This is a genomic window from Streptomyces sp. NPDC029122 (assembly GCF_055569445.1).
Map to the genome: position 1 here is coordinate 53,286 of NZ_JBVHWK010000031.1, position 43,785 is coordinate 97,070.

Annotated in this window: 46 protein-coding genes and 1 pseudogene (1 of these 47 cut by a window edge); 27 read left to right on the plus strand and 20 right to left on the minus strand. The window is 72.8% G+C overall.

Going from position 1 to position 43,785, the window contains the following annotated elements:
- The 3 genes in view from resB to ACZ4WZ_RS28560 are tightly spaced (at most 25 nt apart) and all read left to right on the plus strand, a layout consistent with a single transcriptional unit that may run on beyond the window.
- Window positions 1-1,606, plus strand: the 3' portion of a protein-coding gene (resB, locus tag ACZ4WZ_RS28550; RefSeq protein ID WP_467894700.1) for a cytochrome c biogenesis protein ResB. The gene continues 137 nt to the left of window position 1, outside the view; 1,606 of the gene's 1,743 nt are visible here — the last part of the coding sequence; its start codon lies off the left edge, out of view; the stop codon is at window positions 1,604-1,606.
- Window positions 1,603-2,694: a c-type cytochrome biogenesis protein CcsB gene (gene ccsB / locus ACZ4WZ_RS28555; RefSeq protein WP_467894702.1), complete on the plus strand. Its 1,092-nt coding sequence runs from the start codon at window positions 1,603-1,605 to the stop codon at window positions 2,692-2,694. Before resB ends, ccsB begins: the two co-directional genes overlap by 4 nt.
- Before the next feature lie 25 nt (window positions 2,695-2,719).
- Complete coding sequence (locus ACZ4WZ_RS28560; RefSeq protein WP_467894704.1) at window positions 2,720-3,223, plus strand: SRPBCC domain-containing protein; 504 nt, start codon at window positions 2,720-2,722, stop codon at window positions 3,221-3,223.
- A gap of 82 nt (window positions 3,224-3,305) precedes the next feature.
- On the opposite strand, the gene ACZ4WZ_RS28565 is transcribed toward ACZ4WZ_RS28560, so the two are convergent.
- Window positions 3,306-3,707 (minus strand): MarR family winged helix-turn-helix transcriptional regulator, encoded by a 402-nt coding sequence (locus ACZ4WZ_RS28565; protein ID WP_467894793.1) that lies wholly within the window; start codon window positions 3,705-3,707, stop codon window positions 3,306-3,308.
- Between the two features lie 175 nt (window positions 3,708-3,882).
- Here ACZ4WZ_RS28565 and ACZ4WZ_RS28570 point away from each other — a divergent pair, with 175 nt between their 5' ends.
- Entirely contained in the window at window positions 3,883-4,248 is a 366-nt protein-coding gene (locus ACZ4WZ_RS28570; protein WP_467894706.1) for a cupin domain-containing protein, read from the plus strand.
- Window positions 4,249-4,258: 10 nt separating this feature from the next.
- Here the strand turns inward: ACZ4WZ_RS28570 and ACZ4WZ_RS28575 are convergent, their stop codons facing one another.
- A complete protein-coding gene (locus ACZ4WZ_RS28575; protein WP_467894708.1) occupies window positions 4,259-4,612 on the minus strand; it encodes a PLD nuclease N-terminal domain-containing protein in 354 nt (117 codons plus the stop codon).
- Between the two features lie 90 nt (window positions 4,613-4,702).
- Here ACZ4WZ_RS28575 and ACZ4WZ_RS28580 point away from each other — a divergent pair, with 90 nt between their 5' ends.
- From ACZ4WZ_RS28580 to ACZ4WZ_RS28595, 4 genes are all read left to right on the plus strand, one after another.
- Window positions 4,703-6,160 (plus strand): menaquinone biosynthesis decarboxylase, encoded by a 1,458-nt coding sequence (locus ACZ4WZ_RS28580; protein ID WP_467894710.1) that lies wholly within the window; start codon window positions 4,703-4,705, stop codon window positions 6,158-6,160.
- Window positions 6,161-6,236: 76 nt separating this feature from the next.
- A complete protein-coding gene (locus tag ACZ4WZ_RS28585; protein ID WP_467894712.1) occupies window positions 6,237-6,710 on the plus strand; it encodes a hypothetical protein in 474 nt (157 codons plus the stop codon).
- Entirely contained in the window at window positions 6,707-7,630 is a 924-nt protein-coding gene (mqnP, locus tag ACZ4WZ_RS28590) for a menaquinone biosynthesis prenyltransferase MqnP (RefSeq protein ID WP_467894714.1), read from the plus strand. Before ACZ4WZ_RS28585 ends, mqnP begins: the two co-directional genes overlap by 4 nt.
- Before the next feature lie 26 nt (window positions 7,631-7,656).
- Entirely contained in the window at window positions 7,657-8,241 is a 585-nt protein-coding gene (locus tag ACZ4WZ_RS28595) for a Uma2 family endonuclease (protein ID WP_467894716.1), read from the plus strand.
- On the opposite strand, the gene ACZ4WZ_RS28600 is transcribed toward ACZ4WZ_RS28595, so the two are convergent.
- Window positions 8,234-8,839, minus strand: a complete 606-nt coding sequence (locus tag ACZ4WZ_RS28600; protein WP_467894717.1) for a rhomboid family intramembrane serine protease — start codon at window positions 8,837-8,839, stop codon at window positions 8,234-8,236. The genes ACZ4WZ_RS28595 and ACZ4WZ_RS28600 overlap by 8 nt on opposite strands.
- A gap of 89 nt (window positions 8,840-8,928) precedes the next feature.
- On the opposite strand from ACZ4WZ_RS28600, the gene ACZ4WZ_RS28605 reads away from it, so the two are divergent.
- The gene (locus tag ACZ4WZ_RS28605; protein ID WP_467894719.1) at window positions 8,929-9,600 is read left to right on the plus strand and encodes a UbiX family flavin prenyltransferase; all 672 of its coding nucleotides are present in this window, start codon (window positions 8,929-8,931) and stop codon (window positions 9,598-9,600) included.
- Here the strand turns inward: ACZ4WZ_RS28605 and ACZ4WZ_RS28610 are convergent.
- Entirely contained in the window at window positions 9,597-9,731 is a 135-nt protein-coding gene (locus tag ACZ4WZ_RS28610; protein ID WP_388939455.1) for a hypothetical protein, read from the minus strand. The genes ACZ4WZ_RS28605 and ACZ4WZ_RS28610 overlap by 4 nt on opposite strands.
- 121 nt (window positions 9,732-9,852) lie before the next feature.
- Between ACZ4WZ_RS28610 and ACZ4WZ_RS28615 the strand changes: the two genes are divergently transcribed.
- The 5 genes from ACZ4WZ_RS28615 (at window position 9,853) to ACZ4WZ_RS28635 (ending at window position 14,357) form a co-directional block, all read left to right on the plus strand.
- Window positions 9,853-10,308, plus strand: a complete 456-nt coding sequence (locus tag ACZ4WZ_RS28615; RefSeq protein WP_042811055.1) for an Lrp/AsnC family transcriptional regulator — start codon at window positions 9,853-9,855, stop codon at window positions 10,306-10,308.
- Window positions 10,309-10,369: 61 nt separating this feature from the next.
- Entirely contained in the window at window positions 10,370-11,533 is a 1,164-nt protein-coding gene (gene mqnE / locus ACZ4WZ_RS28620; protein ID WP_467894721.1) for an aminofutalosine synthase MqnE, read from the plus strand.
- A gap of 117 nt (window positions 11,534-11,650) precedes the next feature.
- Window positions 11,651-12,175, plus strand: a complete 525-nt coding sequence (locus ACZ4WZ_RS28625; RefSeq protein ID WP_467894722.1) for a GNAT family N-acetyltransferase — start codon at window positions 11,651-11,653, stop codon at window positions 12,173-12,175.
- A 118-nt stretch (window positions 12,176-12,293) separates the two neighbouring features.
- Window positions 12,294-12,560, plus strand: a complete 267-nt coding sequence (locus tag ACZ4WZ_RS28630; RefSeq protein ID WP_467894795.1) for a DUF4229 domain-containing protein — start codon at window positions 12,294-12,296, stop codon at window positions 12,558-12,560.
- A 465-nt stretch (window positions 12,561-13,025) separates the two neighbouring features.
- Complete coding sequence (locus ACZ4WZ_RS28635; RefSeq protein ID WP_467894724.1) at window positions 13,026-14,357, plus strand: dicarboxylate/amino acid:cation symporter; 1,332 nt, start codon at window positions 13,026-13,028, stop codon at window positions 14,355-14,357.
- A 103-nt stretch (window positions 14,358-14,460) separates the two neighbouring features.
- Here ACZ4WZ_RS28635 and ACZ4WZ_RS28640 read toward each other — a convergent pair whose 3' ends face one another.
- Together ACZ4WZ_RS28640 and ACZ4WZ_RS28645 are read right to left on the minus strand one after the other, a co-directional pair.
- Window positions 14,461-15,195, minus strand: a complete 735-nt coding sequence (locus tag ACZ4WZ_RS28640; RefSeq protein WP_467894726.1) for a dienelactone hydrolase family protein — start codon at window positions 15,193-15,195, stop codon at window positions 14,461-14,463.
- 261 nt (window positions 15,196-15,456) lie between these two features.
- Window positions 15,457-16,116 (minus strand): NADPH-dependent F420 reductase, encoded by a 660-nt coding sequence (locus ACZ4WZ_RS28645; protein WP_467894728.1) that lies wholly within the window; start codon window positions 16,114-16,116, stop codon window positions 15,457-15,459.
- Between the two features lie 73 nt (window positions 16,117-16,189).
- Between ACZ4WZ_RS28645 and ACZ4WZ_RS28650 the strand changes: the two genes are divergently transcribed.
- Window positions 16,190-16,546 (plus strand): winged helix-turn-helix transcriptional regulator, encoded by a 357-nt coding sequence (locus ACZ4WZ_RS28650; protein ID WP_467894730.1) that lies wholly within the window; start codon window positions 16,190-16,192, stop codon window positions 16,544-16,546.
- 32 nt (window positions 16,547-16,578) lie between these two features.
- On the opposite strand, the gene ACZ4WZ_RS28655 is transcribed toward ACZ4WZ_RS28650, so the two are convergent.
- Genes ACZ4WZ_RS28655 through ACZ4WZ_RS28670 form a run of 4 tightly spaced genes read right to left on the minus strand, consistent with a single transcriptional unit; the run spans window position 16,579 to window position 19,938 of the window.
- Window positions 16,579-16,881, minus strand: a complete 303-nt coding sequence (locus ACZ4WZ_RS28655) for a hypothetical protein (protein ID WP_467894732.1) — start codon at window positions 16,879-16,881, stop codon at window positions 16,579-16,581.
- Between the two features lie 19 nt (window positions 16,882-16,900).
- Complete coding sequence (locus ACZ4WZ_RS28660) at window positions 16,901-18,796, minus strand: WD40 repeat domain-containing serine/threonine protein kinase (protein ID WP_467894734.1); 1,896 nt, start codon at window positions 18,794-18,796, stop codon at window positions 16,901-16,903.
- A gap of 42 nt (window positions 18,797-18,838) precedes the next feature.
- The gene (locus ACZ4WZ_RS28665) at window positions 18,839-19,084 is read right to left on the minus strand and encodes a DUF397 domain-containing protein (protein WP_467894736.1); all 246 of its coding nucleotides are present in this window, start codon (window positions 19,082-19,084) and stop codon (window positions 18,839-18,841) included.
- A complete protein-coding gene (locus ACZ4WZ_RS28670) occupies window positions 19,081-19,938 on the minus strand; it encodes a helix-turn-helix domain-containing protein (protein ID WP_467894738.1) in 858 nt (285 codons plus the stop codon). The genes ACZ4WZ_RS28665 and ACZ4WZ_RS28670 overlap by 4 nt, the downstream gene beginning before the upstream one ends.
- A gap of 155 nt (window positions 19,939-20,093) precedes the next feature.
- Between ACZ4WZ_RS28670 and ACZ4WZ_RS28675 the strand changes: the two genes are divergently transcribed.
- Window positions 20,094-20,522, plus strand: a complete 429-nt coding sequence (locus ACZ4WZ_RS28675; protein ID WP_467894740.1) for an ATP-binding protein — start codon at window positions 20,094-20,096, stop codon at window positions 20,520-20,522.
- On the opposite strand, the gene ACZ4WZ_RS28680 is transcribed toward ACZ4WZ_RS28675, so the two are convergent.
- Window positions 20,494-20,805, minus strand: a complete 312-nt coding sequence (locus ACZ4WZ_RS28680) for a hypothetical protein (RefSeq protein WP_467894742.1) — start codon at window positions 20,803-20,805, stop codon at window positions 20,494-20,496. The two genes, ACZ4WZ_RS28675 and ACZ4WZ_RS28680, sit on opposite strands and share 29 nt — an antisense overlap.
- Window positions 20,806-21,123: 318 nt before the next feature.
- Between ACZ4WZ_RS28680 and ACZ4WZ_RS28685 the strand changes: the two genes are divergently transcribed.
- The gene (locus ACZ4WZ_RS28685) at window positions 21,124-22,032 is read left to right on the plus strand and encodes a helix-turn-helix domain-containing protein (RefSeq protein WP_467894744.1); all 909 of its coding nucleotides are present in this window, start codon (window positions 21,124-21,126) and stop codon (window positions 22,030-22,032) included.
- 28 nt (window positions 22,033-22,060) lie between these two features.
- Here the strand turns inward: ACZ4WZ_RS28685 and ACZ4WZ_RS28690 are convergent, their stop codons facing one another.
- Window positions 22,061-22,834 carry an SDR family oxidoreductase gene (locus ACZ4WZ_RS28690; protein ID WP_467894746.1) on the minus strand — a complete coding sequence of 258 codons (774 nt, stop codon included), beginning with the start codon at window positions 22,832-22,834 and terminating at the stop codon, window positions 22,061-22,063.
- 86 nt (window positions 22,835-22,920) lie between these two features.
- Here ACZ4WZ_RS28690 and ACZ4WZ_RS28695 point away from each other — a divergent pair, with 86 nt between their 5' ends.
- The gene (locus tag ACZ4WZ_RS28695) at window positions 22,921-23,535 is read left to right on the plus strand and encodes a TetR/AcrR family transcriptional regulator (protein WP_467894748.1); all 615 of its coding nucleotides are present in this window, start codon (window positions 22,921-22,923) and stop codon (window positions 23,533-23,535) included.
- A gap of 101 nt (window positions 23,536-23,636) precedes the next feature.
- Window positions 23,637-24,071: a VOC family protein gene (locus ACZ4WZ_RS28700; protein WP_467894750.1), complete on the plus strand. Its 435-nt coding sequence runs from the start codon at window positions 23,637-23,639 to the stop codon at window positions 24,069-24,071.
- Between the two features lie 49 nt (window positions 24,072-24,120).
- Here the strand turns inward: ACZ4WZ_RS28700 and ACZ4WZ_RS28705 are convergent, their stop codons facing one another.
- Window positions 24,121-25,038 (minus strand): DUF2199 domain-containing protein, encoded by a 918-nt coding sequence (locus ACZ4WZ_RS28705; protein ID WP_467894752.1) that lies wholly within the window; start codon window positions 25,036-25,038, stop codon window positions 24,121-24,123.
- 103 nt (window positions 25,039-25,141) lie between these two features.
- On the opposite strand from ACZ4WZ_RS28705, the gene ACZ4WZ_RS28710 reads away from it, so the two are divergent.
- The 3 genes from ACZ4WZ_RS28710 to ACZ4WZ_RS28720 all read left to right on the plus strand — a co-directional run bounded on the left by ACZ4WZ_RS28710 (window position 25,142) and on the right by ACZ4WZ_RS28720 (window position 29,223).
- A complete protein-coding gene (locus tag ACZ4WZ_RS28710; protein ID WP_467894753.1) occupies window positions 25,142-26,581 on the plus strand; it encodes a hypothetical protein in 1,440 nt (479 codons plus the stop codon).
- Window positions 26,582-26,688: 107 nt separating this feature from the next.
- Window positions 26,689-28,431 (plus strand): DUF4153 domain-containing protein, encoded by a 1,743-nt coding sequence (locus ACZ4WZ_RS28715; protein WP_467894755.1) that lies wholly within the window; start codon window positions 26,689-26,691, stop codon window positions 28,429-28,431.
- An 87-nt stretch (window positions 28,432-28,518) separates the two neighbouring features.
- Complete coding sequence (locus ACZ4WZ_RS28720) at window positions 28,519-29,223, plus strand: PASTA domain-containing protein (RefSeq protein WP_467894756.1); 705 nt, start codon at window positions 28,519-28,521, stop codon at window positions 29,221-29,223.
- Window positions 29,224-29,248: 25 nt separating this feature from the next.
- Here the strand turns inward: ACZ4WZ_RS28720 and ACZ4WZ_RS28725 are convergent, their stop codons facing one another.
- Entirely contained in the window at window positions 29,249-30,007 is a 759-nt protein-coding gene (locus ACZ4WZ_RS28725) for an LppU/SCO3897 family protein (RefSeq protein WP_467894757.1), read from the minus strand.
- Window positions 30,008-30,253: 246 nt separating this feature from the next.
- Between ACZ4WZ_RS28725 and ACZ4WZ_RS28730 the strand changes: the two genes are divergently transcribed.
- Complete coding sequence (locus ACZ4WZ_RS28730) at window positions 30,254-32,128, plus strand: AMP-dependent synthetase/ligase (RefSeq protein ID WP_467894758.1); 1,875 nt, start codon at window positions 30,254-30,256, stop codon at window positions 32,126-32,128.
- A gap of 123 nt (window positions 32,129-32,251) precedes the next feature.
- The gene (locus ACZ4WZ_RS28735; RefSeq protein ID WP_467894760.1) at window positions 32,252-33,784 is read left to right on the plus strand and encodes an alpha/beta hydrolase; all 1,533 of its coding nucleotides are present in this window, start codon (window positions 32,252-32,254) and stop codon (window positions 33,782-33,784) included.
- 45 nt (window positions 33,785-33,829) lie between these two features.
- On the opposite strand, the gene ACZ4WZ_RS28740 is transcribed toward ACZ4WZ_RS28735, so the two are convergent.
- On the minus strand, window positions 33,830-34,993 hold the full coding sequence (locus ACZ4WZ_RS28740) for a lipase family protein (protein ID WP_467894761.1): 1,164 nt from the start codon (window positions 34,991-34,993) through the stop codon (window positions 33,830-33,832).
- 145 nt (window positions 34,994-35,138) lie between these two features.
- The gene (locus tag ACZ4WZ_RS28745) at window positions 35,139-36,149 is read right to left on the minus strand and encodes an AraC family transcriptional regulator (RefSeq protein WP_467894764.1); all 1,011 of its coding nucleotides are present in this window, start codon (window positions 36,147-36,149) and stop codon (window positions 35,139-35,141) included.
- A 145-nt stretch (window positions 36,150-36,294) separates the two neighbouring features.
- Here ACZ4WZ_RS28745 and ACZ4WZ_RS28750 point away from each other — a divergent pair, with 145 nt between their 5' ends.
- Window positions 36,295-38,079, plus strand: coding sequence for an AMP-dependent synthetase/ligase (locus tag ACZ4WZ_RS28750; RefSeq protein WP_467894798.1), 1,785 nt, complete (start codon window positions 36,295-36,297; stop codon window positions 38,077-38,079).
- Here ACZ4WZ_RS28750 and ACZ4WZ_RS28755 read toward each other — a convergent pair.
- Complete coding sequence (locus ACZ4WZ_RS28755; RefSeq protein ID WP_467894766.1) at window positions 38,039-39,265, minus strand: aminotransferase-like domain-containing protein; 1,227 nt, start codon at window positions 39,263-39,265, stop codon at window positions 38,039-38,041. The genes ACZ4WZ_RS28750 and ACZ4WZ_RS28755 overlap by 41 nt on opposite strands.
- A gap of 129 nt (window positions 39,266-39,394) precedes the next feature.
- Here ACZ4WZ_RS28755 and ACZ4WZ_RS28760 point away from each other — a divergent pair, with 129 nt between their 5' ends.
- A complete protein-coding gene (locus tag ACZ4WZ_RS28760; RefSeq protein ID WP_467894769.1) occupies window positions 39,395-40,249 on the plus strand; it encodes a hypothetical protein in 855 nt (284 codons plus the stop codon).
- A gap of 118 nt (window positions 40,250-40,367) precedes the next feature.
- Here ACZ4WZ_RS28760 and ACZ4WZ_RS28765 read toward each other — a convergent pair whose 3' ends face one another.
- From ACZ4WZ_RS28765 to ACZ4WZ_RS28775, 3 genes are all read right to left on the minus strand, one after another.
- Window positions 40,368-40,580, minus strand: coding sequence for a DUF397 domain-containing protein (locus tag ACZ4WZ_RS28765; protein ID WP_467894771.1), 213 nt, complete (start codon window positions 40,578-40,580; stop codon window positions 40,368-40,370).
- A gap of 223 nt (window positions 40,581-40,803) precedes the next feature.
- On the minus strand, window positions 40,804-41,688 hold the full coding sequence (locus ACZ4WZ_RS28770; RefSeq protein ID WP_467894773.1) for a helix-turn-helix domain-containing protein: 885 nt from the start codon (window positions 41,686-41,688) through the stop codon (window positions 40,804-40,806).
- A 349-nt stretch (window positions 41,689-42,037) separates the two neighbouring features.
- Window positions 42,038-42,799, minus strand: a complete 762-nt coding sequence (locus ACZ4WZ_RS28775; protein ID WP_467894775.1) for a GOLPH3/VPS74 family protein — start codon at window positions 42,797-42,799, stop codon at window positions 42,038-42,040.
- Window positions 42,800-42,984: 185 nt separating this feature from the next.
- Here ACZ4WZ_RS28775 and ACZ4WZ_RS28780 point away from each other — a divergent pair.
- A pseudogene (locus ACZ4WZ_RS28780) lies at window positions 42,985-43,785 on the plus strand (hypothetical protein); the annotation flags it as partial.

Consider the following 43,785-nt stretch of genomic DNA (forward strand, 5'->3'; position numbering starts at 1 on the left):
CGAGGACGGAGCGGCCGGCCCCGTCGGCATCGGGGTGATCGGCTGGGCCCGCTGGTTCTGGCGCCAGCTCACCTCCATGCGGGTGGCGCTGATCCTGCTGTTCCTGCTCTCCCTGGGCTCGATCCCCGGTTCCCTGGTCCCCCAGACGCAGGTCGACCCGATGAAGGTCGCCCAGTGGAAGAAGGACCACGCGTTCTGGGTTCCGGCCGCCGAGAAGCTCCAGCTCTTCGACGTCTACAGCTCGGTGTGGTTCTCCGCGATCTACATCCTGCTGTTCCTGTCGCTGATCGGCTGCATCATCCCGCGCACCTGGCAGTTCGTGGGCCAGCTCACCGGCCGTCCGCCGGGCGCGCCGCGCCGCCTGAAGCGGCTGCCCGCGTACGCGACGTGGCGTACGGAGGCCTCCCCGGAGGAGGTGCTCGCCGGGGCGAGGAGCCTGCTCGGCAAGCGGCGCTTCCGTACGGAGTCGGCCGGTGATGCCGTCGCCGCCGAGAAGGGCTATCTGCGCGAGGCCGGGAACCTGGCCTTCCACATCGCTCTGATCGTGCTGCTCGTGGCCTTCGCGGCGGGCCAGCTCTTCAAGTCCGAGGGCGGCAAGCTGGTCCTGCGCGGCAAGGGCTTCGCGAACACGCTCACCCAGTACGACGACTTCAAGTCCGGCAGCCTCTTCTCCTCCGACGACCTGCCGCCGTTCTCGTTCACCCTGGACAGGTTCGACGCGAGCTACGAGAAGACCGGCCCGCAGAAGGGCACCCCGCGCGACTTCAAGGCGTACGTCACCTACAGCGAGGGCGCGCACGGGGAGCCGAAGAAGGCCGAGATCGAGGTCAACAAGCCGCTGGAGATCGACGGTTCCAAGGTCTTCCTGCTGGGCCACGGCTACGCGCCGGTCATCTCGGTGGCCGATCCCACCGGCAAGGTGGTCTACAAGGACGCCGTGCCGATGCTGCCCTTCGACGCCAACCTGAGCTCCTCGGGCGCGGTCAAGGTCCCGGACGGCTACCGCGACAAGAACGGCAAGAAGGAACAGCTCGGCTTCAACGCCATGTTCGTGCCGACCTTCGCGGGCGAGGGCAAGGGCACGATGCTCTCGCAGTTCCCGGCCCTGGACTTCCCCGTCCTCGCCCTCAGCGCCTACCACGGCAGCCTGGGCGTGGACGCGGGCCTGCCGCAGAACGTGTACCAGCTGAACACCTCCAAGATGCAGGAGTTCAAGAACCCCGAGGGCGAGCTCTTCAAGCAGCGGCTGCTGCCGGGCGAGACGATGACGCTGCCCGACGGCGCGGGCACCGTGAAGTTCGAGGGCATCGAGCGCTGGGCCACCTTCTCGGTCACCCAGCAGCCCGGCAACGGACTGGCCCTCGCGGGCGCGGTCATCGCCATCGGCGGTCTCGCCGCGTCCCTGTTCATCCAGCGCCGCCGGATCTGGGTCCGCGCGGTCCGGGGCGAGGACGGCCTGACCGTCGTGGAGCTGGCGGGCCTGGGCCGCAGTGAGTCAGCGAAGCTGCCGGAGGAGCTGTCGGTGCTCTGCGCCGCCCTGTACGAGCGGGCGCCGAGTCCGGCGCAAGCACTGACCACAGAGGAAGAAGAAGGGGAGCGCGCATGACGACGCTGCTCGCGGCGGCGGCCAACGAGAGCCTCGCCGATCTCAGCAACAAGCTGGTCTACGCGTCGATGGCGGTCTACACGCTCGCCTTCCTCGCGCACATCACCGAGTGGGTCTTCGGCAGCCGCAGCAAGGTGGGCCGTACGGCCGCCGCGCTGACGGCGCAGAAGACGGCGGCCGGTGCGGCTCCCGCCGTCCAGGTGCGCACCAAGGGCGGGGGCACGGCCGTCCTCGACCAGCCGGAGGTGGTCACCCGCTCCGCGTCGGGCACCCGGGACGTCCCGGACGGTCCCGGCGCGGCGGGCGGCACCGAGCAGGGCGACCTGTACGGGCGGATCGCGGTCTCGCTGACCGTGCTCGGCTTCCTCATCGAGGCGGCGGGCGTGGTCGCCCGCGCGCTGTCGGTGCAGCGGGCCCCCTGGGGCAACATGTACGAGTTCTCGGTGACCTTCTCCACGGTCGCGGTCGGCGCGTACCTGCTGCTGCTGGCGCTGAAGAAGAACGTCCGCTGGCTCGGTCTGATCCTGGTCACGACGGTCCTGCTGGACCTGGGCATCGCCACCACCTGGCTCTACACCGAGAGTGACCAGCTGGTCCCGGCCCTGCACTCGTACTGGCTGTGGATCCACGTCTCCACCGCCATCTTCTGCGGCGCGGTCTTCTACATCGGCGCGGCGGGCACGGTGCTCTACCTGTTCCGCGACAGTTACGAGAGCCACCTGGAGGCCGGCCGCACCCCGGGCCGGTTCCGCACCTCGGTGCTGGAGCGGCTGCCCTCGGCGGCCTCGCTCGACAAGTTCTCGTACCGGATCAACGCGGCGATCTTCCCGCTGTGGACCTTCACCCTCGTCGCGGGCGCCATCTGGGCGGGCGACGCGTGGGGCCGCTACTGGGGCTGGGACCCCAAGGAGGTCTGGTCCTTCGTCACCTGGGTGGCGTACGCCTGCTACCTGCACGCGCGGGCCACGGCGGGCTGGAAGGGCCGCAAGGCCGCCTACCTGGCGCTCTTCGCCTTCGCCTGCTGGATCTGGAACTACTACGGCGTGAACATCCTGCTCAGCGGCAAGCACTCGTACGCGGGCGTCTGACCCCGGGGAGTGGGACGCTGGTGGTATGTCTCCTGTGAGCCATGCCACCAGCGAGCCGCGCGGCCCCGGCCGCTGGACCATCCGCTTCGAGATGCACCTGCCGTACGGGTACGAGGCCCTGTGGCCCGCCCTCACCACGACGGAGGGGCTGCTCGGCTGGCTGGCGGCGGCGGACGTGCTGGAACGCCGCCTCGGCGGTGCCGTCACGCTGCGCTGGCTCAATACCGGCGCCACCGAGTCCGGGCAGGTCACCGCCTGGGACACGGAGCGGGTCGCCGAGTACACGCTCTCCGGGCACGGGCGGATCCGCTTCCACTTGGAGGCGGTGGGCACCGACTCGACGGTGATCCGCTTCCTGAACGAGCGCGGCGGCTCCGACGAGGAGCGCCTGGACTGCCTGGCCGGCTGGCACGACCACTTCGAGCGGCTGCAGGCCGCGATGGCCGGGCACCCGACCGACTGGGCGGCCTGGACGGATGCCCGCCGGGCGGAGCTGCGCGCCTCCTACGCGTCCTTCTCCAGGGCGTAGGCGCCCGGACGCAGGCCGCCCAGGACGCGGGCGGCCCCCCGGACGCAGGCGCCGCCCGGCCCTCACGACAGACCCCCGCCCCTCACCACACCGGCCGCAGCGGCGGCAGGCCCTCGCCCCCGTGCAGGGCGCGGATGACGCGCGCCAGCTCCCCGCGCAGCACACCGAGGTCGGCCCGCTCGGCCAGCTCCGCCTCCAGCGCGTGCAGGACGCGTCCGGCGGTGGCGAGGTGCTCGACCGCGGCGGGGGTCAGGACGACCAGCTTGCGGCGCCCGCCGCCGGGGTGCGGCTCGCGCCGGACGTAGCCGCGCTTCTCCAGGTCGTCGACGATCTGCCCGGCGGCCTGTTTGGTCACCCCGAGCCGCTCGGCCAGCTCGCTGGCGGTGGCGCCGGGGCCCTTGAGGGCCTGGAAGGCCATGCCGTGCAGGGGGCGCAGGTCGGCGTAGCCCGCGTCGGCGAGGCGCCGGGTGAACTCGCCGAGCATCAGCTGGAAGCCGATCCCGAGGAGGAAGGTCAGCTCGACGCCGGAGGTCTCTTCGTGGGAAGTCACGCGGACCATGGTGGCACAGGCGAGTAAAGCCCCTTGACTCATTCGAGTAAAGGGGCTTTACTCATGCCTGTCGCCGCGCACCCCACCACGCAGAGGACCCGCCTTGCACGTGATCAGCGTTTCCCCCGAGAACGTCACCGCCTCGCCCAACGCCACCATGACGGGTCTCGCCGCCCCCAGCCGCGGCAGCTCCGAACTCTCCACCTGGCACGTGGACATGCCCGCCGGATCCACCGGCCCCGAGCACTCCGTCAGCCGCGAGCAGGTCTGGCAGCTCACCGCCGGCTCCCTGGAGGTCACCTGCGACGGCCGCACCGAGAAGGTGTCCGCCGGCCAGACCCTCGTCCTGCCGCCGGACGTCCCGCGCCGGATCCACGCCCCCGAGACCTTCGAGGCGTACGTGGTCATGCGCGCGGACGGAGTCGCCTCGGTGCCCGGCACCGAGGGCACCCGGGTCCTGTCCTGGGCGCAGTGACCCGTACGCGCTACTCCTTGCCCGGCCCGCCCTTGCCCGGGTCGTCCTCGCCCTGGTCGTCCCCGTCCGTCTTCTTGTTCCGTTCCTGCTCCTCGCGCAGGGAGTTCAGGAACTCCGGGTTGTCGTCGGGCGCCACCCACTGCTGCCGGCGCGCCCGGCCGCCACCGCCGCCACCGCCGACGGCGGAGCGCTGACGGCCCGCGAAGAGCCACACCACCGGGCCGACGATCGAGAACAGCAGGATGATCAGCACCCAGATCGTCTTCGGCAGGTGCTTGACCTCCTCCTCCGGGGTGTTCAGGCAGTCGATGAAGGCGTAGATGGTCAGCGCCAGGATCAGCAGGAACGGCAGATAGCGCAGCACGGTGTGGGACCGACTCCCGGGAAGTGACGACGGACCCGCGCGGGGCCCCGGTGACGGTTCCAGGGTATGGGGTGACGGATACTGGGCTCCATGGCTTACGACGATCTCCGCTCGCTGCTCCGGGCTCTGGAGCGGGAGGGCGACCTCAAGCGCATCAAGGCCGAAGTCGACCCGTACCTGGAGGTCGGGGAGATCGTCGACAGAGTGAACAAGGCCGGCGGCCCGGCCCTGCTCTTCGAGAACGTCAAGGGCTCGGCCATGCCGCTCGCCATGAACGTCTTCGGGACCGACCGCCGTCTCCTGAAGGCCCTCGGCCTGAAGTCGTACGGCGAGATCAGCGAGAAGATCGGCGGCCTGCTCAAGCCCGAACTGCCGCAGGGCTTCATCGGCGTCCGCGAGGCCTTCGGCAAGCTCGGCTCGATGGTCCACGTCCCGCCGAAGAAGGTGAAGGGCGAGTCCGCGCCCGTCCAGGAGGTCGTCCTCACCGGCGACGACGTCGACCTCGACCAGCTCCCGGCCCTCTTCACCTGGCCCAAGGACGGCGGCTCCTTCTTCAACCTGGGCCTCACCCACACCAAGCACCCCGAGACCGGCGTCCGCAACCTCGGCCTCTACCGCCTCCAGCGCCACGACAAGCGCACCATCGGCATGCACTGGCAGATCCACAAGGACAGCCGCAACCACTACGCCGTCGCCGCCGCGCGCGGCGAGCGGCTGCCGGTCGCGATCGCCTTCGGCTGTCCGCCCGCCGTCACCTACGCCTCCACCGCACCGCTGCCGGGCGACATCGACGAGTACCTCTTCGCCGGGTTCGTCGCGGGCAAGCGGATCGAGATGGTCGACTGCAAGACGGTCCCGCTCCAGGTCCCGGCCCACGCCGAGGTCGTCATCGAGGGCTGGCTGGAGCCCGGGGAGACGCTCCCCGAGGGCCCCTTCGGCGACCACACCGGCTTCTACACCCCGCAGGAACCCTTCCCCGCGCTGAAGATCGACTGCGTGACGATGCGGAAGCGCCCGCTGCTCCAGTCGATCGTGGTCGGCCGCCCGCCGACGGAGGACGGCCCGCTGGGCCGCGCGACGGAACGCTTCTTCCTGCCCCTCCTCAAGATCATCGTGCCGGACATCGTGGACTACCACCTCCCCGAGTCGGGCGGCTTCCACAACTGCGCGATCGTCTCGATCGACAAGAAGTACCCCAAGCACGCGCAGAAGGTCATGCATGCCATCTGGGGCGCGCACATGATGTCGCTGACCAAGCTGATCATCGTGGTCGACAAGGACTGCGACGTCCACGACCTGCACGAGGTCTCCTGGCGAGCCCTCGGCAACACCGACTACTCCCGCGACCTGACCGTGGTCGAGGGGCCGGTGGACCACCTGGACCACGCCTCGTACCAGCAGTTCTGGGGCGGCAAGGCGGGCATCGACGCGACCAAGAAGCTGCCGGAGGAGGGCTACACCCGCGACGGCGGCTGGCCCGACATGGTCGAGTCCGACCCGGCGACGGCCGCCCTCGTGGACCGGCGCTGGAAGGAGTACGGACTGTGAGGTACCAGGCAACGATGAGGTCGGAGAGCGCCGGGAGTGCTCCCCGCGCCCGCGGCGATGAACCGGAGTACGGACTGTGAGCCCGATCGCGGTCGGCGGCCCGGCGCTCTTCATCGGTGACGACACCACGTACGTGGCCCTCGTGCGCCCGGAGCTCGACCCGGCCGACCCGGAGGTCCGCGAGGCCGCCGCGCAGGCCGGCGTCAGCCCCGAGGAGTTCGTCGGCCCCGGCGGCGTCTGGGCGCTGATGTGGGACGAGCGCGACGGCGGCGGCGGCTTCGAGCTGCCCGGACTGCGCGACGCGGACGCCGACGACTTCGCCGAACGCCTCCTCGCCGAGCTGGCCTTCGCCGTCACCGAGCCGTTCACCGTCGAGGCGGGCCCCGTGCTGAGCCTGGAGGGCCGGCCGGCCGGCGAGGACTGCGCCTTCCTGGCCCGGATCACCCCGCCGGAGGGCGAGGAGGTGCCCCCGCTCGCGCTGGACATCGCCCCGGAGGCCGTGGAGACGCTCCGCGCCGACCTCGAAGAGTTCCGCAGGAGCCTCGTATGACCTCCGCAGCCGAAGCCCTTCCCGGGCCGGGCCCCGCGCCGCAGGCCACCGGCAAGGTCAAGGCCTTCCTGCGCCTGGTGATGATCGAGCACTCGGTCTTCGCGCTGCCCTTCGCCTACATCGCCGCGCTGACGGCCATGTACCGGCTCGACGGGCGCATGCACTGGACCGAGCTGCTGCTCGTCACCGTGTGCATGGTGGGCCTGCGGACCTTCGCGATGGCCGCCAACCGGATCATCGACCGGGAGATCGACGCCCGTAACCCGCGCACCGCCGGGCGCGAGCTCGTCACCGGCGCGGTCTCGGTGCGTTCCGCCTGGACCGGCGCGGGCATCGCGCTGGTGGTCTTCCTCGGCGCCGCCGCCCTGCTGAACCCGCTGTGCCTGATCCTGGCGCCGGTCGCGGTGGTCCCGATGGTGGTCTACCCGTACGGCAAGCGCTTCACGGACTTCCCGCACGCCATCCTGGGCCTGGCCCAGGCGATGGGCCCGGTCGGGGCCTGGCTGGCGGTCACGGGGGAGTGGTCCTGGGAGGCGGTCGTCCTGGGTCTGGCCGTGGGAGTGTGGATCGGCGGCTTCGACCTGATCTTCGCCTGCCAGGACGTGGCGGCCGACCGCGCGGAGGGCGTCCGCTCGGTCCCGGCCCGCTTCGGCGTCCCGGCGGCCCTGTGGGGAGCGCGCGGCGCGCACGTCGTCACCACCGGCCTGCTGGCCTGGTACGGGCTGCTGACGGAGGCGGGCGCGCTGTTCTGGTGCGGCCTGCTGGTGGTCGTGGCGGCGTTCCTCTACGAACACACCATCGTCAAGCCGCACGACCTGTCCCGCCTGAACCGGGCGTTCTTCACGGTCAACGGCTTCATCGGAATCGCGCTTTTCGTGTGCGCGCTGGCGGATCTGGTGGTGCGGGGTCTGACGGTCTAGTTACCGTGCGGCCTACCATCGAGTGCATGGACAGGGAGGCCGAAGTGACCGTCTCGGAGAGCGACAGCCTGCACTCACAGCTCAGCCGGTACGAGGACATGTTCCCCGGCCACCGGGTGGAGATTGTCGAGGGCGCCATCGTGATGAGTCCGCTGAAGCCGACCCACAACGCCACCATCTGGGCGCTGTGGACCACGCTCAAGGCTCAGCTGTCGGACGACTGGGGTTTCCTCAGCGATGTCGCGGTGCCGTTCGACGGTGACAACGAGTTCTGCCCGGACCTCGCGGTGATCCCCGAGGCGGAAGTCGCCAAGAACCTCAGCGCCTACCCGCCCGACTTGATCGAGCTGGCCGTCGAGGTCGTGTCCCCGAGCAGCGTCCGCAACGACTACGAGGTCAAGGACAGGGCCTACGCCCGGCGCGGGATCCCGCTCTACCTGATCTTCGACCCGTACAAGGCGCACTGCGTCACCCTCTGGAACCCGGGCCCCGACGGCTACCGGGGCCGGGACGTGATCCCGTACGGCGGGACGGTCGTCGTGGAGAGCGGGATCGGCAAGCTGACCGTGGACACCTCGGACCTGCCCGTGGACCCCTCGGCCGTCAGCTGAGCAGGGCCGGCTGACGGGCCGGGCGGCGGTGGCAGAGGGCGGTCGCCACTCCCGTGACGAAGCCGCAGAGGTGGCCCTGCCAGCTGATGGCGGGGTCCAGGGGGAGCAGGCCGAGGAACATGCCGCCGCCGTAGTAGGCGGCGGCCGCGATGCCCACCGCGATCCCCAGCGCCTTGCGCTCGACGAAGCCGCGCACCAGCAAGTAGCCGAAGAGACCGTAGACGATGCCCGAGGCGCCCAGGGTGACCGTGTCCGGCGGGGAGATCAGCCAGGTGCCGATGCCGTCCCCGAGCAGGATGAGTCCGCCCACGGCGAGGAAGCGGCGGATGCCGGACAGGGCGATGACGAAGCCGAGGACCAGCAGCGGGACGCTGTTGGCGGCGACGTGGCCGAAGCCCAGGTGGAGGAAGGCCGCGGAGACGATGTGCGGCAGGGTGGCGACGTCGCGGGCCAGGACGCCGTACTGGTCGAGGGAATGGCCGAGGGCGTAGTCGACCGCCTCCAGGGCCCACAGCAGGGCCACCCAGCCCAGCATCAGCTTGGCGGCGGCCTTCGCGCGGTCCGCCTGGCTCCAGGCCGGCTCGGCCGACGTTCTCATGTGGTTCCCCCTCGTGCCCGTCCCACCCCCTGGGACGTGCGCACACCTTACCGAGTGCCGCCGCGCCGTGGCCGGATAGTCTCGGAGGTATGACTGACGGCAAGCGCACCCCGTGGGTGGTCGGGGTTTCCGGGGCGTCCGGGACGCCGTACGCGGCGGCGGTGGTCCGGGGGCTGCTGGCGGCGGGCGAGAGTGTGGACCTGGTGGTCAGCCGGGCCTCGCGGCTCACCCTGCTGGACGAGACCGGGATCGCGTTCCGGGACGCGCACTGGCGCGCGGACCTGGAGGAGTGGCTGGGGCGCGGCGCCGACGGCAAGCCGGGGACCTTCGCGGGGTTCGACCTCGACGGGGTGCGGTACTGGGGTGCCGGGGACCTGGCGGCCGGGCCGAGTTCGGGTTCGTACGCCGTCAAGGGGATGCTGATCGTCCCGGCGTCCACCGCCTGCGTGGCGGGCGTGGCGCTGGGGCTGTCGAAGGACCTGCTCCAACGCGTCGCGAGCGTGACGCTCAAGGAGCGGCGCAGGCTGGTGGTCGCGGTGCGGGAGACCCCGCTGAACGGACAGACGCTGAGGCATCTGTTGGCGCTGGACGAAGCGGGCGCGGTCGTCCTGCCCGCCTCTCCGGCGTTCTACGCGGGCGCGACGCACATCCAGGACCTGGTGGACTTCGTCGCGGGGCGGGTGCTCGACGCGGCAGGGGTGCCGCACCGGCTGTACCGCCGTTGGGAGGGGGAGCTTGGCAGCGCCCGCCCCCGTGACTAGCGCTTCTTCTGGGTGCGCGGCTTGCGGGTCCGGTCCACGCGGTGGGCGGCGGCGGGCTGGTCGGTGCGGGATCGGTTGGCCAGCTCCTGGAGCTGTCGCATGTGCGCGTAGGCCGCCTCGATCGTGTACACGGTGAACCACTCCTGAAGATCGTCATTGATCTGTTGAAAGATTCACAGGGTGTTGACCCTGTGCGCCTTTGATTCTATACCTAAACTTGCAGGATCACCGAATAATGGAAGGCTCCACGTAATGGACACGGTGGACAGGCAGCTCATCCAGGCACTCCGTGAGAACGGTCGTGCCTCGTACGCGGAGCTGGGCCGTCTCGTGGGCCTCTCCGGCCCCAGCGTCACCGACCGCATCAACCGGCTGGAGACGGCCGGCGTCATCACCGGCTACCGCGCGACGGTGGCCGCAGCCGAGCTCGGCCTCGGCGTCACCGCGCTGATCGGCATCTCCCTCTCCGACGCCGCCGACCACGAGGACGTGGCGCGCCGGCTGCGCGACCTCGCGGAGATCGAGGACTGCTGGTTCATCGCCGGCGACGACTCCTTCATGCTCAAGGTCCGCGCCAGCGACGTCGACGGCCTGGAGAAGATCATCCGCAAGCTCTCCGGCACCAAGGGCGTCTCCCGCACCCGCACCACGATCGTGCTCTCCACCAAGTGGGAGAACCGGGTCGGCGAGCTGCCCGAGGACGCCTGAGAGTACGGTGGGTGGCGGTTGCAGACAGGTCTGGACAGGGACAGGTAGAGGAGACACCGGCATGGACGCGGGGCTCAAGCGCGAGCTGGAGGAAAAGGTCCGCTCCGGCGAGCGGCTGACGCGTGAGGACGGCATCGCCCTCTACGCATCGGACGACCTGGCCTGGCTGGGCGGTCTCGCCCACGAGGTGCGCACGCGCAAGAACGGCGACGTGGTCCACTTCAACGTCAACCGCCACCTCAACATGACGAACGTGTGCACCGCCTCCTGCGCGTACTGCTCGTTCCAGCGCAAGCCGGGCGAGAAGGACGCGTACACGATGCGCATCGAGGAGGCCGTCCGCCTGGCCAAGGCCATGGAGAACGAGAACCTCACCGAGCTGCACATCGTCAACGGCCTGCACCCCACCCTCCCGTGGCGGTACTACCCGCGCTCCCTGTCCGCCCTCAAGGAGGCGCTGCCGAACGTCTCGCTGAAGGCGTTCACGGCCACCGAGATCCACCACTTCGAGAAGATCTCCGGCCTCTCGGCCTCCGAGATCCTCGACGAGCTGATCGAGGCCGGTCTCGAATCGCTCACCGGCGGCGGCGCGGAGATCTTCGACTGGGAGGTCCGCCAGCACATCGTCGACCACGACACCCACTGGGAGGACTGGTCGCGCATCCACCGCCTGGCGCACGAGAAGGGCCTCAAGACCCCGAGCACCATGCTCTACGGGCACATCGAGGAGCCGCGCCACCGGGTGGACCACGTGCTGCGGCTGCGCGAGCTCCAGGACGAGACCGGCGGCTTCCAGGTCTTCATCCCGCTGCGCTACCAGCACGACTTCGTGGACATGAAGGACGGCAAGGTCCGCAACAGGCTCCAGGCGCGCACGACGATGGCCACGGGCGCCGAGGCCCTGAAGACCTTCGCGGTCTCGCGCCTCCTGTTCGACAACGTGCCGCACGTCAAGGTCTTCTGGGTGATGCACGGTGTGCAGACCGCCCAGCTCGCGCTCCAGCACGGCGCCGACGACATGGACGGCTCGGTCGTCGAGTACAAGATCACGCACGACGCGGACAACTACGGCACCCCGAACAAGCTGGGCCGCGACGACCTCCTGGAGCTCATCCGCGAGGCGGGCTTCCGCCCGGTCGAGCGCAACACGCGCTACGAGATCATCCGCGAGTACCCCGGCCCGGACGCCTCCCTGCGCGAGTCCCCGCAGGCGATGCGCGTCTGACGGAGCGACGCCCGCGCCGACAGGAGCCCCGGTCCCCGCCGGACCGGGGCTCCCGTGCGTGCGGAGGCCTGCGGAGAGCCGTTGCCCATCAGCCTCGGTAATAGATACTCTTCATTAATGACCCTTACTTTCACCTTCGATCCGGTCGTGGACCCCGCCCTGCGCGAAGGCATCGCGCAGCTGTGGACCGAGGTCACCAACGCCGGCGGCGCGGTCGGCTTCGTCCCGCCCGTCACCGCCGAAGACATCCGGCCCGCGCTGGTCAAGCACCTCGTCGCGCTGGCGGAGGGCCGTCACCGGCTGCTGGTCGGGCACGACGCCGAGGGGGCGGTCCAGGCCGTCGCCTTCCTCGCCTTCGAGCCGCACCCGTTGCGGAAGCACTGGGTCTGGGCGTACACGGTGATGGTCGCCCCCGTCCTCCAGGGCCGTGGCGCGGGGCGGGAGCTGATGGCCGCCCTCGCCGACGCGGCGCGTTCGCTGGAGGGCATCGAGGCCATTCGGCTGGAGTGCCGCGGCGGGGTCGGCCTGGAGCACTTCTACGCGGCCTGCGGCTACAAGGAGGTCGGCCGGGTGCCCGGCGCCATCCGCGTGGCCCCCGGCGACGACCGCGACGACATCACGATGCTGCTGCCCCTGCACTGACCCCACCGGGCCGCGGCCGGGCCCCGGCGTGCTTCACTGGACGGGCACGTGCCGACGTAGAAGAGAGGGAGGGGTCACCGTGGCCCTCAAGCCGAGCGCGACGATCCGCTACACCGCGATGCGGCTGGGCATCTTCGTCGGATGCCTGGTGCTCGTGGCCGTCCTGGTCAACCTGGGCTGGGTGCCCGCCGGTCTGGGCGACGCCAACTTCGCCTGGGTCGTGCTGCTCGCCCTGGTGATCTCCGCGCCCCTCTCCTTCGTCCTGCTGCGCAAGCAGCGCGACGAGATGTCCGCGCAGATCTCCGGCCGCGTCGCGGATGCGAAGGAGAAGCTCGCCGCGAACCGCAGCCAGGAGGACGCGGCCGACGACGCCGCGCGCGCGTGAGCCGAGCTCGGCCGAGTCCGAGCTGAACCGAGCTGACGCCGGGCCGGCGCGGAGCCGGTTGGCTTCGTCACAGCCGCCCCGCGGCCTTCCGTCCGCCGATGCGCCCCAGCGCCGGGAACTCCCCCCGCCACGCTGGGGCTTCGTCGTTCCCGGGGGCCGGCGGGTCCGGCGGACCCACTCCCGCACGATCAGTTCTCAAAGCATCTCTTTGAGATTCTCAAAGCAGGAGTGTTAGCGTGTCCACCATGTTGACCGCAGCCGCGCACCCGATGAGCCAGAGCGTCCTGCTCGTGGCGCGCCTGCACGTCGACTTCTGCCGCCGCGTGTCCGCGGCCTGTTGCTGTTGCCGCTGAGGCTCCGCCAGCAGCGGTCCCCGGCCGGCCCGGCCCCTTTTCCGGCTGCCGCCGTACCGCACCCCTTGCAGAAACCTTCCGCCGTACGTCCGTGCGTCCCCCGGAGAGTGTCGTGTCCGCGTCCCCCCAGGCCCAGGCTCCCGCCAAGGCCCCCTCCACATCCTTCAAGTTCCCCTTCTGGGCCCAGATCGTCACCGGCCTCGTGCTCGGCGTCCTCTTCGGCTGGCTCGCCCGCAGCCAGGACATCGGCTGGCTGAAGACCACGCTGGAACAGGTCGGCGACATCTTCATCCAGCTCCTCAAGCTGGCCGTCGCCCCGCTCGTCTTCTTCGCCATCCTGGTGTCCATCACCAACCTCCGGAAGGTGAACAACGCCGCGCGGCTCGCCTCCCGCACCCTGCTCTGGTTCATGATCACCTCGCTGATCTCGGTCGGCATCGGCCTCGCGATAGGCCTGCTGACCAACCCGGGCGCCGGCACCGGCCTCACCCCGGCCGACGGCAAGGAGCCCAAGCGGCACGGCTCCTGGATCGACTTCCTGACCGGCATCGTGCCGAAGGACATCGTCACGCCCTTCACCGAGCTGAACGTCCTCCAGATCGTCTTCCTGGCCGCCGTCGCCGGTATCGCCGCCCTCCAGCTCGGCAGCAAGGCCCAGCCGGTACTGAACCTCGCCGAATCCGTCCTGGAGCTCCTCCAGAAGGCCCTGTGGTGGGTCATCCGCCTCGCCCCCGTCGGCACCGTCGGCCTCATCGGCACCGCCATCGCGAGCTACGGCTGGGACCTCATCGGCAAGTACGCCACCTTCACCGCCGACGTCTACATCGGCTCGGCGCTCGTCATGTTCGGCGTGTACCCGCTGCTCCTCGCGACGGTCGCCAAGGTCAACCCCGTCCAGTTCTTCAAGGGCGCCTGGCCCGCGATCCAGCTGGCGTTCGTCTCCCGCTCCTCCGTCGGCACCATGCCGGTCACCCAGAAGGTCACCGAGCGCCTCGGCGTCCCGAAGGAGTACGCCTCCTTCGCCGTCCCGTTCGGCGCGACCACCAAGATGGACGGCTGCGCCGCGATCTACCCGGCCCTCGCCGCGATCTTCATCGCGAACATCTTCGACGTGCAGCTGGGCATCAAGGAGTACCTGCTCATCGCCTTCGTCTCGGTGGTCGGCTCCGCCGCCACCGCAGGTCTGACCGGCGCGACCGTGATGCTGACGCTGACCCTCTCCACGCTCGGCCTGCCGCTGGCCGGCGTCGGCCTGCTGATGGCGATCGACCCGATCCTGGACATGATGCGCACCGCCACCAACGTGGCCGGCCAGGCCGTCGTCCCGGTCATCGTCTCCGCCCGCGAGGGGATCCTCGACAAGGAGGCCTATGCCTCCGCCTCGTCCTCCCCGCTGGACGAGCCGGCCGCCACCACCGCGGCCCCGGTGCCCGTCGCCGCCTGAGCCGGCGCACGAGGCGTGACGCACGCCGAACGGACGGGGCGCCCCGGATCCCAGCGATCCGGGGCGCCCCTGCGCGTGCCGAGGCCGGCCGCGCGCCGGAACCTCAGCCGCTGACCAGGCTCCCCTCCAGCAGGGGGAGCAGGCGGTCCCAATGGCGCCGCAGCCCTGCGGGGTCGAAGGCGTCGGTGTCGGCCATGGTGAAGCCGTGGACGGTGCCGGGGTAGATCTCGGAGGTGTGGTCGAGGCCCGCGGCGTCCAGCGCCCGGTTGAGCCCGGCCAGGGCATCGGGCGTCAGATCGCCCTCGGCATGGCCGAAGTGGACCCGGGCGGTGATCCCGGCGAGGGCGTCGGGCCCGTCCGCGCCCACCGGAGCGTGGAACGCGGCGATGGCGGCCACCCGCGACGGGTGGGCCGCCGCGGTGCGCACCGCCAGCAGACCGCCTATGCAGTAGCCGGTCACGGCGACGGGCCCGGGGGCGACCTCCGGCCGGGCCGTGAGGAACCGGAGGTAGGCGTCGGCGTCGCGCAACACGCGTTCGGCGGTGTGCGCCTCGATGAGCGGCATCACCCGGCCCATGAGCGCGGGCCGGGCCTCTTCTCCGATGTGCCCGGGCAGGTCGATCAGCGGTGCCGGGCCGTGCCGGTAGAAGACGTTGGGGACGAGTACGCAGTACCCGTGGCCGGCCAGCTCGCGGGCCATGCCCTCGATCACCGGCCGCAGGCCGAAGCCGTCCGCGTACATCAGCACCCCCGGGTGCCGCTCGCCGTGGTCGGGGAAGGCGGCGAAGGCATCGGCCGGGCCGTCCGGGGTGGGGATCCGCAGCGTATGGGTGGGCATGAGCTCTCCTGTCGTGGTTGACGTCTCTCTCTGTGGTCAACACGACGGAGGCGGAGCGCGCGCGGCAGCGCGGGCCTCCCGGACGGACAGCGGGCCGCCAGCGGCCCGTACGGCGCTCAGAGGAGCGCCGGGTCACCGATCCGTGCGTGGCGCGAAGCCGTCCCGGTTTTCATGGCCGCACCCTAGCCCACCGGACGGATCCGTCACGATCGGATTCGCCGGACGAACCCCCGTCCGACCCCTCACGGGAACCGTGCCGCCTTACGCTTCCCGGCCGCCCGGGCCGGTCGCGAACGCCAGCGGAGGCGCTATCGCCTGCGCGTCCGCTCCCTCGCCCACCCACAGACCGATGAACAGGGCGGCCGTCGCCTCCAGCAGCCCCGCCCGGTCGAGACCGCCGCCGGCCACCGGTTCGCAGCCCACGTCCCGCACCAGCCCGTGCACGAGGGCGACGGCCGTCCCGTCGTCCCCGCAGACCGGTACGGCCAGGGGCCGCGTGCCGAAGACGGGCGGCCGCATCCGCCACACGTCCTCGTGGCAGAGGTTGAAGGCCTTGACCACGTGGGCCCCCGGTGCCGCCTCGGCCAGTCGCCGGGCGGCCGAGGGGCCTTCCCCGGTCAGCAGCCGGAATCCCGCCCCGATCGGGTTGGAGCAGTCCAGCAGCACCTTCCCCTCCAGGACCGCGCTCAGCTCCCGCACCACCTCGGCCCCCGCCCCGAAGGGCAGCGCGGCCAGCACCACCCGACCGGACCCGGCCGCCGTACGCAGGTCCGCGGACCGCGCGCCGCCTCCGATGCGCGCCGCGAGCCGCTGCGCCTTGTGCGCGTCCCGTCCCCCGATGACCACCTCGTGCCCGGCCCGCACCCAGTGGGTGGCGAGCGCGTCGGCCATGTTGCCCGTGCCCAGTACGCCGATTCTCATCACGTGTTGCCCTTCGTGCCTGTTGGGACCGTTCGCATCGACGCTAGAAGGCCGTTCGGGCACCATTCGGTACGTGACGACCGACGCCTTCCTCGCCGACTGCCGCGCCCGCCTCGGCTTCGACCTGCTCTCCAACACCTGGAACGCCGTGGTGATCTGGGGACTGCGCGACGGTCCCAGCCGGCACGGCGACCTGCGCGAGCGGATCGGGGGCATCAGCTCCAAGGTCCTCACCGAGACCCTGCGGCGGCTTCAGTCCAACGGACTGGTCGACCGGTGCGTGCGCCCCGACGCCGGCTCACGGGTCGAGTACCGGCTCACCGAGCTGGGCCGCACCTTGCTGGCGCCCATCGAAGCGGTCGGCGCCTGGGGGTTCGCGTACGGTGACGAGGTCATGGCCGCCCAGCACCCCGCCACGGACCCGGACTGATCCCCAGCCCTCGGGCCCTTCGGCAGGGGCGCTCAGACGGTCTGGCCGCGCCAGAAGGCGATCGCTGCCAGCAGGAAGGGGGCCGCGTACCACCAGCGGCCGAGGGTGCGGTGGAAGACGGGGACGGCGGTCAGGAGCAGCCCGGCGAAGCACAGCACCACCGAGAACTCGGCGGTGAAACGGGCGTCGTCGCGCACCGGGTCGTACGGGGACTCCGGCCGCAGCACCAGGGACACCCAGCACAGGTACACCGCCGGCAGGTAGAGGAGGACCAGGGGAACGGCGAGCACCCAGCGCAGGCACCCCCGGTCCCCGGGCAGGTCGATGGACGTCATCCGGCCATCTTCGTCCCCGTCAGGGCAGTTTCCACACCCGGACGGTGGCGTCGTCGCTCCCGCTGGCGAGGGTGGTCCCGTTCGGGCTGAACCCGACCGAGCCCACGGCGGACGCGTGTCCGTTGAGGGTCGCCCGGTGGGCGCGGGTGGCGACGTCCCACAGCCGGACGGTACGGCCGCCGCCGCTGGCGAGCGTCCTGCCGTCCGGACTGAACACCACCGACCGGACGGTGCTGTTGTGGCCGCTGAGGGTGTCGGCGGCGCTGCCGGTGCGGGCGACCGGGTCCCAGAGGCGGATCGTGCCGTCGGCGCTGCCGCTGGCCAGGAGTCTGCCGTCGGGGCTGAAGGCCACCGAGGCCACGGGTTGGGAGTGACCGGTGAGGGTGGCGGTGGCTTTGCGGCTGGGGAGGTTCCAGAAACGGATCGTGCCGTCCTCGCTGCCGCTGGCGAGGGTCTTCGCGTCGGGGCTGAACGCGACCGATGTGACCGGCCGGCCGTGACCGGCGAGGGTCACGGCCGGCTCCAAGCGGTCCACGAAGTCCCAGAGCCGGATGGTGCCGTCCTCTCCCGCACTGGCCAAGGTGGTGCCGTCCACGCTGAACGCCACCGCCCGGACCGGGGCCGTGTGGCCGGTCAGGACGCCGGCTTCGGCGAGGCCGCCGACGTCGTAGAGGTGCAGGAGACGGTCGCTCCCGGCCACCAGGGTCGTGCCGTCGTTGCTGAAGGCCAGGCAGGCGACGGGCTTCTCGAAGTCGGGCAAGGGGTCGCTGCCCCGCCAGCCGAGGGCGTCCCACAACCGCAGGCTGCGGTCGCTGCCGCCACTGGCCAGGATCCTGTTGTCGGGGCTGAACGCCACGGCCCCCACGGGACCGGTGTGGCCGGTGAGGCTGCGCGTCAGCCGCACCCCGCCCGTGCCGGGCCCGCCCGCGTCCTCGCCGGTGCCGGTCAGCCGGAGCAGGGCGTACGTCCCGCCGCCCGCCCCCGCCAGCAGCCCGAGCCCGCCGAGCAGGACGCCCCGGCGGCCCGGCCGGGCCGCCGGGGGGCGCAGGCCCAAGGTGGGTACGTCGGGCACCCCGGCGGGGGCGGCCGTGCCCCTCAGCACCGCACGCAGCCGCTCGGCGACGGCCGGGGCGTCCGGCCGGTCGGCGGGCTCCTTGGCCAGCAGCGAGGCCGCCAGCTCCACGAGCGCGGGCGGCAGGTCCGCCCGTACGGAGCCCAGGGCCGGGGGCTCCTCCTCCAGGTGCATCCGCATCAGCACCCAGGCGTGGTCGGTGCCGGAGAACGGCGGCGCACCGGTCAGCAGCGCGTACAGCACGCACCCGAGGGCGTACACGTCGCAGCGACCGTCGACCTGCTCGCCCCGCCACTGCTCCGGGGCCATGTAGTGCGGCGTCCCGAACACCTTGCCGGTCGCGGTCAGCCCGCTCGTGGCGTCGGCGGTGCGGGCGATGCCGAAGTCGCAGATCTTGAGGCGGCCGTCGGTGAGGAGGAAGAGGTTCGCGGGCTTCAGATCCCGGTGCACCACCTTCTGCGCGTGCGCGGCGGCCAGCGCCTCGGCCGTCTGGAGGGCGAGATCGAGCGCCCGGGGCAGGGGGAGGCCGTCGCCGGGCGAGTCGGCCAGGAGGTGGGCGAGGTCCCGGCCGTCGAGCAGCTCCATCACGAGGAAGAGCCGGTCGTCGTGGCGGCCGATGTCGTGCACGACGGTGATGCCGGGATGCTGGAGCCGCGCCCCGATGGCCGCCTCGCGGCGGAAGCGGCCCAGCAGCTCCTCCGGCGCGTCGAAGGCCAGCAGCACCTTCACCGCCACGGCCCGGCCCAGCTCGACGTCGAAGGCCCGCCAGACCTCGCCGAAGCCGCCCTGCCCGAGCGGCACGTCCAGCCGGTACCGCCCGGCCAACTGCTCCCCCGGCTGCATCCCGCCCCCTGGGCCCCGTTCAGCTACTGCGCGTGCGAGGGGTCATTGTGCCGCAAGGAACCCCGCCCAGGCGGTGGCGCCGAAGGTGAGGTGGGGGAGGGCGGTGTCCTTGGAGTCGCGGACGTGGATGGCGGCGGGGGTGGTGGCCACCTCGACGCAGTCGTTGCCGTCACTGCTGTCGCTATAGCTGCTCTTGAACCAGTCGTGGGCCACCTCGACGCAGTCGTTGATGTCACCGCTGTCGCTGTAGCTGCTCTTGAACCAGTCCAGGTCGGCATTGTGGGTCATGTCTCTCCTAGCAGTTCCTCGATGAGGGCCAGCGACTTCCGGGGCGTGAGCGCCTGAGCTCGGATGATGCCATAGCGCAGTTCGAGGATTCGGAGCTGCTTGGGGTCGGAGACCGGTCGTCCATTGAACGCTCCCTCCGACCGTCCCACTGCCGAGCCGTCGGAGAACTTCAGCACCTGGATCCGTCCCGCCATGCCCGCGTGTTCCTCGACGTCCGTCGGCATGATCTGGAACTCGACGTTCGGCAACTGAGCTACCTCCAGCAGGCGTTCGAGCTGGCGCCGCAGGACCATTGTCCCTCCGATGGGGCGAGTTAGCGTGACCAGTTCTTGGACGAAGCTGAGCGCCGGAGCGGGGGACCGTTCGAAGATCGACTGGCGCCCCATTCGGGCGGCCAGCATCCGTTCCATCTCATCTGGCGTGTAGACGGGGCGCCAGGTGTTGAACAGGGCACGGGTGTACTCCGGTGTCTGAAGCAGCCCGTGAATGTTGTGATTGTTGTAGGTGTGGATCTCGACCGCCTGGGCTTCCAGCTTGGCCAGATCCCGAACTTTCTTCGGGTACCGGACCTGCTCCATGTCCGCCTTCATCGCGGCGATCTGGCCGCCCGCGCCCAGGACCTCGTCCGCCCTGTCCAGGTACTCCGAGCGCGGGATCCGCTTGCCCGACTCGACCTTGCGGACCAGGTCCTCCCCGTACCCGATCTCCACCCCGAAGGCGGCAGCCTTCATGCCCGCCTTCTCCCGCCAGGTCCGCAGCTGGCGGCCCAGCGCCGCCAGGACCGCCGCTCCCTGTTCGTCCTCGGGGTCGACCTCCCAGCCCGCGTCTTCCGTACCGTCGTTGTCCACCGTCATGCGTGCCCCACCTCCGACGCACCGAATTCCTCAACGCCCCCTGCCCAAGCGGCCGTCAGGACAGCCGGGACAGCGCCGGACAAGCGCGGGACAAACCCCGGACGCACCGGCGGTACCGCTTCTCACGGTAGCCACGGCGGCCCACGCTGGGTGATGTGACGACTCAAATCTGGTGCTCTGCACATCAGTTCGGTGTCCGACTGCCCGCCACGCCCCGGGGTGCCCGGCAGGCGCGGCAGCTCGTGGTGGAGAGGCTGCACGGATGGGGGCTGCCCACGGAGGATCCCGGGCTGATCGTGGCCGAGCTGGCGGCCAACGCCGTGACCCACGGGCGGGTGCCCGGGCGGGACTTCATGGTGGTGCTCAGCCTGGAGGGCGGGACCCTCCGGATCGCGGTGGCGGACACCTGCCGCGACCGGATCCCGGTTCTCCGGGAGGCGGACGTGAGCGCCGAGGGCGGGCGGGGTCTGGCCGTGGTGGAGGCGCTGGCCGACCGGTGGGGGGTGGAGCTGGGGCCGCCGCCGCGCAAGGCGGTGTGGGCGGAGGTGGATCTGCCTACAGGCGGCACGCCAGCAGGATCGTGACCGGAGCCGGGATCACCGCGATCCAGCCCGCCCAGCGTCCGGCGGCGGCCAGCGCGGGGCACCGGCGGAGCAGCCAGCCGGCGAGGGCGAGCAGCGGGGCGGCCGTCCAGGAGGCCAGCCAGAACACCTTGACGACCGCCACGGTCCCGGGGTGGTCCCGCTCGGCCATCCCGGCCAGGGCCCCGAAGAGGAACGCCACCGGGATCAGGGCCATGGCCAGGGCCGTGGCCCACGCCAGTGCCGTGCCGGACGCGGGGGAGCCGGGGGTCTGGGTCTCGTGCATGGGGTCCAGCCAAGCCGGTGCGGGGGCGGGGCGCCTGCGCCCGCGTACTCAGGATCCGTGGTCCGCGTACTCATCCGGGACGCGGGCCGGCGGGACCCGGCGACCCTCGACGTAACCACCTAAGTACCGAGGTAAATCCACCCAACCCCCCCTCCGACCCCCCGCTCACTCACTCGGGTGAACTCTGCCAACTCGGCTGGCTTTCGGGACGGTTGGCGGGCATATGCTCGCCGCACAACAACAGACATGAGACGGCCCCCGCCGGGACTGGCATCCCGGGCGAGGGCCTGACCAACTAGGAAGCACAAGACCTTCCCAATGGTGTTCAAGAAGCCTAACGCGCCTGCGCGCGCGGCGTCCCGGGTTCGCGCCGGGACCGTCCCATCGGGTGTCGTCCACGTCAACGTGCGGCACACCGATTCCTACGTCGTGGTGGGCAACCACCTCGCCCAGCACCGGACACTGTCGCTGGTGGCGATCGGGCTCGCGGTGTACATCCAGTCGCTGCCCGCCGGTACCAGGATCGGCATCAAGGAGCTCGCGGCGCGCTTCCCGGAGGGCGAGGTGCGGATCGCCGCCGCGCTGCGGGAGCTGGAAGCCGCCGGGTACCTGGAACGGACCGCCGTACGGACCCCCGAGGGCAGGCTCGTGACCCGGACCGTGTCCTACAACCAGCCGCGCGGCACCGTCCCGCCGCAGGACGACCCGCCGCCCCCGCCGCCGGCCGGACGGGCCCCCGCGCCGGAGCCGGAGCCGGAACCGGTGGCCGTGACGGCCGCCGATCCGGAGCCGGAACCCGCGCCCGCACCCGTACCGGAGCCGGAGCCCGCACCCGCCCCGCCCCCGGCGGCAGCGGCCCACCGGGACGCCGCCGACCTGCTCGCCCGGCTGCGCGATGACGACCCGCGGCTGCTGCTCTCCGAGCGCGACGTGGAGCGGCTCGCGCCCGACCTGGCCGCCTGGCTGGCACGGGGCGCCGAACCGCAGGCCGTACGCCTCGCCCTCACCGCGGACCTGCCCCCCGACCTGCGCAGCGCGGCGGCGCTCATCGCGTACCGGCTCAAGGCGGGGATCCCGCCGCACCTGCCGGTCGCACCCCCGCCCACCCTCCAGGCCGTCCGGCGGCCCGACCCGATGCAGAACTGCGACGGCTGCGACCGAGGCTTCCGCGCCCCCGCCCCCGGCCGGTGCCGCGACTGCCCCCCGGAGGCGGCCCTCGCCGCGTAGGGCGACGGTGCCGCCCGGGGGTGAAGGCTCACAGGCCGGAGCCCCCGGTGGCGTCGATCACCTTGCCGGTGACCCAGCGCGCGTCGTCCGAGGCGAGGAAGGCCACGACGTCGGCGACGTCTTCCGGGCGGCCGACCCGGCCCAGTGCGGCCAGGGAGGCCGCGTGGGCCTCGGCTTCCGGGTTGCCGCGCAGCCAGCCCGCGTTGACGTCCGTGTCGATGATCCCGGGCGCGACCGAGTTCGCCGTGATGCCCCGGGCGCCGAGCTCCTTGGCCAGGTTGAGGGTGAAGTTGTCCAGGGCGCTCTTGGTGGCGCCGTAGGCGATGGCCTCGGGCATGGCCAGGTGGGCCGCGCCGCTGGAGATGTTGATGATCCGGCCGCCGTCGCGCAGCCGCTTCAGCCCCTCCTGCACGATGAAGAACGGGGCGCGCACGTTCACGGCGAAGACCTCGTCGAAACCGTCCTCGGTCAGGGACGCCAGGTCGGCACTGCGCCCGATGCCGGCGTTGTTGACGACGATGTCGACGTCCCGCCCGGGTGCGTGCCGGGGGATCCGGGCGTCGAAGGCCGACCACAGGGCGACGGCGTCGCCGCGACGGCCCAGTGGCGCGTGGAGGGCGAAGGCGCGGCCGCCGTCCTTCCGGATGCGCTCGACGACGTCGTGCGCCGCGTTCTCGTCGCGGGCGTAGGTCAGGGCGACGACGGCGCCGTCCTGGGCGAGGCGCTCCGCCACGGCCCGCCCGATGCCCCGGCTGCCGCCCGTGACCAGCGCGGTCTTTCCTTCAAGTCGCCCCGTACCCATGCTGATCGGCCGCCTTTCATTTGTTGAGTGATCGACCAAGAATGAACGTAGCACGGTTTGTTGGTCGATCGCTCTAGAATCTGTGCATGACTGAGACGCCCAAGCGCGGCCGCCCGCGCACCTTCGACCGCGAAGTGGCGCTGACCGCCGCCACGCGCCTGTTCTGGGAGCGGGGCTACGAAGGCGTTTCCATCGGCGACCTGACCGAGGCGATGGGGATCCGCCCCGGGAGCCTGTACGCGGCCTTCGGCGACAAGAAGTCCCTGTTCGAGGAAGTGGTCGACGCCTACGGGCGGTCACCCGTCGGTGCCTTCGCGGGGGCGGCGCTCCGCGAGGAGCCGACCGCGCGGGAGGCGTTCGCGCGCATCCTGCGGGAGGCCGCGGCGATCTACCCGGACCCCTCGCACCCGGCCGGCTGCCTGGCCATCAGCGCCGCGACCAACGTCACCCCGCAGGACGCGGGGGTGCGGGCGTTCCTGCGCGACCTGCGGAAGAAGAACGTGGACGGTTTCGAGGCGCGGCTGCGGGAGGCGCAGCGGGCGGGAGAGCTGCCCGCCGAGGCCAGCCCGGCGGCCCTGGCCGACTACTTCGCCACCGTCCTCCAGGGCCTCTCGCAGCGGGCCCAGGACGGCGCCACCGCCTCCCAGCTGGCCGCGGTGGCCGAACTGGCCCTGACCGCCTGGCCGGCCGCGCGACGCTGACGGGTCCACCCGCCCCGACCGGCGTGCCCAACCAACCTGCCGCTGCAGAAAGCCTGTTGGGATGCGAGGATGTCGGCAGGTTCCGAACGGCGGGAGGCGGCATGGCCAAGGAATTCCAGGTGACGTACGACTGCGCCGACCCCGGCGCCCAGGCGGTGTTCTGGGCCGAGGCCCTGGGCTACCGCGTCCAGCCGCCCCCGGAGGGGTTCGCCGACTGGCCGGCCGCGCTGACGGCGTGGGGCGTGCCGCCCGAGCGGCACAACGACCGGTCCGCGATCACCGATCCGGAGGGGAAGGGGCCGCGGGTGTTCTTCCAGAAGGTCCCGGAGGGGAAGACGGTCAAGAACCGCATGCACCTGGACGTCCGCGCCGCCCCCGGCCTGACCGGCGCCGAGCGGATGGACGTGCTGGAGGTGGAGGCCACCAGGCTGGAGGGGCTGGGGGCGAAGCGGCTGTACCGGCTCGAACCCAACGGCGTGGACGAGGGGATGATCGCCATGGCCGACCCGGAGGGCAACGAATTCTGCCTGGACTGAGGGAGGGCGGGCGGCCGGCGGCTGACCCCCGGGCCGCCGGCCCGACGGGTCAGCCGTTCCCGCGGCGGGGCGGCGCGTAGTCGAGGGAGCGCCAGATCCCCTGGGCCCAGGCCAGGTCGGCGGCGTCCTCGTGGGTGCAGAAGACCCCGGCGGCGCTGCCGGAGGCGTGGACGGCGAAGCCGTAGAACTCGTGGCGCTCCCGGCCGTGGTCCCGCGGAGTCATCCAGAACGCGTACCGGACGCCGTCGGCCGTCGCCTCGCGGGCGCGCTGGGCGGGCCGGGTGTCGGGGGCGCCCGAGAGCAGGGCGGTCAGGAAGTCCTCGGGGGCGCGGCCGGGGACGTCGTCCCGCATCAGGTTGACGGCCGCGGTGCGGTGGGGACCGGTGTAGTGGTCCGCGCCGTCGGAGAAGGAGGCGGTGAGCCCGGCGGTGCGCAGCACCGACCAGTGGTCGCCCAGGTCGGTGCGCACGTCCACCGGGAGCGGGTACGGGAAGCGGCTGAGGACCTCGTCCCGGTCCCAGACGTCCGTCAGCACGCGGGCGGCCACGGGGTGGCGTACGGCGGTGAGGACGGGCAGTTCGTCCGGGTCGGCGACCTCGGCGGTGACCTCGGCGCCCAGCAGGTCGTCGCCCCACGGCTGGATCCGGTTGGCGTAGGTGCCCCGGAAGGAGAAGTCCGCGTAGCCGGGCTCCTCCCACAGCTCGTGGGCCCGCCGCAGGGTGGCGTCCTCCACCTCCACCCAGGTCCCGAGGACCAGCTCCGTGTCGTGGGTCAGCCGCACGGGCAGCAGGCAGCGTATGAAGGAGCCGACGCCGTCCACCCGGAGCAGGGCGCGCACGCCGAGCCGGTGGAGGGCCTCCTCCGGCAGGCCGAAGGCGGCGTCGGGCAGGTGGTAGCCGAAGTCGATGCGCCGCTCGTCGCAGAGGGCGTCGCCGCAGCAGGAGCAGGCGGGAAGGTGCGTCGTCACCCGGGCACCCTACGGGGGGACGGCTTCCGGCCGGGTGGCGGCCCGGCGCGGGGTGGAGCAGCCCCGGGTGCGCGGGCCGGGCGCAGCGCCGAGGCTGGGGGGCATGAGTACGCGCAGGGTGGTGGTGGAGGCGCCGGACGCGCGTGGTCTGCGCGCGGTCACCGTCGACGGAGGGCCGGCCGGGAGCGCCTGGTCCCCGGGTGATCTGCGCAGGCAGCTCCGCCGTGCGGGGCTGCCGCCCGGCCTGGACCTGTCGGACCGGGCCCGCGTGACCTGGCGCGGGGCGGACGCCGCCACCTGGCCGGACCGCGCGGGCCGCCGACGCGCCACCATGGCCGTGCTGGCCGCGGGGCTGCTCGTGTCGGCACTGCTGCTGGCCCGGGTCGGGATGGTGGACGCGCTGGGGGCCCTGACCTTCTCGGGGCGGCTGGCGGGGATGCTCTTCGTGCTCGCGGGAGCCGTGCAGGCCGTCGCGGCGGCCGCGGTGTTCGACTTCTGGGGGAAGCGGGCGCTGACGTACTCGGGCGCGGTGGTGCTGGTGGGCGTACTCGTCACGGCGGCGACCGAGGCCCTGCTGCTGACGGTGTGGTTCCAGGAGCGGGAGTGGACTCCGTACCTGCCGGTGTTCCTCGCGCTGTCGGCGTGGGCGCTGTGGGCGCTGTGGACGGTCGGGCGCGAGCGGACCTGGAAGGGGATCTCGCATCCGAAGAGCTTCACCGCCGGTGTGGTGGCGACCGCGGTGCTCGCGTCGGTGAACTTCGTCCACTCGGCGGTGTACCAGCCCGCCGCGGCGCTCTTCCACTTCGAGGTGGAGGCGAAGTTCGGGACCCCGAGGAAGGATCCGAGGCGTCCCGTCGTCCACCTCCCGGTGAAGCTCCGCGTCACGAACGACGGGGCCGTTCCGGGGTACGTCGTCAGCAGCCTCTACTGGGTGTGGGGGCGGGAGGCGGCGTTCGACGCGGCGAAGACCCGGATGGACCGGGACCAGTGGCGGGCGGACATGGAGGCCGAAGTCGAAACGCAGCTCTACCTGCGGCCGACGGCGCTCACGCTCGTCAACGCCGGCCCGGTCGTCCAAGGGCACGGCGCATGGATCGCGCCGGGCACGGACTACACCTCGGAGCGGGTGATCCAGATCCCCGCGGACGAGGAGTACGACGCCGTCATGACCCGTATGTCGATCACCTTCATGAGGGGTGACCGGGGGGTGCTCGACAGCGGCTACTACCGCTCGATCGTCTCGTGGAAGGAGAAGCCGGGCAGGTACTTCGACTGCCCCGAGCCGTGCAGCGACCACGTCATCCACCACGGGCGGGTGCGCCACAACAACAACGTCGTCAATGTGACGCGCAGGCCCCGCTACCTCACGGCGATCCGGTGGATGAACGGGACGGAGAGCGGGCACTCGTCTGTGATCTCCCCGCTGGGTGCCCGGGGCCGGCTGTCGGCCGAGTACGAGAACAACGACAGGTACGGCATCACCCAGTACGACTCCGGCCTCATGATGCTCCCCTACGCCGAACTCCTGGCGGCCCGTTCCTGAGGTGCGGCGCGCGGATTGTCACGGTCCTGCCACAACGGTGAGTTGAATGTGTTCAAAACCTGGTGGTGCGGGCCTACGCTGGCCGCTCCGCAACAGGGGAGGGACCGATGTCCGAGAACGCCGAGAACGCCGGGCAGGCGGGAGCGGGAGGGCCCGCCCAGGCTCCGCAGACCGCGCGAGGGCCGGTCCCGCCGACCGGGGCAACCGCCGCGCAGGCTCCGCCCCCGCCGGCCGCGCCGCTGCCGCCGCCGCCCATGGCTCCCGGCCGGCCCGGGCACGACCCGGCCGCGTGGCACGCCTGGCAGATGCAGCAGTACCAGCTGCGCCAGCAGCAGGCCCGGGAGGAGGCCGCCGCGCGGGCGGCCAACTCGATGTGGCGGCGGATCCGGCCCGCCGAGGCCGCCCCGATCGACACGGCCACCCTGGTCGCCGTGCTCGTGGCCGGGCTCACCACCGCCGTCGTCCTCGGGGACGGCATGGGCCCCGGGCTGCTGCTCGCCGCGCTGCCCGCCATGGCGGCCGCGTACGCCTCCGCCCGCGCGGCCGGGCGCAAGGCCCGCCCCTGGAGCCTGCTGTGGGCCGCCGGCTGCGTGGCGCTGCTGGTGGTTCCGGCGCTGCGGGACTCCGCCTGGCCGTCCACGCTGGCGATCCTCGCCGCCGTACTGCTCGCCGCGCTGGCCCTGCACGGAGCCGGCCGGTGGCCCGGCGTACTGCTCGCCCCGCTCGGGTTCCTCGACAGCGCGGTCACCGGCGTCGGCTGGGCCTGGGCGGGCGTGCGGGCGCGCGGCGGCGGTGCGCGCCGCGGGCGCTGGCTGCCGGTGCTGAAGGCGGCCCTGGTGGCGGTGGCCCTGCTGCTCGTCTTCGGGACGCTGTTCGCCTCCGCCGACGCGGCCTTCGCGGACCTGCTCGGCGGGCTGGTCCCCGAGGTGTCGGTCGGGGACGGCCCGCTGCGGTTCCTGCTCTTCCTGACCGGCACGGTCCTCGCGCTCGCAGCCGCCCGCACGGCGGCGGCCCCGCACCGCTGGGACCGGGTCGAGTCCCGCCGGGGGAAGGCCCGTTCGCGGGTGGAGTGGAGCCTGCCGCTGATCGTGCTGAACCTGCTCTTCGCTGGGTTCAACGCGGTACAGCTGGCCGTGCTGTTCGGCGGCTACGACAAGGTGCTGGAGAGCACGGACCTCACGTACGCCGAGTACGCGCGCCAGGGTTTCTGGCAGCTGCTCTGGGCCACCGTGTTCGTGCTCGGGGTGATCGCGCTCGCGCTGCGCTGGGCACCGCGCGGCGGGGCGGGCGACCGGCGCCTGGTCCGCTCGGTGCTGGGGACGCTGTGCCTGCTGACGCTGGTGGTGGTCGCGTCGGCGGTGCGCCGGATGGACCTGTACGTGGACGCGTACGGGCTGACCAGGCTGCGGCTGTCCGTCGTCACCATGGAACTGTGGCTGGGCCTGGTGCTCGTGCTGCTGATGGCGGCCGGGGCGGTCGGCGGGCGGTGGCTGGCCCGCGCGGTGGTCGGCAGCGCGGCCGCGACCGTACTGGCCTTCGGGCTGCTCTCGCCGGACGGGATCATCGCGGAGAGCAACGTGGCCCGGTACGAACAGGACGGCAGGCTCGACCTGAACTACCTCCGCGACCTGTCGGCGGACGCGGCCCCCGCCCTGGACCGGCTGCCCGAACCGCAGCGCTCCTGCGCCCTGACCGCGATCCGCGACGAGCTCAAGCGCGCCGGCGACGCCCCCTGGTACGCCACGAGCCTCGGCGAGTACAGGGCCCGCGAGATCCTGCGCGAACGGCCGGTGACGACCACCTACCGGGAGTGCAGGGTGGTCGGGGTGTACAGCGGCCGCAACCCGTGACCGGATGACGGGACTTCGGGGTGAACTGGACGTGGACATGCCATGATGGCGGCCGGTTTCGCCCACCCGCCCCAGGAGTACCCCGTCGTGCGGACATCCCGGTTCCTCGCCCCCGTCGCCGTCCTCGGCGTCCTCGCCCTCACCGGCTGCGGGGGCGGTGCGCAGGCCGACGCGAAGGCGACCCCGGCCGCCGCCTCCCTGCCGCCTGCCACCGCGACGCCCACGCCGTCGGCGACCACGGCCGCGCCGGATCCGGTCATGCCCGGCCTGACCGGCCTGACCGTGCGGGACGCGCGCCAGGAACTGGCGGCGCTGGGCGCGGCGAAGGGGCGGATCGAGGGCACCGCCCTGCACAAGGACGTCACCCTCCCCCGGGACCACGACGGCTGGTACGTCTGCGAGACCGGCCCGGCGAGCGGTGCGCCGCTCCGGGCGGGCACCACGGTGACCCTCAGGCTGGCGGAGAAGTCCGGCGACTGCTCCGTCGGCTTCCACGGGTACCTGGACGAGAAGAACGACCCGGCGTACACCCCGCCCAGGACCGCCGCCCCCACGCCGGAGCCGGAGCCGGCGCCCGCGAAGACCAAGCCCGCGGCGGGCGGCAGCGGCGGCGGGTCGATGACCACCTGCCCCGACGGCAAGAGCGGCTACGCCTGCACCTCCAACGGTCACCCGGTGGTGGACGGCCAGTTCTGCCCGAACGCCGACCGCGGCCGCACCGCCCGCGCCACCAACGGCACGACGGTCACCTGCTCCTACGACCCCAGCATCAAGCCGTACCGCTGGCAGTAGGCACCCGGACGGCCGGGGAAGCCGGTCAGGCGCGGGAGTAGGAGCCGATGCCGACCAGGCAGTACACGTACTCGTTGATGACGCTGCCGTTGATCGTGTACTGGTACGAGAAGCCGTACTCGGTACGCGGGTTCTCGTCGCAGCGGCTCATGTCGCTGGTGCCGGGGAAGCGCTGGATGACCCGGTAGTGGGCGTCGGGGGCCGAGCAGGAGACCTCGTCGACGTTGTTGACGGACTGGGCGACGGTGGAGTCCGGGAGCTGGCCGTTGAGGCAGGTGCCCGTCTCGAAGGGGCGGGGGGCCCGCGTGGTCGGGGTGGGGGCCGGCTCGGAGGTCTCCTCGTCGGCCGACGGGGTGGAGGCGGGCGGGCGGTACGTCGGCGGGCGGTAGGTCGGTGCGGTGTACGTCGGCCAGGGGTCCGGGGTGTGCGTGGGGGTGGCCGTCGGGGCCGAGGAGGCCGTGTGGGCGGAGTCGTCGTCGCTGCTCGCGAGGGAGACGCCGACGATCAGCGCCGCCGCGGCCCCGAGCAGCACCAGCCACCCGACGGCACCGCCCTTCCGCGCCGGGGCGGGCGGGGGCGCGGCCGGCGGCGGCGCCGGCGGCCCGGACACCCGTATGCGCAGCAGGACTTCGGCCCCGCCGACGCTGGCCCGGACGAGGTCGCCGTTGCGGGCCGGGGGTATGCGCAGCCGCTGGGGGCCGTCCGGCAGGGGGACCGAGACGAGGACGCCTCCGGCGGCCTGGGCGGGGGTGAGCGTCAACTCGATTTCCTGGGACGGCGGCACGGCAGCTCCTCGGGGTGGGGGGCGGACCCTCCGCGATTGTGCCCCTTCGCCTCCCGGGGACGCAGGCGTTCCGGGATGCGGGGCGGTTCCGGGGCCGGTGGTCTGCGGGTTGGCGTGTGCGCGCCTCGGGGGCATCCCGTCGACGTGGTGTGGAGCCGGCGGGGAGATGGCGTACGAGGGGTGTTCGCGGGAGGCGGCCGTGCGTAGATTACCGGCGGTAACACCGCGCCGACCGAGGAGAACGCCGTGCACGCAGCCGCGCCGAAGCCCGTCGAGCCCGTCGAGCCCGTCAAGACGATCGTGGGCGGGGTGGTGCGGGAGGTGGCCGTGCCGGCGCTCGTCGGGCCGGCGACGAGCGGGTCCCTCGGGGACATACCGTTCCAGAACGCCCGTGAGGCCCCCCGCGAGGCCGTGCTCGCCCGCAAGGAACCCGACGGCACCTGGCGCGACGTCACCGCCGCCGAGTTCGCGCGCGAGGTCCTCGCCGTCGCCAAGGGGCTGATCGCCGAGGGGCTCGCCGAGGGCGACCGGCTCGCCATCATGGCCCGGACCACCTACGAGTGGACCCTGCTCGACTTCGCCGGATGGGCCGCCGGGCTGGTCACCGTACCCATCTACCCGACCTCATCCGCCCTCCAGGCCCGCTGGATCATCCACGACTCCGGGGCCGTGGCCTGCGCCGTCGAGGACACCGTCCAGGCCCGGCTCATCAGCGCCGAGCGCGCCCACCTCCCCGGACTCGCGCACCTGTGGGAGTTCGACACCGGCGCGCTGGCCCGGCTCGTCAAGGCCGGGGAGCACCTGCCCGACGCGATCGTGCACGCGCGCAGGGCCGCCCGTACCCCCGAATCCGTCGCCACGCTCGTCTACACCTCCGGCACCACCGGCCGGCCCAAGGGCTGCGTGCTGACCCACGGCAACTTCCACGCCGAGGTCGACAACGCCGTGGAGCTGCTGCACCCCGTCTTCCGGTCCGTCAGCAGGGACCCGGCCTCCACGCTGCTCTTCCTGCCGCTCTCGCACGTCTTCGGGCGGATGGTCGCCGTCGGCTGCCTGCGCGCCCGCGTGAAGCTGGGGCACGCGCCGAGCATCAGCACCGACGAACTCCTCGCCGACCTCGCCGGCTTCCGGCCGACCTTCCTGCTCGCCATCCCCTACGTCCTGGAGAAGGTCTACAACACCGCCCGCGCCACCGCCGAGAGGATGGGCCGCGCCTCCTCCTTCGACCGGGCCGCCCGCATCGCCCAGCGGTACGGGGAAGCCGCGGAGGGCAACCCGCCCGGGATGGGCCTGCGGGCCGCCCGGGCCCTGTACGACCCGCTCGTCTACCGGCGGATCCGGGCCGCCCTCGGCGGCCGGGTGCGCTACGTCCTCAGCGGCGGCTCACCCCTCGGGCGGCGCCTCGCCGCCTTCTACACCGGCGCCGGGATCGACGTCTTCGAGGGCTACGGCCTGACGGAGACGACCGCGGCCTCGACCGTCACCCCGCCCCAGCGCCCCCGGCTCGGCACCGTCGGCTGGCCCCTGCCCGGGACGGCGGTGCGCATCGCCGACGACGGGGAGGTGCTGCTGCGCGGCCGGCACGTCTTCGCCGGGTACTGGAACGTCGCCGCCCACCAGCCCGGGCAGTGGCTGGCCACCGGGGACATCGGCGAGCTGGACGCCGACGGGTACCTGACCATCACCGGCCGGAAGAAGGACCTCATCATCACCTCCGGCGGCAAGAACGTCGCCCCCGCGCCCCTGGAGGACTGGCTGCGCGCCCACCCCCTGGTCGGCCAGTGCCTGGTGATCGGCGACAACCGCCCCTACGTCGCCGCCCTCATCACCCTGGAGCCCGACGGGCTCGCCCACTGGCGGCAGATGCGCAAGAAGCAGGGAGTGCCCCTGCGCGAGCTGGTCACCGACGCGGAGCTGCTGGCGGAGCTCCAGCGGGCCGTCGACGAGGCGAACAAGCTGGTCTCGCGGGCCGAGTCCATCCGCCGCTTCACCGTCCTGCCGACGGAGTTCACCGAGGAACGCGGCCACCTCACGCCCTCGCTGAAGCTCAGGCGCGCCGCCATCGCCCGCGACTACGGGAGCGAGATCGACGCCCTGTACCGGGCGCCCCGCACCGCCTGAGCCGGCGCCCCGCACCGCCTGACAGGGTGCCCCGGGGGGCGGGCCTTCCGGGGGGCGGGGGCGGCGCGGCCCGCTTATGGTGGGCTGGGCCGACCGGTCCGGGGGGCGACCCGAGGAGGGCGCATGCCCCGTCACCGCCTCCGCCCCCGCACCGCCGCCGGCGCGGCCTGCGCACTGGTCCTGGCCGCCTCCCTCGCGGCCGCCCCCGGACCGCCCCAAGACCCCGCCCGCAGCCCCGCGCCCGCCGCCGGACCGCGCATACGGTGGGGGGACTGCCCCCTCGAACGCGTCCCCGCGGCGATGCGGTGCGCGGAGGTCACCGTCCCCCTCGACCACACCGACCCCGCCAAGGGCACCACCCGGGTGGCGGTGGCCCGCATCCCCGCCACCGCGCCCGGCCGCAGACCCCTCGGCTCCCTGCTGCTGAACTTCGGCGGCCCCGGCGGCCCCGGGATCGCCTCCCTGGCCGCCGACCCCGAGCTCTTCGCACGACTGGGCCAGCGCTACGACCTCGTCACCTTCGACCCCCGCGGCGTCGGCCTGAGCTCCCCCGTCTCCTGCGGCGGCTCCCAGGAGACCGGCGACGAGGTGCCGGGCGACGCCGCCTCCCAGCTGGCCGCCCTGCGCGCCGTGGCCGAGCGGTGCGCGCTGCACTCCGGGCCCGTGCTCCCGTACGTCGGCACCGTCAACGTCTCCCGCGACCTGGACCGCGTCCGCCAGGCCCTCGGCGACAAGAAGCTCAACTACCTCGGCTTCTCCTACGGCACCCGGCTCGGCGCCGTCTACGCCGCGCAGTTCCCGAAGAAGACCGGCCGGATGGTCCTCGACGGGGTCGACACCCTCACCGAACCGCTCCCCGAGCAGGCCCTGGTCTCCGCGCGCGGCCAGCAGCGGGCCCTGGACCACTTCCTCGTCTGGTGCGCCCACCGGCGCGACTGCGTCTACGGCAGCAACACCCGCACCGCCCGGGAGAAGGTCGAGGCCCTGGTCGAACGGCTCGACCAGCACCCGCTGGTCGGGGAGGACGGCTCGCACTTCACCGGGCAGGACGCGGTGGGCGCCATCGCGGCCGCCCTGTACTCCAAGAGCCGGTGGCCCGACCTCGCCGAGGCCCTCGCCCGCGTGGAGCGCGACCGCGACCCCGTCGCCCTGATGGAACTGGGCGGCCCCGCCGAGACACCGCCCGACGACGGCCCCACCCGGATCCCCGACGACAACGCCTCGGCCGCGCTCACCGCCGTGAACTGCGCCGACGACCCCGACCGGAGCAACGACAAGGCCACCCCCGAGGCCATCGCGAAGGAGATCGGCGACCTCCGGGCCGACTTCCAGCGGACCTCGCCGATCTTCGGGCCGGGCCAGCTGATGACCGTACTGTCCTGCTACGGCCGCCCCGCCGGCACCGACTTCATCCGCCGGATCGACCGCCCCGGCGCGCCCCGCATGCTCCTCGTCGGCACGCGCGGGGACCCGGCGACCCCGTACGAGTGGACCGAGGAGACGGCCCGCCGGCTCGGTTCGGCGGTGGTGATCGACCACAGGGGCGACGGGCACACCGGCTACGCCGCCTCGCCCTGCGTCCGCGAGTACGTCGACGACTTCCTCACCCGCGGGAAGCTGCCGGGCGGGACGCGCTCCTGCCCCGCCGGGGAGTGAACCGGCGGGGCGGGCACGGCGGGGCGGTCCGGTAGCCGGGGAGGCTCAGCAGTCGGGCCGGGTGGCCCGGCCCGCGAAACGGTCCGCCAGCCAGTCCCCGACGGCCGGGGAGTGGGTGATGACCCCGCTGACGTGCTCACCGAGCACGATGGTGTCGAACTGGACGTCCGCGCCCCGCGCGCACCACTCGGAGCGCAGCCGCCGCCCCACCGCGTACGGGATCAGCTCGTCGCCCAGCGCGTGGTACTGGAGCACGGGCGCGGCCGGGGCCGTACCGCCCAGCCGGCTCTGGTTCAGGCGGGCCCGCCAGTCGGGCTGCGCGAGCGGGTCGCGGGTGGTCAGATCGGAGATCCGCTTGAAGGAGCCGGCGATCGCGTCGACCGCCACGCAGTGCTCCTTCATCCCGGCCACCAGCGCCCGGCCCGCCGGGTTGAGGTACGAGTCGAGCCGCAGCTCCGGGAAGGCCGCGTCCTGGCCCGCCGCCGCCATGAAGATCAGCCCGGAGCCGAAGGAGCCGTCGTTGAATGCGGCCACCTCCAGCAGGTCGGCGGGGACACCGCCCGTCGCCGTTCCCCTGACCTTCAGCTCCGGCGCGTACGAACCGTGCAGCTCGGCGGCCCAGCTGCTGGCCTGGCCGCCCTGGGAGTAGCCCATGATGCCGACGGGGGTGTCCGCCGTCAGCCCGGTCCCGGGCAGCCGGATCGCGGCGCGCGCGGCGTCGAGCATGGCGTGGCCGGCCGAGGGCCCCACCGTGTAGGTGTGGACGCCCGGGGTGCCGAGGCCCTCGTAGTCGGTGACGACCACGGCCCAGCCGCGCCGGGTGTACTGCTGGATCAGGTTGGCCTCCATGGAGGTGCCGTACGGGAGGTTGTTGCCCGGCGCGCAGGAGTCGCCCATGCCCACCGTCCCGACGGCGTACGTGATCAGGGGGCGCGGGCCGGTGCGGCCGTCCTGGGGGACGATGACGGTGCCCGAGACCACGTTCGGGGCGCCGTCGGCGGTGGTCGAGCGGTAGTGCACCTTCCAGGCCCTGGTGCCGGTCGGCTGGCCGGGCAGCGGGTGGAAGGCGGACGGGGCGCTGCTGACGATGTCGCCGGGGCGGCCGGTGGCCTCGCCGTCGGCGGCGGTGGCGGCGGTGGGGGTCACGGCCGGGAAGGCCAGGGCGGTCAGTGCGGCCGCGGCGGCCAGGGCGGTGCTGCGCAAACGCATGGGCGGAACTCCCAACGTGCGTGAGGGTGGGGGCAGGTGAGGCGAAGGTAGTGACCGACCGGTCGGCATGTCGCTGACCGGACAGCTCACCTTTCCTGACCGCGCGTCCCACCCCGGGACCGGCACGCCCCGCCGCGCCGCCTCGTTACCCGCCCGAGGAGATCCGGTACGCCCCCGGAGTCGTCCCCGTCCAGCGGCGGAACGCGCGGTGGAAGGCGGTGTCCTCCGAGAAGCCCAGCCGGGCCGCGAGTTCCGCGATCGGCTCCCCGCTCTCGGCCAGCCCCGCGATCGCCGCGTCCCGCCGCACCTGGTCCTTGAGCTGCTGGAAGGAGGTCCCCTCCTGCCGGAGCCGGCGCCGCAGCGTCGCCGGGGAGACCGCCAGGCACGCCGCCACCTCCCCGAGCTCCGGCAGCCGGGGCGCGCCCCGCAGCCGCCGCGTCAGGGTCCGGCGTACCTGCTCGGCGACCGTGGTCCCGTACTCCGGGCGCGACAGCAGGTCGAAGGGGGCCCGGCGCAGCATCGCGTCGAGCGCGGCCTCGTCCCGCACCAGCGGCGCGGTCAGCCATCGCGCGTCGAAGACGGCCTCGGTCCGCCCGGCCCCGAAGCGCACCGGGCAGTCGAAGAGGGCGTCGTACTCGTCCCGGTGCGGCGGCGGGGGATAGGCGAAGGCGGCGTGGACCAGCGGGATCCGCCGTCCGACGAGCCAGCTGCTGAGCCGGTGCCAGATCACGAGCACGCACTCGGTGAGGAAGCGCTCCTCGTCCCCGTCGAAATCGTTGCGCACGCCGAACCGCGCCCGCCCGCCCGCCGTCTCCAGCACCAGCTCCGGCCCGCCGGGGAACAGCCCGTAGAACACGGCCGCCCGCTCCACGGCCGCACCCAGGTCACGGCAGCCCAGGCAGGCGTGGCACATCATCGCGAAGGTGCCCGGCCGGCTCGGGACGGCCGACAGCCCGAGGAACTCGTCCTGCGTCGTCCGGTACAGGGCCCGGAAGAGACGCGCGAACTGCGCGGGCGTGATCCGCGCCCGGTCGTCACCCAGCAGCAGCGGCGGGATCTGCGCCTCCTGGAGCAACGGCACCAGGTCGCAGCCGGCGCGCCGCGCCCCCGCGAGCACGGCGCGCACGTGGTGCACGGTGACCGTCCGCCTCCCCATGGCTCCGAAGGTAGCCCCAATGAGCGCTGCGGTCAGCGGGGGTGACGCTTCCGGTCATGCCGGGCGGGCCCGGGACGGGCCCACCATCGGGGGTCACCTACCCCCGGGAGGGCATGCGATGGACGGTCGGCCGAGCACGCTGGCGGTGTTGACCCAGTGGACCGAGGAGAGGTACGGGCAGCACCCGGCGCTCCGCTTCCGCACGCCGGACGGCACCTGGCGGACCCGCAGCCACGCGCAACTCGCCGCGGCCGTACGGGAGACCGGGCGCACCCTCCTCGGCCTCGGCGTCGGGGCCGGCGAGCGGGTGGCGGTACTCGCCGAGACCCGGCCCGAGTGGACGTACACGCACCTCGGCATCCTCGCGGCGGGCGCGGTCCTGGTGCCCGTGTACCCGACGGCGGGGGAGGAGGAGCTGGCCTGGGTGCTGTCCGACTCCGAGGCGGTGGTGGCCGTCTGCGAGGACGCCGCCCAGGCCGCCCGGGTGGAGGCGCTGCGGCCGGAACTGCCCGCGCTGCGGGCGGTCGTACGCATGGACGAGGAGATCCCGGTCAGGGCCCCGCAGGCCGAACTCGCGGCCCGCGCCGCCTCGGTCACCCCCGACGGGGACGCCGCGATCGTCTACACCTCGGGCACCACGGGCCCGCCCAAGGGCTGCCGGCTCACGCACGGCAACCTCGGGGCCGTCCAGGACGCCACCCTCCCGCTGCTCCCGGGCGGGCCGGGCTCCTCGACGTACCTGTACCTGCCGCTGGCGCACCTGCTGGCGCAGCTGATCCAGTTCACCACCCTGCTGGAGGGCGGGGAGCTGTGCTACTTCGGGGGCCGGGTGGAGGACGTCGTCGCCGAGCTGGCCGAGGCGCGGCCCACGCATCTGCCGTCGGTGCCCCGGCTGTTCGAGAAGGTCCACGCGATGGTGCTCGGGCTGGCGGAGGCGCGCGAGGGCGGCCGGGAGCGCTTCGAGGAGGCGGTCCGGCTGGGCGTCCTGGCGGCGGACGGCGCCCTGCCGGAGGAACAGCGTCCGGCGTGGGAGGCGGCGGAGGAGTCCCTCTACGGCCCGGTCCGGGCGGCCTTCGGGGGCCGGCTCACCTGGGCCCTGACCGGCGGCGCCCCGATCGCCCCCGCCACCCTGGACTTCCTGCGCGCCTGCGGGATCCGGGTGTTCGAGGGCTACGGGATGACCGAGTCCGCCGGGGTGATCAGCCTCAACCACCCGGACGCCGTCCGGTACGGCACGGTGGGCCGGCCGGTGGCGGGCTGCGAGGTGCGGATCGCCCCGGACGGGGAGGTGCTCGCCCGGGGCCCGATGGTCTTCCCCGGCTACCACGCCAACCCCCGGGCCACGGCCGAGGCCCTCGACGCGGACGGCTGGCTGCACACCGGGGACCTGGGCGCCCTGGACGGCGACGGCTTCCTGACCATCACCGGCCGCAAGAAGGAGCTGATCATCACCTCGGCCGGCAAGAACATCACCCCGACCGAGGTGGAGTTCGCCGTGCGGGCCGCCTCCCGCTTCGTCTCCCGCGCGGTCCTGATCGGCGACCGGCGCCCCCACCCGGTGGCCCTGATCACCCTGGACACCGAGGAGGTCACCGCCTGGGCGGCCCGCGAGGCCCTCGACCTCGGCCCGGTCCCGGCCGCCCACCCGGCGGTACGGGAGCTGGTGGCCGCGGCCGTCGCCGCCGCCAACGCCACCGTCTCCCGCCCGGCCCGCATCCGCGCCTTCCGCGTCCTGGACGAGGAGCTCTCGGTCGGCGCCGGCACCCTCACCCCGACCCTGAAACCCCGCCGCGCCGAGGTGGCCCGGCGCTACGCCGCCGAGATCGAGGAGCTGTACGCCGGGGAAGCGCCCGGCGGGACCTTGACGGCAGGGACCTTGGCGGCAGGGCCTACGACAGGGCGAGCCGGAGCCGGTCCAGGCCCTCGGTGATCTCCCGCGGGGTGTGCGTGGTGAAGGACAGCCGCAGCGTGCGCGGATCCGGGGTGCTCGTGAAGAAGGGGGCGCCGGGGACGTACGCCACGTCGTGCTCGACCGCGGACTTCATCAGGGCCCCCGCGTCCCAGCCCTCGGGGAGGCGCGCCCACACGAACATGCCGCCCTCGGGGCGGTTCCACTCCGAGCCCGCCGGGAGCGCCCCGCCGAGTCCCGCCAGCAGGGCGTCGCGCCGGGCCCGGTAGGCGTCCCGGACCCGGGCGACGTGGGCGTCGAGGTCGTGGGCGCCGAGGTAGTGGGCGGCGGCCAGCTGGTCCACCGTCGAGGTGTGCAGGTCCGCCGCCTGCTTGGCGACCACCGCCGCACGGCGCAGGGCGGCGGGCGCGCGCAGCCAGCCCAGGCGCAGCCCCGGGGCCATGACCTTGGAGAAGCTGCCGAGCAGGGCGGTGCGGTCCTCGGCGCCCGGGTGGGCGGCGATCCAGGGCTCGTGGGCACCCTCGTAGCGGAGCTCGCCGTACGGGTCGTCCTCCACCAGCCACAGCCCGAGCCGGGCCGCGATCCGGGCCACCTCCGCCCGGCGGTCCCCGGGCAGGGTGCGCCCGGTCGGGTTCTGGAAGGTGGGGATGGTGTAGAGCAGCTTCGGCCGCTCCCGGGCGGTGATCTCGGCGAGGGCGTCGGGGAGCAGGCCCTGCCCGTCGCAGGGCACGGGTATGACCCGGGCGCCGGCCAGGCCGAAGCACTGCAGGGCCGCCAGGTAGGTGGGGTTCTCGACCAGTACCGTGTCGCCGGGCTCCAGGAGGGTGGCGGCGAGGAGGGTCAGCGCCTGCTGGGAGCCGGTGGTGACCAGCACGTCCTGCGCGGAGGTGGGCAGGCCCCGGACGGCGGCCCGGGCGGCGACGGCCGCGCGCAGTTCGGGGGCGCCCTCGGTGGTGGAGTACTGGAGGGCCCGGGCGGCTCCGGGGCCGGTCAGGACGGTGTCGTACGCCGCCCTCAGGCCCTCGGTGTCGAAGAGCTCGGGCGCGGGCAGGCCCCCGGCGAAGGAGATCACCCCTGGGCGTTCGGTGAGCGCGAGGATCTCGCGTAGGGGCGAACCGCCCACGGCGGCCGCGCGGGCGGCGAAGCCGGGCGGAGCGGCGGCGGGCGGAGCGTCGGGCGGGACGGCGGCTGCGGTGCTCGGGCGCATGGGGGCGGCTCCTTCGGTCGCGGGTGGCCGCAGCCTAACGCCGGAAGGTGCAGGGAGCAGCTACCTTTCCGAGGGGTGAACACCCGTAGCGGTCTCCACAACTGACGTGGCATCAGATAAACCGGTGGCATGACGAGAGACGAACGGGAACGAGAGGACACCCGGGCCGGGGACTACGCGGAGCTCGCGGCCGTCGGCCCGTACGGGGTCCGCCCCGGCCACGCCCTGATCACCATGGTGGAACCGCACCCGGGCCACGAGTACGCGTACAACCGCTGGTACGAGGACGACCACTACTACGCCGGCGCCATGGCCATGCCCTGGATGTACGCCGGCCGCCGCTGGGTGGCCACCCGCGACCTCCAGGAGCTGCGGTACCCCGAGAAGTCGGCCGTCGCCCAGCCCGTCACCACCGGCTGCTACCTCTCGACGTACTGGGTGACCGAGGGCCGCTACGACGAGCACATGAAGTGGACCGTCGGCATCAACAAGCGGCTGAACCGCGACGGGCGCGTCTACCAGGACCGCACCCACGTCTTCACGGCCTTCCAGGACCACGAGGCCACCGTCTACCGCGACGGCGCCGCCGGCCCCCGGGACTTCCACGCCCTCGACCACCCGTACGCCGGGCTCGTCCTCCAGGTCGTCGACACCGACGGGCCCGGACGGCGGGAGGAACTGCGCGAGTGGCTGCGTTCCCGGGCCCTGCCGCGGCGGCTCCACGGCTCACCCGCGGCGATGGTCACGCTCTTCCGGCCGACACCGCTGCCCGGCGACCGGATGGCGTACGTCAAGCAGGTCGAGGGGGTCGGCACCCGGCTCACGCTGCTGTGGTTCCTGGAGGCCGACCCGCGCACCTGCTGGGACCGCTTCCGGGGGCTGGACGCGGAGGTCGCGGAGTCGGGGCTGGGCCGGGTGGAGCTGGTGGCGCCGTTCGTCCCGACCATGCCGGGGACCGACCGGTACGTCGACCAGCTGCGCTGAGGCGGCCACCGGTGGCCGGGACGGCGAGGCGCCGGGCACGGCCGAGCCCCCTCGGCCAGGACGGCGGGCCGGTCGAGAGGGCTCCGTACGGGGTGTTCGGTGTGGGGGGTGGAGACGTTCAGGCGAGGCGCCCGGGTCCGTCGCCGACCACACCGGTGACGAAGGAGGTCCAGGAACCCGGCGCGAAGGTGAGGGACGGACCGTCCTGCACCTTCGAGTCGCGGACGGCGACGGCGTGGGTGACGGGCGACTTGACCTCGACGCAGGCGCCGTTCCCGCCGGAGTAGGAGGACTTGGTCCAGTTTTCCGTAGCGCCCTGACGAATAGCCATGTTTCTTCTCCGGTTCAGCGAGTAGTTCCGGTTGCGTGCCGACCGGGGATTTCCCCGGCCGACGTGATCGACGCTACCGGCAGCTCTCGATGGCCGAAGGAGGCATTCACTCGACCGGGTGGCATATTCCATTCAGGCCTTCTGTGGCCGGGGAGCGACGGTGTACCGTGCTGGCCCCCCTCACCACTTCCGTCCGCTTCCTGCCGCTCTGCGGAGTTCGCGTTCAGTTCGCCTTGCCCGCGTACTGCTCGATGATCTCGGAGATGAACCGCCTGGTCTGGTCGACGTTGAGGGCCTGGGCCCGCAGGTGCTCGTACATCACGCTGTATTTCTGAACGTCGTTGGCCTTCTCCAGGTACAAATCGCTCGTGACGCCCTCGATGTAGACGACCGTCGAGTCAGAGGCGTCCGGGAATTCCAGAATCGCGTACTGACCGTTCACCCCCGGATGGGCGCCCATCGTGAAGGGCATCACCTGCACCGTGATGTACGGCTGCTGGGACTGCTCTATCAAGTACTCCAGCTGCCGGACCATCAACTGCGGATCGCCCACGTGCCGGCGCAGCGCCGCCTCGTCGATCACCGCCCACAGGCGCAGCGGCCCCACGTCGGGATTGTTGTTCTCCGTCTCGGACAGCCGTTTCTGGCGGTGCATGCGCACCTGGACGCGCTTCTCCACATCGGCGGGGGCCGTCTCCGGCAGCGCGCCGCGGATCAGCGCCTGGGCGTACTCGGGCGTCTGGAGCAGGCCGGGGACCATCTGCGGCTCGTAGGTGCGCAGGCTGGCCGCGTCCGTCTCCAGGCCGATGTACACGCTGTACGGGATGTCCCCGAAGGCGTGCCACCAGCCCTGCTGGCGGGAGTCCTTCGCCATCTGCATGAGGGAGTCCACCAGGCGGGGGTCCTCGACCTCGTAGACCTCGCACAGGTCGCGGACGTCGCGCTGGCTGATGGACCGGCGGCCGTTCTCCAGACGGCTGATCTTGGACTGGGAGACGAGGAGGCGCTCGGCGACCTGCTCGGCCGTCATGCCCTTGTCCTCGCGGAGCTTGCGCAACTCCATGCCCAGTCGGCGGCGTCGGACGGTGGGATTGACATTGGACGCCACGTGGACGGCACCTCCGCCTTCTTCTGTCGCTGTCTCGCTGAGTGTCTGGTGTTCAGCAGACTGCCACCGAAGGGTGCGACGGCGCTGGGGAACGCGGGAAAGCGGCACGCGGGGTGGCGAAGCCGTCTCGTCGGCCTCGCCACCCCGCGCGGGCGGCTCCGGGGCCGGGTCTTGGGGGACCTCCGGCCGCGGTGTCGGTGGATCGGTGGATCGGTGGATCTGAGCCCCGCTGGCGGTTCAAGGGGTGTCGCGGGTGGTGCGGGTGGTGCGGGTGGTTCCGTCGTGCGGGTGTGCGGTCGTGCGGGCGGTGCGGTCGTACGGGTCCCGCCGGTGGCCGTGCTCGCCGTGCTCAGTGCGCGGCGACGCGGGCCATCGCCCCCGTCCGGCGCGGCTGCAGCGGAACACCGCCGGTCGCCGTGGCCCGGACGGCCGGCTGCGGCTGCGCCTGCGCCTGCGGCTGTACGGCGCGGTCGCGGCGCGGCTGTGCGGCCACACCGTTCTGGACGTCCATCACGGCGTGCGCGACGAGACCGCCCATCGGGTCGTGCCGGATCAGGTCCCGCAGCCGGGACCTGGACGACCGCCCCTCGTTGCCGGGGTACAGGTGCTTGCCGAGTCCGACCGCGTGGGCCAGTGCGGCGAGCGCCGCGGTCCGCGGGTCCGGCGGTACGCCGGTGCGGATCGCACTGTCGAGCCGGGTACGGATCTCCCGGCTGATCGCCGTGTCGGTCGCCTGGTAGCGAGTCGTCGGCAGCACCCCGCACATCTGTCCCGCGACGGCATGGACCATGCCGCAGCGCTCCAGGTGCGCGAGGTAAATCTGGCGGAGCCCCAGCCGGGGTCCGCCGATCCAGTGGACGGCCCGTACCGGGCTGCCGCGCCTGCGCAGCAGTTCCAGTGCGGAGTCCAGAGTCGGATCTCCTGTCGGCCGTGGCATCACCACGGCGATACGATCCCCGTCAGGGGCTATCCGTCCTGCCAGAGCCAGCTCCACTAGCTGTGCCCCGGCCAGGCCGAGGTCGAGCGACTGCGGCTGCGCCGTGGTACCCGTGGCCGGGTCCAAAGCGAGCAGCAGAAGCTCCTCCGGAATTGTTCTGCGGCTCCTGCCCATCCATGCCTCCCCGCGTGGATGAGTGACAGGGTGACGCCTCTCACATTCATCTGTCGAGAGCGCCTGGACGCTTTGGGCGGGAACCAGTAGCTATGTCGTTCTCGTCTAGCGGTTGGGCGATGCCCCCTAGACGGGACACTGTTAGACGGTTCGGACAGTGACCGGACAGCGATCGAGGAGGAACGGTGGCGGGCGAGTCCCCCGACAAGTCGGTAGATGAAGGAGCGTCCGGGGAGCAGGACCCGAGGCTGTCGGTCTTCCAGCCGCGAGACCCGCTGAAGGGTCCGGCCGCGACGGCCGGGGCCGCCGAGGCCGGGCCGGACGGACAGGTGCAGGACGCGGGCGCGGAGACCGAAGCCGCCGCCCCCTCGCGGCCGTCCCCGGGACGGGTGGACCCGAAGACCCCGGTGGCGGGCGCGGTCCGTCAGACCCCGTCCGGTGAGCCGGATTCCGCGGAGGCGGAGGCGGGTGACGCCGACGCGGGCGCCGACGCGGGCCCGGATGCCGGGGAGTCGGCGGACGAGTCCCGTTCCGGGTCCGTGAAGCCGCGTTCCGCTTCCGCTTCGGATTCCGCTCCGGATTCCGCTCCGGCTCCGGCGGAGGCCGGTCCGCGTGCCGAGAAGCCGTCGGATGGGACCGGTTCCGGGTCCGCCGAGCCGGCCGGGCCGGAGGCGGAGAAGCCGTCCCCGGACCCGCGTACGGCCGCCCCCGACAGCGAGCGCACCGCCGTTTTCCGTGCGGTGAAGCCGGGTTCCGCTTCGGCGGGTGCCGAGAAGGACGTGAAGCCGGCCGGGAAGCCGTCCGGGGACGTGCGTACCACCGCGTTCGGTGTGGTGAAGCCGGACGCCGGTGCGGAGGGTGCCGATGACGGTGAGGACGCCGACGCCGAGCGCACCGCCGTTTTCCGTGCGGTGAAGCCGGGTTCCGCTTCGGCGGGTGCCGAGAAGGACGTGAAGCCGGCCGGGAAGCCGTCCGGGGACGCGTAC

What these genes read in the sequence shown, in the direction of transcription:
- ACZ4WZ_RS28595 (WP_467894716.1), top strand. Translation starts at nt 7,657, where the DNA reads ATGGACAGGGAGGCCGAAGTGACCGTCTCGGAGAGCGACAGCCTGCAC.
- ACZ4WZ_RS28600 (WP_467894717.1), bottom strand. Translation starts at nt 8,839, where the DNA reads ATGAGAACGTCGGCCGAGCCGGCCTGGAGCCAGGCGGACCGCGCGAAG.
- ACZ4WZ_RS28745 (WP_467894764.1), bottom strand. Translation starts at nt 36,149, where the DNA reads ATGGGGAGGCGGACGGTCACCGTGCACCACGTGCGCGCCGTGCTCGCG.
- ACZ4WZ_RS28710 (WP_467894753.1), top strand. Translation starts at nt 25,142, where the DNA reads ATGAGTACGCGCAGGGTGGTGGTGGAGGCGCCGGACGCGCGTGGTCTG.
- ACZ4WZ_RS28700 (WP_467894750.1), top strand. Translation starts at nt 23,637, where the DNA reads ATGGCCAAGGAATTCCAGGTGACGTACGACTGCGCCGACCCCGGCGCC.
- ACZ4WZ_RS28660 (WP_467894734.1), bottom strand. Translation starts at nt 18,796, where the DNA reads ATGCAGCCGGGGGAGCAGTTGGCCGGGCGGTACCGGCTGGACGTGCCG.
- ACZ4WZ_RS28655 (WP_467894732.1), bottom strand. Translation starts at nt 16,881, where the DNA reads ATGACGTCCATCGACCTGCCCGGGGACCGGGGGTGCCTGCGCTGGGTG.
- ACZ4WZ_RS28605 (WP_467894719.1), top strand. Translation starts at nt 8,929, where the DNA reads ATGACTGACGGCAAGCGCACCCCGTGGGTGGTCGGGGTTTCCGGGGCG.
- ACZ4WZ_RS28715 (WP_467894755.1), top strand. Translation starts at nt 26,689, where the DNA reads ATGTCCGAGAACGCCGAGAACGCCGGGCAGGCGGGAGCGGGAGGGCCC.
- mqnE (WP_467894721.1), top strand. Translation starts at nt 10,370, where the DNA reads ATGGACGCGGGGCTCAAGCGCGAGCTGGAGGAAAAGGTCCGCTCCGGC.
- ACZ4WZ_RS28760 (WP_467894769.1), top strand. Translation starts at nt 39,395, where the DNA reads ATGACGAGAGACGAACGGGAACGAGAGGACACCCGGGCCGGGGACTAC.
- ACZ4WZ_RS28645 (WP_467894728.1), bottom strand. Translation starts at nt 16,116, where the DNA reads ATGAGAATCGGCGTACTGGGCACGGGCAACATGGCCGACGCGCTCGCC.
- ACZ4WZ_RS28775 (WP_467894775.1), bottom strand. Translation starts at nt 42,799, where the DNA reads ATGGGCAGGAGCCGCAGAACAATTCCGGAGGAGCTTCTGCTGCTCGCT.
- ACZ4WZ_RS28580 (WP_467894710.1), top strand. Translation starts at nt 4,703, where the DNA reads ATGGCTTACGACGATCTCCGCTCGCTGCTCCGGGCTCTGGAGCGGGAG.
- ACZ4WZ_RS28735 (WP_467894760.1), top strand. Translation starts at nt 32,252, where the DNA reads ATGCCCCGTCACCGCCTCCGCCCCCGCACCGCCGCCGGCGCGGCCTGC.
- ACZ4WZ_RS28765 (WP_467894771.1), bottom strand. Translation starts at nt 40,580, where the DNA reads ATGGCTATTCGTCAGGGCGCTACGGAAAACTGGACCAAGTCCTCCTAC.
- ACZ4WZ_RS28695 (WP_467894748.1), top strand. Translation starts at nt 22,921, where the DNA reads ATGACTGAGACGCCCAAGCGCGGCCGCCCGCGCACCTTCGACCGCGAA.
- ACZ4WZ_RS28685 (WP_467894744.1), top strand. Translation starts at nt 21,124, where the DNA reads ATGGTGTTCAAGAAGCCTAACGCGCCTGCGCGCGCGGCGTCCCGGGTT.
- ACZ4WZ_RS28625 (WP_467894722.1), top strand. Translation starts at nt 11,651, where the DNA reads ATGACCCTTACTTTCACCTTCGATCCGGTCGTGGACCCCGCCCTGCGC.
- ACZ4WZ_RS28755 (WP_467894766.1), bottom strand. Translation starts at nt 39,265, where the DNA reads ATGCGCCCGAGCACCGCAGCCGCCGTCCCGCCCGACGCTCCGCCCGCC.
- ACZ4WZ_RS28690 (WP_467894746.1), bottom strand. Translation starts at nt 22,834, where the DNA reads ATGGGTACGGGGCGACTTGAAGGAAAGACCGCGCTGGTCACGGGCGGC.
- ACZ4WZ_RS28630 (WP_467894795.1), top strand. Translation starts at nt 12,294, where the DNA reads ATGCGGCTGGGCATCTTCGTCGGATGCCTGGTGCTCGTGGCCGTCCTG.
- ACZ4WZ_RS28640 (WP_467894726.1), bottom strand. Translation starts at nt 15,195, where the DNA reads ATGCCCACCCATACGCTGCGGATCCCCACCCCGGACGGCCCGGCCGAT.
- ACZ4WZ_RS28670 (WP_467894738.1), bottom strand. Translation starts at nt 19,938, where the DNA reads ATGACGGTGGACAACGACGGTACGGAAGACGCGGGCTGGGAGGTCGAC.
- ACZ4WZ_RS28665 (WP_467894736.1), bottom strand. Translation starts at nt 19,084, where the DNA reads ATGACCCACAATGCCGACCTGGACTGGTTCAAGAGCAGCTACAGCGAC.
- ccsB (WP_467894702.1), top strand. Translation starts at nt 1,603, where the DNA reads ATGACGACGCTGCTCGCGGCGGCGGCCAACGAGAGCCTCGCCGATCTC.
- ACZ4WZ_RS28680 (WP_467894742.1), bottom strand. Translation starts at nt 20,805, where the DNA reads ATGCACGAGACCCAGACCCCCGGCTCCCCCGCGTCCGGCACGGCACTG.
- ACZ4WZ_RS28615 (WP_042811055.1), top strand. Translation starts at nt 9,853, where the DNA reads ATGGACACGGTGGACAGGCAGCTCATCCAGGCACTCCGTGAGAACGGT.
- ACZ4WZ_RS28565 (WP_467894793.1), bottom strand. Translation starts at nt 3,707, where the DNA reads ATGCTCGGCGAGTTCACCCGGCGCCTCGCCGACGCGGGCTACGCCGAC.
- mqnP (WP_467894714.1), top strand. Translation starts at nt 6,707, where the DNA reads ATGACCTCCGCAGCCGAAGCCCTTCCCGGGCCGGGCCCCGCGCCGCAG.
- ACZ4WZ_RS28560 (WP_467894704.1), top strand. Translation starts at nt 2,720, where the DNA reads ATGTCTCCTGTGAGCCATGCCACCAGCGAGCCGCGCGGCCCCGGCCGC.
- ACZ4WZ_RS28740 (WP_467894761.1), bottom strand. Translation starts at nt 34,993, where the DNA reads ATGCGTTTGCGCAGCACCGCCCTGGCCGCCGCGGCCGCACTGACCGCC.